Genomic DNA, 57671 nt, shown 5'->3' on the forward strand with positions numbered 1-57671 from the left:
GGTATTTAGACTGCGCTCTTGGGCTTTAAAAGATGGATCCCCAATTAAACCGGTAGCACCGCCTACCAAAGCAATCGGTTGGTGACCTGCCGCCTGAAACCTCTTCAAAGTCAACAACGGTACTAGACTGCCTATATGAAGGGAGTCCGCGGTGGGATCAAAGCCACAATAAAGGGTTCGGCTCTCAGACAAATGCTGCGTAAGTTCGCCGTCACCAGTCGCCTGATTGATTAATCCGCGACGGTCCAAGTCTTCAAGCAGTGTCATGTCGACCCCAGCCATGCTTTCCCCTCATATTTAGGCTTGAAAATAGCGCCACCGGGCGGCGGCAAAATGCGCTGCAACATTACCGAACTTTTTGGCAAATACAAGCGGGCCTTATAGCCCCACTGAAATGATGAAATAAGTGCTGAGGAACTAATTCATGGAGATATGGGTCAATTACCCAGTGAACCCAGGCGGCTTTTTTGCTATAAAGCCTCTTCAATGCCTGTTTTTTAAACACTCATTATTCCAAGCGCAGATAACAACCACAGCCGGCGCCGCCCGTTAATACCATGCAGAATCATCGCAAACCGACATCCCGTGTCCGTATAGGCGCCTTGCCCAAACATTTTCCCCGCGTACATGCACTCACGGCTAGTGCCGCAGCCTGTGTGCTGGTGTTGGCAGTTTTTATTCCAACGCCGGAAGTGGAAGCCAAGCGTATGCCGCTTCCCGTCAATTTATCTTCAACTGAAGAGACCGTGACTGATCAGCAACCCGTGCATGTTGAGAAAGTTGCTCCCGAGCAAGGTATTGCATTAGCCACAGCAGCTGTGGCTAAAGTACAGTCATTAAGCTTGACCGTACGTAATGGTGACACTCTATCCGATCTGTTTAAGCGCGCCAAAGTGAGCGCCGGGGAGATGTATCAACTACTGGGTAGTGGCAAGGAAGCGAAAAAATTAGCGCGACTTAATCCTGGCGAAGAATTGACCTTTACAGTCAATGCGGATGGAAAATTGCAGGGTTTAGCGCTGCAAAAAGACCAACTCCGTCAGGTCAGATTCACCCGCGATGCGGAAAGCAGGTTCCAACACGATTTAGTCCAGCGTGAACCCGACAGCCATCCAGCTTACCGCCAGGGACAAATTGATAGCTCATTATTTGTTGCCGGTAGTGATGCCGGTTTGAGCGATAGCCTGATCATGGAAATGGCCGATGTCTTCAGCTCGGATATCGATTTCGCACTGGATATTCGCAAAGGCGACAGTTTCAGTGTGATGTTTGAAGAAAAATTCCTCGACGGAGAGAAAATCGGCAATGGTCCTATTCTCGCCGTCAGCTTTACCAATCAGGGAAATACTTACAGCGCAGTTCGCTATGTCGATAGTAGTGGCGATGCCAATTACTTCACACCTGAAGGTAAAAGCATGCGCAAGGCGTTTATTCGCACGCCATTGGATATAGTGCGTATCAGTTCACACTTTAATCCTCGCCGTCTACACCCAGTGTTCAAGTCGCGTCGTCCTCACAACGGTACCGATTATGCTGCTCCGCGCGGCACTCCAGTTTACTCAACGGGCGACGGCCGAGTCATTGCATCCGGCTACAGTAAGCCCAATGGCAACTATGTATTTATTCAGCATGGCGAACGCTACGTTACCCGCTATTTGCACCTAACAAAGCGCAAAGTGAAGAGAGGCCAGCGAGTAAAACAGCGCCAGGTTATTGGTACTGTCGGCTCTACTGGCTATGCTACCGGCCCCCACTTGCACTATGAATTCCTGGTGGATGGCAGACACCGCAACCCGGCCACGATCGTGCGTAAACTGCCCAAGGCCAAGTCTGTGCCTTCAGCGGAACTGACGCGCTTTAAAAACCAAACCCAGCCACTGCTGGCTAAGCTGGAAAATTACCAGGGCCCCGCCCTGGCAAAACTCGAAGACGACAACTAAACAAGCACTATTTTTATGTCCGATCTTTTTATCGGCCTGATGTCCGGTACCAGCGTCGATGCTATCGACGCGGTGCTGGTCGACTTTGGCGGCGAAGAGAAAATCAAGCCGCGCATCCTGGCAGCTCTAAGCCACCCTATCCACCCTTCATTGCGCAGTGCCATCCTCGCTCTATGCTCTCCAGGTCCCTCAGAATTAGACCGTGCGGGGCAGCTAGATCGACAGCTCGGCCAAGTATTTGCCGAGGCTACGAATACCCTATTAGCTCGTGCCGGTATAGAACCGAGGGATGTCACCGCAGTCGGCAGCCACGGACAAACTGTCAGGCACCGGCCACCCGGCACCGTTAGCTCCCCCTTTACCCTACAGTTGGGCGATCCCAATACCATTGCGGCACTGACGGGTATCAGCACTATCGCAGATTTTCGTCGACGCGATATGGCCCTGGGAGGCCAAGGGGCACCATTGATGCCCGCCTTCCACCGCGCCGCATTCAAAACCGAAGGCAACCGTGCCGTTGTTAATATTGGCGGCATGGCCAATATCACCGAGCTGAAAGCCGATGGCAGCATTTGTGGTTACGATACTGGCCCCGGCAATGCCCTGCTGGATTACTGGGTAGGTCTACACAAAAAACAGCCTTTCGATCGGGACGGCGGCTGGGCAGCCAGCGGACGCGTAAGTCCCGAGTTGCTCAATCGTTTAATGTCAGCCCCCTACTTTTCCGCAGAGCCTCCCAAGAGCACTGGGCGTGAAACTTTCAATGCCAACTGGCTAGAACAGGCCCTGGCTGGGCTAGAGCTAGCTCCCGCAGACGTACAGGCAACTCTATCGGAAGTTACCGCTGCAAGTATTGCTGAAGCCGTGCATTCATTCGCTGATGGTGGAGAGTTGCTAATATGCGGTGGCGGGGCCAGGAATAAAGATTTGTTATCCAGGTTGCAGAGGCGATTGCCCACTTGGTCGATTGCCGATACCGGCACCTATGGTATTGATGCCGATTGGCTTGAGGCAGTGGGCTTTGCCTGGCTGGCACGGCAGACATTACTCGGCCTGCCCGGTAATTGCCCCGGTGTGACCGGAGCAAAAAAAGAAGCCGTGCTAGGGGCTATCTATCCCCCTTAAGCGGCTAGCTGACGAGCGGCTCAGATTGAGAAAGATGAGCCGCAGCCACAGGTCGAAGAGGCATTTGGGTTTTGCACCACAAAGCGGGAACCAGCCAGTCCCTCCTCGTAGTCCACATTGGCACCCACTAAATAGGGGTAACTCATCGCATCAACCAGCACCTGGATACCATCCTTTTCGATAATGGCATCGTCTTCGGCAACCAGTTCATCAAAGGTAAAGCCGTACTGGAATCCAGAGCAGCCGCCACCGGTTACAAAGACCCTGAGCTTTAATTCCGGGTTGCCCTCCTCTTCCAACAGGCTCTTGACCTTAGCCACCGCTTTATCGGTGACTACTAGTGGTGCAGGAGAAAAGGATACAGCTTCTGACATAAGTCTCTCTCAACTCATCGGGACGTTCGCAGCTCGTATAAAAACCATACTGAGCACAGCCTCGGGGGCGTCATCTTGCTTAAACCCAGCAAATCAGTCAAGTATTTGGCACAACAGACCCCAGCATCAGTGAGAGCTGGGGCAGTAATTTAAGGTTTAGTTTAAGAGGCTTCTATCACCGTCTCGTCTTCGGAATAACCAATCATAGGGGGCTCACCCGCAGAACTGAGGTCGGCATTGGAAACCAAGGCGCCATTGACCTGGGCACCTTTCATCATCTCAATCAACTTGTAGTGTACATTGCCCTCTACCATCGCCTTGGAGGCCAATTCCAAATGGCGGGCAGCAAATACATCTCCACTCACATTACCATTGATGACCACCTGGGGCACACGGATTTCTCCCTCTATAACGCCACCCTCGACAATCTGCAAGCGGGCATCGCTGTCGCTATGAGCGGAAACATTGCCCTTTACTTTGCCCTCGATTACCAGGTTACCTCGAAAGTGTATATCGCCAGTGACTTCCGTCTGGCGCGCGATCAGAGTGGTATGGTTACTACCGGTGCTGGCCATAGTTACGTGCTTCTCTTTTTTTCTTAACATAATCCCTAAAACCTCATGCCTTTGGCATCAATGCTAGTTTTTCTGTACCAACCAGCCGTAGCGCTGTTCAATATTGAAACCCGTGCGCCCACTGGATTTGAGCGACAGCTCCACACCCTCTGGAATAAATCCTTCCGGTAGGCTCAACTCACCCTCAATGTTCTGAAAATATTTAAAACGCAGCGGTATAGACTCTGTATCCACCTGCTCCGATAAGTCTTTGAGGGCGTAGCGCATTGGCTCACCATCTTGACGACCCACAACTGTAAAAGTGGCAGCCCCCTTGATTACATTGCGGCGCGCTGCCGACTGCTGCACTTGCAGCTTGTACTGATAGCTGCGCGCATCAGCAGTCTGGGAGAGAATAAAACGTCCAATTGAAACCCCTTCCCCTCCTTCTGCTGGCGCCATGACCCCTCGATAAAAAGAGATTTCCTGCTTCAGCTCGGCAATCTGACTCTCTTTCTGCACCAACTCAGTTCGCACCGCTTCACTGGCCTGCTCACCGATTACCAAAGACTGCTCGGCGGTAGCTGCACGCAGGCGCAACGCTTCATTCTCGCTATTAAGCGCCTCGAGTTTCTCCAGCACCCGGGTGTACTCCAGAGTCTTTTCATCGAGGTTTTTACGTAGATGGTATTGGCCCGCAAAATAAGAGCCAGCAGCGGTGACCAAAACCAACAAGGTGACTCCACCTACGGCAATCACGCCGGAGAAGGGGCGATGAGGCACCACTTTCATACGGTACTGCTTGCTGCCTTTCACTTTGAGCTCCATAAAATTCGCTGGGGCCAAACCGGAATTGCCGGTTGTCGTAATTATTTGATTTTAAGGCAGCAGCGCAGGGCTCTCCAAGCCCAACGTCTCAGTTAAGCCAAACATAATGTTCATATTTTGGACCGCCTGAGCCGAGGCGCCCTTGGCAAGATTGTCGATCACCGACATTACCACCAGGGTATCCCGATCCTGAGGCTGCATCACGGAAATCCTGCACATATTTGTTCCGCGCACACTACGGGTTTGAGGGTGACTTCCAGCCGGCAGTACATCCACAAAGGGCTCATCTTTGTAACGCTGCTCAAATAGCATCTGCAATTCACTTGGCGACAGGCTCGCTGAGGAGCTGGTTTTAGCAAAAAGTGTGGCATGGATGCCCCTGACCATAGGAAGTAGGTGCGGCACAAATGTCACCTTTACTGGGTTGGCACCGAGTGGTTGTATATTCCGCAGCCCCTGCTCAATCTCTGGTAAATGGCGATGGCCCGCAGCGGAGTAGGCACGGAAGTTATCGCTATTTTCCGCCAGAATTAGATCGGTCTTGGCCTGACGCCCGGCACCACTAGCACCACTGGCCGCACTGGCAATCAGTTCTGATGGTTCCACTACCCCCGCTTCCACTAGAGGGATCCAGCCCAACTGAATCGCAGTGGGATAGCAACCGGGACAAGCCACCAGTTGCGCAGCTGCAATATCGGCGCGGTTGACTTCGGGTAACCCGTAAACCGCCTCCTTGGCCAAGGCCGGAGCTGCGTGCTGCTGACCGTACCAGGCTTCCCAGGAGGGAATGTCCTTGAGACGAAAATCAGCGGAGAGGTCGACCACCCGCACGCCGCGTTCAATCAGCGCCGGCACCTGCGCTTGTGCAACTCCATGGGGAGTCGCAAAAAATACAAGATCACAGCTAGCCAGCTGCTCAACATTCGGTTCACAAAAAGCCAGGTCATAATGACCACGCAGACTGGGAAATAATTCTGCGACAGGTGTGCCCTTCAGGGATCGTGAGGTGATTGCGGTTACCTTTACCTGAGGATGTGTCGCCAAAATCCGCAGCAGTTCCACTCCCGTGTAGCCGGTGCCTCCGACAATTGCTACCTTAATCACCTTGCAAAACTCTCCCGATAAATTCGTCAATTGAGACGATAATCATAAAATCAGCCAAGCACTCTAACACAAGCCCCGGACCTTGAAGGATGTGCGGTGTCACAGCGCCCCAGGATTTCACTTAAAAGCACCCTGAGCCGTTACTTACCAAAGACAAACGGCCTGGAACAGATCCGCCTGCAACTCTCTGCCCGGGAAGCCCTGGCACCACTGCTTGGCATGGCTTTGATTACCGGAGCACTCGCCGGTGGAGTCACAGTGTTATTCCGTTTTGCTATGGAGTGGCCGACAACTTTTTTTCTTTCAGTCCCCCAAAATTATGAGTCGTTGCCGCCACAGTGGCGGTTTGCCCTACCGATAATCGGCTCTCTACTCATCGGGGTTATTTACCTGGCGCTCAGTCCCAAGCGCTACGACGTCGGTGTAGTGCATGTGCTCGACCGTCTCTATAACCACCAGGGCAATATGCCGATATCCAACGCAATATTGCAATTTTTCGCCGGTGCCATCGCCCTAATTAGCGGGCATTCGGTCGGGCGAGAAGGCCCAGCCGTACATCTGGGTGCCGCCAGCGGTAGCTGGTTAGCCCGTACACTGCGACTACCCAATAATTCTGCGCGCAACCTGCTCGGCTGTGGTGTTGCCGCCGCGATTGCCGCTTCCTTCAACACCCCCCTGGCCGGTGTGGTATTCGCTATGGAAGTGGTAATGCTGGAATATTCCGTGGCCGGTTTTTTACCGGTTATGTTGGCGGCGGTAACTGGGAGCGCAATCACCCAGCTCACTTTTGGGCGCGAACCAGACTTTAATGTGCCGGCAATCCATCTCAACTCCCTGGCCGAATTGCCAATTTTATTTTTGTGTGCACTGGCTATCGGCTTTCTGGCTGCACTTTTCATACTGGCCCACCGCAAACTCACCAAGCAGAATAATCGATCCCCACTATTGCGTTTTTTAGTGGTCGGACTGGTGACAGGCACCATCGGAATCTGGGTCCCAGAAATTCTCGGTGGGGGCTACGACACATTGCAAATGGCCATGCTGGGAGAGTTGGGCGTAAACACTTTGGTGGTTATTGTTGCGGCCAAGCTGGTTGCCACCGCTCTGGGGTCCGGGTTGGGTATTCCCGGAGGCGTCATTGGACCCAGCCTGATCCTCGGTGCCTGTCTCGGTGGCATCGCCGGCGGCCTTGCCAATATGTGGCTGGGTGAGCACACCGCGAGCCCTGGCTTTTACGCCATGGTGGGTATGGCAGCAATGATGGCTGCCATGCTCAACGCACCCCTCGCCGCCCTACTCGCTATTCTCGAATTGACCTACAACCCCAATGTGCTGTTCCCAGGCATGATGATGATCGTGGTGGCCACCTTGATCAGTCGACAATTTTTCGGCACCCAGGGAATTTACCTGGAGACACTGCGTGCATTAGACAAGGCCGGTACCCCAACCTGGCGTCAGCAGATGCTCAGTGGTGTGGGTGTTGCAAGTCAAATGGATCGGCGTTTTATTGTTGCTCAACAGGAAATTACTGTAGAGCAGGCACAGAGTTACATCGCACAACACCCCCAATGGATATTGATCGACCTATCTAATGAAAAACCGCCTGAACTCTTACGCGCCGCTGACTTGGCTACATTCCTCCAGGGCAGTGGAGAGGAGGGAAGTGAAGAGTCTCTTGTTGAGCACGAACAAAAAATCGGGGAAAAAGCAGCAACTATTGATTTGTTAAAAATTCCCGGTGAGCGCAAACAAATGGCGGAATTAAATTGGCGGGCAACTATGTTGGAGGCCCAGCAGGAACTGAAAAAAACCGGTGCTGACGCTCTCTACATCAGCCGCCATCAGAGCGGTTCTCTGGACAATCGCATCGCGGGCATTATTCTGCCGCTACAGATCGATAACTTTTACCGGAAATAATCGTTTCCGTTTTTATTTTTGAGGGGATATTCCATGTTGTGGATCAAGGCTTTTCACATTATTGCCATGGTATGTTGGTTTGCCGCGCTGTTTTATTTACCGCGTCTTTTCGTCTACCACGTAGATGCTACCGACGCCCTTAGCCGCGATCGTTTCTGCATCATGGAACGGCGACTGTATCGGGGGATCGCCATTCCGGCCATGCTCGCCACCGTCGGCCTGGGTATTTGGCTGTACAGCTTGAATCCCAGCTATTACACCTCAGCCGGCTGGATGCACGCGAAACTCACCTTCGTTGTATTGCTCCTGGCCTATCATCATATGTGTGGCGCCTACGTTCGTAAGTTCGCCCAGGGCACCAATACCCGCAGCGGGCGTTACTTCCGTATCTTTAATGAGGTTCCAACAGTGGCTCTATTCGCCATTGTAATTTTGGCCGTCGTGAAGCCATTTTAATTTGGCGCAAAATCATTCTTTATGTGGGGCTTACAGGAACTAAAATTAGGCGCACAGCAATTGGCAGTCATGTAGATCTTTTATGGATACACCGCAGCCCATTATTTTGACCGTCACCCACCACGACCCCAGTGGCAGCGCAGGAATAGGCGCAGATACAGAAACGGCCGTCAGTTTGGGCTGCCATGCAGCCTCCGTCGTCTCCGCCATCAGCGTCTGCAATACCGGGGAACTGCTCGGCGTAGCGCCAGTGGATGACAGCCTTTTAATTGAGCAGGCCCGCACGGTCCTTGAAGATATGCCGATAGCGGCTATCAAGGTTGGTTATCTCGGTTCGGTGGAAAATGTGCGGGCATTGCACAGCGTGCTGCGCGACTACCCGGACGTTCCAGTCATTATCGACCCAGATGCCACCCTGGCCGATAAAGAGAGTGTACTGGCCCCGCCTCTTTGGGAGGCCATGACCTCTCTGTTATTGCCCTATGCCACCATGGTCTGCCCCAACCGCCGTGAGGCGCGCGCCATGGCAGTAGAGGCCGACACCCATGATGCTATGGCCCAGGAATTGTTGGAAAGCGGTTGTCGCTACCTGCTACTCACCGGAGTACCGCATGAGCAACAACTGCAGAATCGCCTCTACGATGAACGCGGCCTGATCCGTGAATTCCACTGGGAGCGGTTGCCGCCTGCAGCCTATGGGGTCTGCGGCACCCTCGCCACCGCCATCGCCTGTCATATCGCCCACGGCCTGACCATCACCGAGACAGTGAGCCGCAGCCAGCAATACGCCTGGAGCGCCATCCGCGACAGCCGTCGTCTGGGGATGGGACGGCCGATCCCCAACCGCTTATTCTGGTGTGAACGCTAGGGCACCTCCCTCCTCATTGCACAATAGGATCCGCACCGACACTAAGGTCGGTGCGACTTACCAGCCAGCCTCCCCTACTGCGCCCTGACTCTTCACGCATTGTCCTTAGAGCTTCACACCCTGATAATGGCCGCTGATTCTTGGCCTTTTTCGCAATTTCTGAATGAATTCTATGAGTAAATCCGAGCAGCTCTTTGCTGAAGCCCAGCAATTTATCCCCGGCGGCGTTAACTCACCGGTGCGCGCTTTCCGCGCTGTGGGCGGCACCCCTCTGTTTATCCGTCGCGCCGAAGGCGCCTACCTCTTCGATGCGGACGATAAGCGTTACATCGACTATGTACAGTCCTGGGGCCCGATGGTGCTGGGTCACGCACACCCGGAAGTGATTGAAGCGGTTGTAGAGCAGGCCCAATCCGGCCTCAGCTTCGGCGCCCCCACCGAACTGGAAACCGAGCTTGCCGAAGAACTCTGCCGCCTGTGGCCCAATATGGACCTGGTGCGCTTCGTCAACTCCGGTACCGAAGCCACCATGAGCGCTATCCGCCTCGCTCGCGGCTTCACCGGGCGCGATAAAATTGTGAAGTTTGAGGGCTGCTACCACGGTCATTCCGACTCACTACTGGTCAAAGCCGGCTCCGGAGCCCTAACCATGGGCGTGCCCTCCTCTCCCGGTGTTCCTGCCGCCCTGGCCGACCACACGATTACCCTGAGCTATAACGATGCTGACGGCGTGCGCGCCTGCTTCGATGAAATTGGCGACCAAATTGCCTGTATTATCGTGGAACCCGTTGCCGGCAATATGAACTGTATTCCTCCAGTCCCCGGTTTCCTCGAGACATTGCGCGAAGTCTGCGACCAGCACGGCGCCCTGCTGATTCTCGACGAAGTAATGACGGGCTTCCGTGTAAGCCTTACCGGAGCCCAGGGCCACTTCGGTATCGAGGCGGACCTGACCACCCTAGGTAAGGTTATCGGCGGAGGCATGCCGGTAGGCGCCTTTGGTGGAAAACGCGAAATTATGGAGCAAATCGCCCCCCTGGGACCGGTTTATCAGGCCGGCACTTTATCCGGCAATCCCGTGGCCATGGTTGCGGGCCTCGAAACTTTACGTTTAGTGGAGGAAGCCGGCTTCTATGAGCCTTTAGTAGCCAGAACAGATCGTCTGGTAGAAGGTATCTTGGCCGCAGGTAAAAAGGCCGGTATTCCCATCACCGCCAATAAAGCCGGCAGTATGTTCGGATTCTTCTTTACTGAAGAACCCCAAGTCACCAATTACCAGCAGGTAATGGCCTGTAATAACGAGCGCTTTAATCAATTCTTCCACGGAATGCTTGAGGAAGGCGTATACCTGGCACCCGCTTCCTATGAGGCCGGGTTTATGTCCGCCGCCCATAGCGACGAGGATATCGAAGAGACTATCGCTGCCGCAGAACGCGTCTTCGCCCGGCTCGACTAGCCCTTCTCTCTCAGGCATCCATCGCAGGGGGGGTGCCTGTACTCTCTCCCAGTATCACAACGGCCCCCAAGCACTGTAGATCAACGCTTTGTCGCAGAAACGTTGTTCTTTTGTTATTAGTGATCAAAAATGTATACAAAATGAAAAAGGTATACATTTTGAGAAGCTTGCTTTCCGATACCAGCCTGTCCACGATCAGCGCTGGCTTTATCGCCGTGCTGGTCGCCGTAACCAGCTCCGCAGCCATTGTGTTTGAAGCAGCCCGTACAGCCGGCGCAGACGAGGCGATGATTACTTCCTGGATCGGTGCTCTGGGATTGGGGATGGGGCTCTCCGGTATCTTCTTCTCCTGGTATTACCGCGCTCCGATTGTTACCGCCTGGTCGACCCCGGGCGCAGCATTACTGGCGACCAGCCTCAGCGGTATCCCAATTGCCGAGGCCATCGGTGCATTTTTTTTTAGCGCTATGCTGACCCTTGTAGTAGGCCTCTCCGGAGCCTTCGAACGAGTAGCCAGGCTAGTACCCGGCCCAATTGCCGGCGCCATGCTGGCGGGCATATTGCTCCAGTTCGGCCTCGCTACTTTCACCTCATTGCAATCCCAGCCTGTACTAGTGGGTGCCATGTTGTTGGCCTATTTCACCGGGCGGCGCTGGATACCCCGTTACGCCATTATTTTGGTACTCGCTTGTGGGGTGGCTGTCTGCTGGAAACTGCAATTGTTCGTACCTGACCAGATTCACTGGCAGGCTGCGAAGCCCATTTGGGTTACACCGGAATTCAAACTCTCAACCCTAATCAGCGTCGGCATCCCGTTGTTTATCGTCACAATGACTTCTCAATATCTCCCAGGGGCTGCAACCCTGGCCGCCAGTGGTTACCAACGAGTGCCAGTTTCTCCACTGATCAGCGGAACAGGATTAACCAACCTGCTTCTCACTCCTTTCGGCGGCTTCACCCTGACCCTGGCGTCGATTACTGGGGCAATTTGTACCGGACCCGAAGCACACCCCAACCCAGACAAACGCTATACGGCTGGGATTGCCGCGGGCTTCTTCTATCTTCTGGTAGGATTATCCGGCGCCACCGTAGTGGCATTATTCAGTAATTTCCCCAAGGCACTCATAGCCGGCCTGGCTGGCCTGGCGCTGCTTGGGACACTAGGCAACTGCTTAGCGAGTGCTACCGCAGATACAGAAAATCGTGAGGCGGCGCTAATCACCTTTCTTGTCAGCGCTTCAGGCATCAGCTTCTTGGGCATAGGCGCTGCTTTTTGGGGCCTGGTCGGCGGACTGGGCTGTTATTGGTTTTTCAAGCAGGATAATAAATAAAGGGCCAATGAACCTTTACGAGAAAATCAAAGCCGATTTACAGCGGGGACATTTTCCCGCAGGCCAAGCATTGAAGCAGGCTGAATTGGCCGAGTTCTACGAGGTCAGTCGTATCCCCATAAGGGACGCCTTGCAGCGGTTGAAAAATGAAGGCTGGCTATCGCCCCACGGCAAGCGGGGTGTCGCTGTACCCGAGTTCGATCCGTTGGAAGTAGAAGATCTGTACCTGATGCGTATGCGTCTGGAACCTCTAATACAGACCCTTGCGCAAAAAAAACTCACCGGGGAAATTCTCGGTCGGGCACGAGACATTCTCGATACCATGGAGGGAAACCCCAACCTCTCAGCCGAGCAGATCGGCAGTCTTAACTGGCAATTTCACGCCACTATCTACCTCGCCGCAGAGCGCCCCACCCTTTTCGCTACTGTGGAGCAGCTGCACAGACAATGTGAGCGCTATATTGGTTACCAATCCCGCAGCCTGGACTACCAAAACACCAGCCAGAAAGAGCATTACGCAATTCTCGAGGCCTTACAACAAAAGAGGGAACAGGAAGCGGCATCCCTGCTAGCCACGCATATCGAAACCGCCGGCAAGCTGTTGGTGTCCTTTCTTCACACCTCACCAAACAGCCTCTAAAGCAAGTTGAGGGAAATCACCGGTGGCGGCAATTTGATATGATGGCCGCCAATTGCGGTCGCGGGATTGCTGCGGCCTTATCGATAGCCGGAGTAATTCCCTATGAGTCAAAATCTCGGCCGCGGAGCCTACCCCAACACCCGCTTGCGCCGCCTGCGCGCGCAGGATTTTTCCCGTCGACTGGTGAGGGAGAATCAGCTCAGCTGCGACGACCTGATCCTGCCCCTGTTTGTCATCGAGGGGCGCAGCGAAACTCAGAGGGTGGCTTCGATGCCCGGCGTCGAGCGCCTCAGTGTGGACCTGTTGGCCAATAAGGCCAAGTCCCTGCAACAGCTCGGTATTCCCGCCGTCGCGCTGTTTCCCGTAGTGGACCCCTCGGTGAAATCCGACTGCGCCAGCGCTGCCCACGATGCCAATGGCCTGGCCCAACGTGCCGTGCGGGAATTGAAGAATGCCGTGCCGGAGTTAGGGGTTATTACCGATGTGGCCCTGGACCCGTTCACCAGCCACGGTCAGGATGGCTTGATGGATCACAGCGGCTATATCGTCAATGATGAGACGGTTGAGGTACTGGTACAGCAGGCCCTCTCCCATGCCGCAGCCGGCGCAGATATGGTGGCGCCGTCAGACATGATGGACGGCCGTATCGGCGCTATTCGTACAGCACTTGAAGGCGCCGGGCACAGCAATACCCTGATCATGTCCTATGCTGCCAAATACGCCTCCGCCTACTACGGCCCCTTCCGCGATGCTGTCGGCTCCGCCAGTAACCTCAAGGGGGGCAGCAAAGCCAGTTACCAAATGGACCCCGCCAATTCCGATGAAGCCTTACACGAGTGCGCCCTAGACCTGCAAGAGGGTGCGGATATGGTGATGGTGAAGCCCGGTATGCCCTATTTGGATATCGTGCGCCGGGTGAAAGAAGAGCTGCGAGTACCCACTTTTGCCTACCAGGTAAGCGGCGAGTACGCCATGCATTGCGCCGCGTTTGAAAATGGCTGGCTGCAGCGCGAGGCGGTAATTCTCGAATCCCTATTGGCGTTTAAGCGCGCGGGCGCGGACGGAATCCTCACCTATTTTGCCGAGGAGGCCGCACAGCTACTGCAGGGCTGAACCCTTGTAAATTTTGCGCGGCCTGCGCCGCGCCACCGGTTCAGGGCCATTGGTCTTCCAGCGCGGGGCCCACCGGCTGGGCCTCCTCAACAGGGACACCTCGGTAGTCCACCTCTGTGGACTGTTCGCGAGGGAGCTCCAAAGGCTCCAGACTGGAATCCCCACCCAATGTCTCCGCATCATCACGGCGCAACTGCTCTCGCATTTGATGGCGGCGCTCACTTTCATATTGGCGCCGCTCTGTATCATTGCCCCAACCCGGTGTCATCTGTTCCCTTGGAGCCGCCTCGGAGCGCTCATTGCCAAACAGGTTGCGGAACCAGCGCCAGCGGTCGCGCCCGCGACACTCAGGCGCAGGCTGCAAGTGGGTTTCGTAGGAGAAGGGAATCTCATAGCCGCCCCGACAGTAATCTGGGTCCATAAACTGCCCGCGCGCATTCACCTCTTTGAACTCAACACCCCGCGGTGCCTCGACAGGACCGTGCTGATGGGGCAACTTGCGCATGATTTCCGTCCAGATCGGCAGAGCTCCGGTAGAACCGGTTAGACGGGTGCGAACGTTGTCATCGCGCCCAAGCCACACCACGGCGGTAACCTCAGGGGAAAACCCTGCAAACCAGCTGTCGCGGTTATTGTTGGTAGTACCCGTCTTACCGGCAAAGGGCACACTACTGGGCAGACGCTTGGCTGATCTGCGCCCGGTACCTTCGCGCATCGCCTGCTCCAGCCCCCAGCGCAATAGGTAAGCGGGCACCGGATCGACACCGCGATTAGTGCGCGGGCGGAAGTGCTGTACCCGCCCTCCCTGTGCATCGGATACAGCCATCAAGGTGCGCGGTTGCACCGTCTCGCCATTATTGGCGATGGTCTGATACATGCCAGCTACCTCAAATGGCGTCATCTCCACTGCGCCTAACAACATTGCAGGCACATGCGGCAGACTGGTATCTACACCCAGGCGTCGAATTGTCTGACGCACATTCTGCAGTCCCAGATCGAGCCCCAGATGGGCAGTAGCCAGATTGTAAGACTTGGCCAAGGCGACATAGAGAGGTACCTGACCGTGGGCGAGCTTATCGAAGTTCTGCGGCATCCATACATCGCCATCGGCTTCCTCAATTCGCACTGGCGCATCGTCGATCAAGGTAGCTAGGCTGTACTCTTCGGGACGCTCCAAGGCAGTTAAGAAGACTGCCGGTTTAATCAGAGAACCCACTTGGCGGCGCGCCTCCAGGGCTCGATTAAAGCCGGGATAATCCGGGTCGCGGTCTCCCACCATGGCCAACACATTACCCGTGTTGTTATCTAGCAATACCGTGGCAGCCTGAAGAGTATTCGCCTTAATTTTGCGATCTTTCTCCAACTTCTGTACGCCTTGACTGATGGACTCTTCCGCGAGTTTCTGTACCGAAGGCGCAAGGGTTGTATAAACCCGCAAACCGGTGGTGCGCAGCTCCTCGTAGGAGTAATAAGGACGCAGCTCTGAGAGCAGGCGCTCGGTAAAGGCCGGGTAGGGATTCTGTGCGGTTACACCGCCTTTCACCACACCCAGTGGTTTGGCGGAGTAGTGCTCAAACTCTGCCTGGGTAATCAGGCCCTGCTCGCGCATCAGTTCCAGAACGGTGTTGCGACGCTTCAATGCGCGCTGGGGATGGCGCCAAGGGTTGTAGTAGGAGGCACCCTTGGCCAGCCCCACTAGCAGGGCGACCTGATGGGGCTCCAGAGTATCCAGCGGCTGTTGGAAATAGAACTCCGAGGCCAGGCCAAAGCCATAAATACCTCTGGCTCCCTGCTGGCCCAACCACACCTCATTGATGTACTCCTGCAGGATATAACCCTTGTCGTAGTGAATCTCCATCAATACCGCCATCAAGGCTTCATTGATCTTGCGCTGCAGGCTCGGCTTATGGTCGAAAAAGATATTCTTAACCAGCTGCTGAGTAATGGTTGAGCCGCCCTGCACCAGGCGCCCTGCCTTGATATTCGCCACCATTGCGCGGGCAATACCTCGCGGAGAGATGCCGAAGTGGTTGAGGAAGTCTTGGTCTTCCACCGCTATCAGGGTATTCGCCACCAACGGCGGGATATCCTTGAAACGCACCGGATTGCGATCGTCTCCGCCCCCCAGCAATGAACCGATATTAGCGGCATCCAGGCGGAACTCGGCGATGCGCTGCCCATCTTCATCGCGCAGGTTGTCAATTTCATCGTTACGCAGGCGGAAAGTAACCATAGCCGCCGGCTCACGGCCATCTGCATGAATAAAGTCCCGGCGCCAGACCCGGTAATTCATCCCCTCGTGTGTCCAGGAGCCAGGTTCCGTCAAAGTCTTTTGTTTGCGGTAGTTGAGGGCGGCAAACTCGCTTTCCAGCTCATCAGGGTGCATTGCCATGCCTTCCCGCAGTACCAGAGGGCGCGCAAAAACCCGCGCCGGCAACTGGTACTGGCGGCTATCGAGACGCTCCCGCAGCTGTACGTCGAGGTATGCCATATAGCCGGCAAGGGCCATTGCCCCCACCAGGGCCAGCAGGAATAAGAACTTTAACCAGCGGTAGCGTCTTTTCGGTTTTGACGCTTTACTGCGCCGGCGTTTCGTCGAGGCCATATAAGAGTTTTCCAGCTGCCATCTCGGTACATCTCTAGACAGTGGGGATCTTCAGGAGCCTCATCACTATCACAGGCAGGACACCAGCAGGTGGCAGCTCCGCTGGTATCTTGCCGTAGGCGCCTGAACCGGCGCCTTGGGGAACATCCGTGAACCGCCAGAATCCGGGCTGAGTATCCCGGTAGTCATACCACAAGCACACAAAGTACCTGTTCGAGGATTGACCGCAATTGCCTCCTATAAGTTCATATTGAGGCATATGACGCCTTTATAAACGCTGACCGCTTCAAGTCAAACCAACCATCTTGCACTTGCCATAATCACAGCCATAATGCGGCGGAAATCTATACAAATCGCCCGAAAAGGATGGATATGCAGCAATATGATCTCTACGGCATCGGCGCCGCCCTCTTGGACACGGAAATTGAGGTATCCGACAAGGATCTTGCGGAGCTCGGTGTTGAAAAGGGGATTATGACCCTAGTCGACGATGCCCGGCAGAAACAGCTGGTAGACGACCTTCGGGACCACATGATCACCGCCAAACGCGCCTGTGGTGGCTCTGGTGCCAATACAGTTATCGCCGCCAGCTATTTTGGCCTGAACACTTTCTATTCCTGCAAAGTTGCCGCCGACGATAACGGAGATTTCTATCGCAGCAACCTCAGCGCCGCTGGCGTTGACTATCCAACCACTTTGCAGCAAGCAGATGGCGGCACTACCGGTAAGTGCCTGGTAATGATTACCCCCGATGCCGAGCGCAGTATGAATACCTACCTGGGTATCAGCGAGCAACTCTCGGTAGCCGAACTGGATAGCGAAGCCCTGAAAGCCTCCAAGTGGGCCTATATCGAAGGTTATCTGGTCTCCTCCGAAACTGGGCGCCGCGCCGCTATCACTCTGCGTAAACAGGCCCAGCAAGCAGGTGTGAAAACCGCGCTGAGCCTTTCAGACCCGGCCATGGTGCAATTCTTTGGCGAGGGCTTGCGAGAAATGATTGGCGGCGGCGTAGATATGCTGTTCTGCAATCGCGATGAGGCCCTGGGCTTCACCGGCACCGACTCACTGGATGCCGCGGCAGAAGCAATGAGCGATTACTGCCGCAGCTTTGCCATCACTCTGGGCGCCGATGGTGCGCTACTGTGGGATGGCAGCAAGCAATACCGAGTTGCCAGTCCGCAGGTGCGCGCAATAGACACCAACGGTGCCGGCGATATGTTCGCAGGCGCATTTCTATATGCACTCAACCGGGAGATGGGCTTTGCTGAGGCCGGCGAACTCGCCTGCCGCGCCGCTGCCCAGGTAGTCAGCCAATACGGTCCACGACTACAAGCAGAACAACACCCAGAGCTATTGGCAGCGGTTATCTGAAGTCAACGGTAGAGATTGAGGGCGGCCTTTACCGGCCGCTCAGCTTTAAACCTTAGGGCTCACCAATATCGGGCAATCCCGAAGCGGCAGCAATACCGAAGCCCTGGGCGTAATCCACCCCCATACGACAGAGTTTATCCATCAGTTCGGGGCTCTCGACATACTCGGCGATAGTGCTGATCCCCATACGCTTTGCCAGATGATCAATGGTACTGACCATCGCGCTGTCGATCTCATCCTCAAGCATATTGCGCACAAAGCTCCCGTCGATTTTGAGGAAGTCCACCGGTAACTGACGCAGGTAAGCCAGCGAAGAAACTCCACGGCCAAAGTCGTCCAGGGCAAAACTACAGCCCGCAGCGCGCAGCTTGTGGATAAAAATCAGAGCCCTTTCAAGGTTGTTGATGGCACTGGTCTCAGTAATCTCAAACTGTACCCTTGAAGGCGTTACCCCCTCCTCACTCATTGATGCGAGTACAAAGTCTGCAAACGTATCATCGCCCAGGCTGATTCCGGAAATATTGATGGCATAGCTGGCCGTAGCAATACCGATCAGTTGCTCCTGGGCCATATAACGGAACACGCGCTGAATAACCCAACGATCTACCTCCTCAATTAGGCCATAACGCTCCGCCGCGGGTAGGAACAAGCCCGGCGAGATCACCCCTCCATCCCGCCCGCGCATGCGTACCAGAATTTCATAGTGATGAATCTGGCGCTCCCCTTTCAGGGAGACCACCGGCTGCCGATAGAGGATCAAGCGATCCTCTCGCAAGGCAGCGTGAATTTCTGCAACCCAGGTGGACTCACGACGCTTTTCCAACGCCTTACGCGAGTCTCCAAACAACTTTATCCGGTTGCGCCCCTGATCCCTGGCTGAGCAGCAGGCATCATTGGCGGTTGCCAACAGTTGGCTGGCACTGGGGGTGAATCGGTCCACACCCACCACCCCAATTGATATCGCTACACGGCTATCATTACCCTGCCAGTGGAAGCTGAATTCTTGAACAGATTCGCGCAGACGCGCAACCACCCGCCCGCCCTCTTCGAGCGTACAATCCCGTAGCAAAATAGCGAACTCATCACTGCCCACACGCGCGAACAAATCGGCCCCAGATAAACCCTTCTGTAGCAATGCAACCAGTTGCACCAACAACTGGTCACCGGCGACAAAACCCAGCGTGTCGTTGATTACTTTGAATTGATAAACATCCAAGTAAAGGAGTACATGATGCTGACGCTTATCGACGCACTGTGACAGGAGCTTTTGCAATTCGCTCTCGAAATACTGCCGATTGGGTAAGCGGGTTAACGCATCGTGGCTGGTCTGCCAGCTCAGGCGAGTAGACACTCGTCGGGCAGCAGAGGTATCCCGCAAGACCAACACATAATTTTTTAATGTGCCGGCATCCCACAAAGCCATCACCTGCACAGAGACTTCCAGCGGTGGACGATTTTCCCCGAGTCTCCAAATAAAGGCGCGAACCTCCCGCACGCTGGGTACTTCGTGAGAAGGGGAATCTGGTATCAACGCAGGCAATAGGGTGCCCTGACTATCGCGAAGCCGCAGGCCCTCGTTCACAGGCTGACCAGGCAGGAGTCCAACCAGGTCACCACTCATCTCACTGACCAACGGATTGGCATATTGCACAATACCGCGGGGATCGGTGACGATCACTCCATCGGCAATCTCCCCCAGCGCCGCCTCAGCAGCCTGTAGGCTGATCTGCTCACAGGGTTTGAATTGAGCCTCCAGCTCCCCCAACAAACCGAGGTATTCGGCGGATTGAGTGTCAAATAAGGCCACAGCCACACTCCCAGTGGAAACCGAAATATCCCTGGAAAAGGGTGACTGGCGTAGCCCTTGTAGGCATGTCACCGCAAGAAATGGCTAAAAATAGCCTTATCATCGCCCAAAATCGCCGATTGTATTCAATTATCCAGCCTCCAGCCGGCTCACTTCAGTAGATCCCTAAATTGCACATTCAAAGATTTGCGCGCAAGAATTTTTTCAGTTTCTCATCTTCGAATACCCGCTGCATAGTCGCACTCAGCAGGCCATTTACCCGGCTTTCCACCTCTTCGCGGCTGGGCTTAATCAGATTGCGGTCTTTGCCAGAGGAACTGTAAGTTCCAAAATAGGTGGCATGGCCCACTTTAACCTCCAAGTGAATCTCAGCAGAGGTATCCACCTGGGTGGTGTAAACCTGATTGGGGCTGTTATACGTTAGCTTCACCAACTTCGCCGTCACCTGCACCTCAGGTGCTGAGTCGGTGATACGGAATGACCAATTGGCAAAACCCTGGCTCAACCCTGCGGCGATAGCACTACCTGCATCGTTGGCAATACTCACCTGAGATGTGTCTGCATAGACCCCGCCTAGAGAACCGAGCCCCCCACCGGATAGTTCATTAACACCGCGAACATTGAGGCTATAGCCCGAACCAATGGATTCGGGAGCCACCTGAACCTGTGGATACAATTGGATTTGCAGCGGGCTGTGAGCACACCCAGCCACGACCAGAGCCCCCACCCATAACAATAACTTCTTCATTTTTCTTACCTTTACTTCAACAGGATTTTTTTATCCAGCACCGCCATGATGATGGTGGTGATCTTTTTCAAGTCCATCACGCCCCATGATCGGAACCACGACCTCCAAACTACTTCCGTCGTCAAAAAGCAGGCGTAGGGGCAGTGTATCTCCAGCCTGAAGGCGCACCCCGTGAATCATCAAGTGGATACCACCTGGCATCATCTGTAGTTTCTCTCCAGCGGCAATCGACAGTTTCTCCAGTGGACGCATACGGTTGACGCCCCGCTCACGCTCAGTGGTATGCAAATTGACAGCTCCGTCCCCCCCTCCGGACAACTCCACCGCCGTCAACTGCAGCGGTTGTTTGCCGGTGTTGTGCAGGGAGAGGTACGCCGCGCTCATAGGTGCTCCCGGCGGAGTTTCTTTGGCATAGCCCTCAATCATAAGGGACTGGGTGAGGGCCAGAGCCCCCAAGGTGTACAAAAGGCTGCTGGAAAGCAGAATCCACACAAATACATTTGGCTTTTTCACTGGACCCCTCCACTGGGATTAATAAGAAGTAAACGCGCGGGGCTGCCAATCTTTATATCCCCCCGCACCCGATAACCGGGCACCGCTTCACGCAGCTGCTGGTAAACCCAGCGACCTTCCGCGTCATTGCCGGTGACAATTATGACGCGTAGTTGTTCTCTGCGAATACGCTGGGCCACTTGGCGCAGCTGTGTGACCAAATTTTCCGATCTCGCCCGCAGCCCAGCCGCAGGCAGGCCAATAGCCTCTCCCTGTGGTAGATCCAGCTGTGCGCGGCCGCGCTCATGGACTAGCTGTGTACCTACCTCAGCCACCAAAGGATTCCCCGGAGCCAGCATTTCCGCGCGCTGTAGTAGGCCGCCCACTTCTGTAAAAGCACGCCTGCGCAGCGCTTCCCGGGCACGCTCAACGTAGGTGACCACAATTGTTTGAATTCCGGTCTGAGCTTTACGATTTCCAGGGTCCAACTTCTGCACGTTTAGGTAGTAGTCATAGGCACTGGCGCCGGCAGGCTTGGTAAGATGGCCTTTGCGTAGCGCCTGTTCAGCACGCTTTAAGAAGTAAGCCACATTGTTACGCCGCACCTCATTAACGGATGGTTTGGCTTTCTGCGGGGGTGGACTGGGCGCCGGGGGAGGCGGTTGTTGCGAAGCACAGGCACCAAGTAACGCCGCCATCAAGAGGCAGATAGCAAAGCTGTGAAGGCGTTCAAGTGACGGCAAAGCAATTCTCCGCTGTTGTTTTTTTGTACCACTAGCATCGCTATACTGCTGACGCGACTGAACCCCCGTCCGGCGCAGCAGTCAGAACCATGCGCCCGACTATAATGAATTTTTTCATCTATGGCTGTGATGACCAAAAGTTTCAGAAATAATTTCCTCGCACTGCTGGCAATATTGCTATGCCTATCCACAACCAACGCTTTTGCGCAGGCGGAAAGTAACCCTTTTGCGTCTTCTATCGGCCAGCAGCAAAATACCTTCCTGCCAGTGGACGAAGCCTACCGGCAGGACCTACTGCTGAGTGGCAACCAGCTCAGTGCGCTGTTTGAAATAGCTCCAGAATACTATCTCTATCGCGACAAACTTGCCCTTTACCTTGTAGAAAACGGACAAAAGACCGCAGTTCCACTGAATCTCCCCAGTGGTGAAGTTATCTGGGATGAGTATTTCGAGAAGGAAACCGAGGTCTATCGCGGCCAACTGGAATTCCCCATTCCCCTCAACGACAGCGCCAATAACTTACAATTAGAACTGCACTATCAGGGCTGTGCCGATGCGGGGCTCTGCTACCCGCCAGAGGTACGCCACTATCGCGTGGATATTGGCTCGGGAAGCATCCAGCCTATTGAGGGAGGCCCGCAAAATTCTTCTCCCCAAAGTACAGGTGGCAGCTCCTCGCCTCAGGGAAGTAACGCTAGCGCCATCACGCTCCCCCTGGCACTACTTTTCGCCTTTGCCGGCGGCCTGCTGCTCAACCTGATGCCCTGTGTTTTTCCAGTGCTTTCAATCAAGCTGCTGGCAGTTAGCCAGACAGCACAGAATGCTAATCAACGTCACCATCACGGCTGGGCCTACTCCGCCGGCGTTGTACTCAGCTTTGTCGCCATTGCCGCCACCATGCTGGCATTGCGCGCCGGCGGTGAGGCGATAGGTTGGGGGTTCCAGCTACAGTCTCCCTGGTTGGTAGCCGCATTGGCCTACCTGTTCTTTATCATGGGGCTCAGCTTGTCCGGTGTCACAGAGATCGGCAGCAGCCTGATGGGCGTTGGTAACAATTTAAGTAACAGTCAGGGGTTGCGCGGCTCTTTTACCTCCGGCGCCCTGGCCACACTCGTGGCCAGCCCGTGCACAGCGCCCCTGATGGGTTCGGCGCTGGGCTTTGCAGTTACACAATCTCCAGCCGTGGCGCTCAGTGTTTTTGCCGCCCTTGGCGCCGGTATGGCCGCCCCTTTCTTGCTGCTCACCTATGTTCCCGCTCTAGTGGACAAACTGCCACGCCCCGGCCCCTGGATGGACCGCTTAAAGCAACTACTGGCCTTCCCCATGTACTTGACCGCAGTGTGGCTGCTGTGGGTATTGGGACGTCAGACTGGTGGCGATGGTATCGCTCTGGTTCTCAGCGGCGCTGTGGCAATCGCCTTTGCGTTATGGCTTTGGCCCAGCCCTCAGTGGCACTGGCTGCGGGGCTCGCTGGCGGTTGTGGCCCTGAGCTTTGCGCTAATGCTACTGCCACGCCTCAGTACTGCCCCCCAAGCACTTCAACAGACCAGTGACTACTGGCAGCCCTACTCCGCCGAACGGCTCGAGACAGCGCGGAGGGAGGGGCGCCCAGTGCTAACCAATATGACCGCAGCCTGGTGTATTACTTGCTTGGCCAATGAGAAAGTGGTGCTGTCGAGTGATGCTGTGAGCGACGCCATTGAGAGACTAGGGGTAGTAGCTCTTAAAGGGGACTGGACCAATCAGGACCCACATATCAGCGAGCTCCTGGCGAAATACGGCCGCACCAGCGTGCCGCTTTACTTGCTTTACCCCGCCAATGGTGGCGAGGCCAAAATCCTGCCGCAAATCCTCTCCCGCGAGGAGCTATTGATGGAGCTGGAAGCCGCTGCCGGGAGCGAACTCAGTAGATCCTCTGCCCCTTAAAGGAAACTGCCGCCTTTGTAGCCAATCCCAAGGGTAAAAAGGCCACATTGCGGATATTTTGCGCTAATTTTTAGGCAAATATCGCCGAACTGCCGCTAACTTCGATAAACTGCCCAGCAGGCATGGACAGGGAGTCACTTTTGCGGCACACTCGCCTAAAGCACTCGGGCAAATAGGCCAAAAATTCGAGTTTGCCCGCAAGATAGCCAACTTTAGACCATTTTTTTGGTTTTTTCGGCAACTTTCCCCAGGGCATACTATGGCTAAAATTCTTCTCCTGCACGGCCCCAACCTCAACCTGCTCGGCAGTCGCGAGCCGCATATCTACGGCGCCGCCACCCTTGAGGAAATCAATCAGGCCGCCAAGCGCCAATGTGATGCTGCAGGCCACCAGCTGGAAACCCTCCAGAGCAACAGCGAGTCTGCCTTGGTGGAACGCATCCACTTAGCCGCCAATACCAGCGTGGATTTCATCGTAATCAATCCCGCCGCCTACACCCACACCAGCGTGGCTTTAAGAGATGCTTTAGCGGGCGTTGCCATACCGTTTATCGAGTTACACCTTTCCAATCCTCATGCCCGCGAGGCATTTAGGCACCATTCCTATCTATCCGATTTAGCCCGTGGTGTGGTGTGCGGCTTCGGGCCACACAGCTACACCCTGGCACTTCAGGCGGCCATACACCAACTGGGTATGGCGTCTCAAAATCAATGAATCAAACCTGCGAGTGAAAGAACTATGGATATCCGCAAAATTAAAAAACTAATTGAGCTGCTCGAAGAATCGGATATCGGCGAGCTGGAAATTAAGGAGGGCGAGGAATCGGTGCGTATCAGCCGCGGGGTCAGCGGTGCAAATCAACCGGTTGCTCCAATTTACACGGCTCCAATGGCACCGGCACCGGCTCCTGTTGCACCTGCCCAAGCTGCGCCAGCCCCGGCGGCGGTAGAAAAAGAATCCAAACCAACGATCAGCGGCCATGCGGTGAAATCCCCGATGGTGGGCACTTTTTACGCAGCTCCCAGCCCCGGCGCCGAGCCCTTCGTCAAAGTTGGTCAGCAGGTTAAGGTCGGCGACGTAGTGTGCATCGTTGAAGCCATGAAAATGATGAACCAGATCGAAGCCGACAAGGCCGGTACCATCGATTCCGTTCTGCTCGAAGATGGCCAGCCGGTAGAGTTCGATCAGCCGCTCGTGACCATCGTCTGAGTGGGGTAAGTCACTATGTTCGACAAAATCCTGATCGCCAACCGCGGTGAAATCGCCCTGCGGATTTTGCGCGCCTGCAAAGAAATGGGCATCGCCACAGTTGCGGTTCACTCTTTGGTGGACCGCAATCTCAAGCATGTACGCCTGGCCGATGAATCTGTCTGTATTGGTCCTAACCCCTCGCCGCAGAGCTACCTGAATATTCCTGCCCTGATTTCCGCTATGGAGATCACCGATGCAGTAGCCGTGCACCCAGGCTACGGCTTCCTCGCAGAAAACGCGGACTTCGCCGAGCAAGTACAAAAAAGCGGCTTCACTTTTATCGGCCCAGACCCGGATGTCATTCGCCTGATGGGTGACAAGGTATCCGCCATCGCCGCCATGAAAAAGGCAGGCGTCCCCACCGTACCCGGCTCCGATGGTCCCCTACCCGAAAATAGCGAGCGCTGCCTAGAAATAGGCGAAAAAGTCGGCTATCCAGTCATTATCAAGGCTGCCGCCGGTGGCGGTGGTCGCGGTATGCGTGTCGTGGAGCGCGCCGAAGACCTGATCAACGCTATCGCTGTTACCAAGTCTGAGGCTCAAGCTGCCTTCGGTGATGGCACCGTATACCTCGAGAAATTTCTGCAGAACCCACGCCACGTCGAAGTCCAGGTAATGTCCGACGGACAGGGTAATGCCATTCACCTAGGGGATCGCGACTGCTCCCTGCAGCGCCGCCACCAAAAAGTACTAGAAGAAGCTCCAGCTCCCGGAATCCCCGATGCCGTGCGTGAACAGGTACACGAATCCTGCGTGCAAGCTTGTATCGATATCGGCTACCGCGGCGCCGGCACTTTCGAGTTCCTCTACGAGAATGAACGCTTCTACTTTATCGAGATGAACACACGTATTCAGGTAGAACACCCTGTTACTGAAATGGTGACTGGCGTAGACCTGATCAAGGAACAGATTCGTGTCTGTGCTGGAGAGAAGCTCTCTCTCAAACAGGAGGATATTGTCGTTCGCGGGCACGCCTTCGAGTGCCGTATCAATGCGGAAGATCCCCAGACTTTCTTCCCCAGTCCCGGCAAGGTCAACAACTTTCATATGCCAGGCGGCCTGGGTGTGCGGGTCGACTCGCATCTCTACTCAGGTTATACGGTTCCCCCCAACTACGACTCGATGATCGCCAAGGTGATCACCTACGCCGAGGACCGCGAAACCGCACTGGCGCGCATGCGCGTAGCCCTTTCTGAGCTGGTTATTGATGGCATCAAGACCAATATCCCCCTGCAGGAGGATCTGGTACGCGATGAGGCCTTTGCCAAGGGTGGCGTCAATATTCACTACCTGGAGAAGAAGTTGGGACTCTAACCCTCGCCAGCCAGGGCAAATTTGGAGAGAATTGCGGCCACAATACGTTGATTCCGAACGCCAGGGATGGCGGCGGACATCGCGAGAATAGGGTGGCCACTCCACCCCAATAGCAGTTACTCACCACGGAATCCCTATGCCCTGGCTACAACTCCGCGTCGACACCGATCGTGCCCAAGCGGACAAAATTGAAAATGCACTGCTTTTTGCCGGTGCCGTATCCGTTACCCTGCAAGACAACGCAGACCAACCCATTCTCGAACCCGGACTCGGCGAAGTACCCCTGTGGGATCAAACACGGGTTACCGGTCTGTTCGATGCCGAGGTCGACACTGCTGTCACTGAGGCCAAAGCCGCTTCCTTCCTTTGCGAACTCCTACCCAATGCCCGCTGGGACCAACTTGAGGATAAAGACTGGGAACGCGAGTGGATGTCTCACTATAAACCCATTCAGTGCGGCGACAACTTGTGGATCTGCCCCAGCTGGTGCGAGCCGCCTCAACCGGAGGCGGTCAACCTGCTACTGGACCCTGGACTCGCCTTCGGCACCGGCACCCACCCCACGACCTACCTGTGCTTGCGTTGGCTGGCACAAGAGCCCTTGCAGGATAAGAGCGCCATCGACTTTGGCTGTGGTTCCGGCATCCTTGGCATCGGCGCCTTGCTACTCGGAGCCAAATGCGCCATGGGGACCGATATCGATCCACAGGCTCTGATTGCCAGTCGCGACAACGCGGTGCGCAACGGCATAGACCCGCAGCGCTTCCCAGTCTATTTGCCAGAACAGATGCCTCAGGAAGCCGCCGATCTCATTCTAGCCAATATCCTTGCCGGCCCATTGGTAGAGCTCTCCAAGCAGCTGATTGCGCTGACCAAAATCGGCGGGCGTATCTGCCTGTCCGGTATCCTCGCCTCCCAGGCCGAACAAGTAAAAACTGCCTACTCAGACCAGATCGATTTCGATGAGGATGCGGAGCACGAGGGTTGGGTACGCCTGAGTGGTACCCGTATTCGCTAAATACGCTAGCCAGTACTACGCGGGGACCGGGCAGACTGATAAACTTGAGCGCAAAATAAACTGCGCCATAGTCGAATGTCTCAACTGGTAACCCGCTGCCCCCATTGCAGCACCTCATTTCACGTTAATGACCAGCAGCTGCGCGCTGCCCGTGGCGCTGTGCGCTGTGGTTCCTGCCTGCAAGTTTTCCGTGCAGATGAGAACATTGTCTTTAATGACAATGGCTCCGACACACGCAGTGATCTGGAAACTCTTCTGGAAGACGATGACTTCCTGATTCATGACGATATCGAACTGGAAGACGACGATCCGGCGGATGCGGATAAGGCAGCCCCCAACAGCGCCAATGCAAAGCAGCCTCCCATCGATTTTGAAGCCGGGGAACCCACAGAAGACACCCAGCCCGAAGCACCACCCGCGAATTCCGAGAGCCTCATTGGTGACGCATTTGGCGATAACGAGTGGCAGGAGCTACAAGAAGAAAACCACCACGCGGAAACCCAGGAGGAAGACCTAGAGTCGGTACTCAAACCGGATTGGGACGATGTACCCGACTTCGATAACAGTACTACAGGCAATAGGGTTGACACCGATTATGACAATCGGGACACCACCCATAAAAACGATAGCCTCAATGACCTGGATCCCTGGGAACAGCCCCTGGAGGCGCAAACAATTGCCACAGAGCCCAGCGATCTAAAATCAACATCCGAGACGCCCCCTAGCTCCGAAGAGATATTCCCTACATCCCAGCCTGAGGCAAGTGGTCAACGCAGGGAGCCTTACTTTGCCACAGAAGCTGAGGACACTCCTGAGCCGCAGGCCGAGCCCGCTCGTGAACAGCTGATCTCCGCCATTCAACCTGCCCCGCTGGAAATGAGCTGGGGTGCAACACCATCGAAGAAAGCGGTGAGTCCCTGGCTGTGGCGACTTCTCCTGCCAGCTTTGGTCATTTTACTGCTGCTTCAAGTGGGCTACTTTCAGTTCGACCGTCTCAGCAAGCAGCAACCATGGCGCAAAATTTACGCTGTGGCCTGCCCACTATTCGGCTGTACTCTCCCCCCATTACGCGATGCCAGAGCGATCCAGGCCTCCAACCTGATGGTGCGCAGCCATCCCCAGTTGGAGGGCGCTCTGATTGTGGACGCTGTGCTTCTAAATACAGCGCCCTACCCCCAGGCGTTTCCCAATTTGCTGTTAAATTTCAGCGACCTGAAAAATAAAGCGGTAGCGAGTCGCCGCTTTAGTCCCCAAGAGTATTTACAAGGGGAGTTGGCTGGGCGCAAGCTAATGCCCCAGGGCAGCCCTATTCACATTGCCATTGAGGTGGTCGATCCAGGGGCCGAGGCGGTGAACTACGAGATGAAAATCGCTCCTTGAGGAAGGTTTGAGCGTCAAGACATTGGTCACCCTGGCGTGCAAAGCCACTAAAATTGACCACTCTGCAAGCTAAACGCACAGGGATCGATCAATTTGCCCGCTTTTTCGCTTTGCCAACGCCGGGGCAGTCGTTATCATAGGCGGCCTTTTTGCCTGGGCCCAGAACGCCCTTCCAAAGCCCAAACGGAGCTACCGTGTCTATTGCTATAGGCCCCTACATTATCGACAACCCGGTAATCTTGGCGCCAATGGCCGGAGTTACTGATCGCCCCTTCCGTCAACTGTGTCGCCAACTCGGCGCCGGGTTGGTGGTATCGGAGATGGTGACCTCAGACACGCGTCTGTGGAATAGCCGCAAGTCACGACTGCGTCTGGACCACGGTGGTGAGGCAGCTCCCATATCGGTACAAATTGCCGGTGGTGATCCCGAGATGATGGCTCAGGCCGCTCGGGAGAACGTGCGTCGCGGCGCGCAAATCATTGATATAAATATGGGCTGCCCGGCAAAAAAAGTGTGTAAGAAAGCGGCGGGCTCCGCCCTGCTGCGGGATGAAAAGCTGGTTGCGGATATATTGCAGGCCGTGGTCCAGTCTGTCTCCGTCCCGGTGACGCTTAAGATCCGCACCGGCTGGTGTACGGATTCCCGTAATGGCGCCACCGTTGCTCAAATGGCCGAGGATGCTGGTATCGCTGCTTTGGCGGTTCACGGTCGCACTCGTGCCTGCGGCTACCACGGACAGGCTGAATTCGATACCATTGCCGATATTGTATCCAGGGTAGGAATCCCAGTTTTTGCCAACGGCGACATAACCAGTGCCGAAAGAGCCCGCGAGGTCCTCAATTACACTGGTGCTGCGGCGGTCATGATTGGCCGTGCCGCACAGGGACGACCTTGGATTTTTCGGGAGATAGCCCACTACCTCGCCACCGGCGAGCGGCTGCCCGAACCAACATTGGACGAAGTAAAAAAAATACTGCTCACCCACTTGGGTGAACTGCACCGATTCTACGGTGAGGTGATGGGGGTCCGTATCGCCCGCAAACACGTGGGCTGGTACTTGAAGACACTCGCGGACAGCGAGTCCTTCCGCAAGACCTTTTTCCAAATAGAGAGCGCAGAAGTACAACATGCCAGCGTTCACGAGTGGTTTGAACGCCGAATAACGAGAGGGGCACAAGCGGCATGAATAATGAAGTATTGATTCCGGATACTGGCAGCGAAGAAGTATCCTCCAGGGGGCAGACGCAGCTGGCACAGCCGCAACAACAGTCCCTGCGCGATGCCGTTGAGCACGCGATGGAGAACTATTTCCGCCACCTGGATGGCCAGATGGTTACCGATGTCTATGACATGGTACTGTCGGAGATCGAAGCGCCCATGCTCGAAGTGGTGATGAAATATACTCGCCACAACCAGACCCGCGCCGCGCAATTACTGGGTCTCAACCGTGGTACTCTGCGCAAGAAGCTGAAGCGCTACGGCCTGCTGTAAGCTTCCCACCGAGAGAAATTCTGAAGGGGGATGAGGTAACTCATCCCCCTTCGCTATTTTCCCGGCAGCAATTTTATTCGTTGCCGCAGAGAACAACCCGCATAAACCCTTTAAACATCTTTTCCGAAAACCAGTTGGATCTAGTGCAATGACAGACAAGGTTTCCATCAGCCGCGCTTTAATTAGTGTCTCTGACAAGAGTGGCATCGTAGAGTTCGCCCAACAGCTCTCCGCAATGGGCGTAGAAATCCTCTCCACCGGCGGCACCCACCGCCAGCTCAAAGAAGCCGGAATTCCAGTCGTAGAAGTTTCCGACTATACCGGCTTCCCCGAGATGATGGACGGTCGCGTCAAGACCCTGCATCCGAAGGTACACGGCGGTATTTTGGGGCGCCGTGGCACCGATGACGCCATCATGGGCGAGCACGGTATCACCCCCATCGATATGGTTGTGGTCAACCTCTACCCTTTCACTCAAACCGTAGCCAAGCCTGACTGTTCCCTTGAGGACGCTATCGAGAATATCGATATCGGCGGCCCCACCATGGTTCGTGCAGCGGCCAAGAACCACAAAGATGTCGCTATCGTGGTCAATGCCAGCGATTACGGCAGCATCATCGAGGAAATGAAAACTAACGACGGTGCACTGAGCCACGCCAGCCGCTTTGACCTGGCGGTAAAAGCCTTCGAGCACACGGCGGGCTATGACGGCGCTATCGCCAACTACCTGGGTGCCATTAAAGGCGAGGAAAAGCAGCTGTTCCCGCGCACCTACAACAGCCAATTTATCAAGAAACTGGATCTGCGCTACGGTGAGAACCCGCACCAGAAATCCGCTTTCTACACCGAAGCCAACCCAGCTGAGGCCAGCATTTCCACTGCCACCCAGCTGCAGGGTAAAGAGCTGTCCTACAACAATATCGCCGATACCGATGCCGCGTTGGAGTGTGTTAAGTCCTTCGAGCAACCCGCTTGCGTAATCGTTAAACACGCCAACCCCTGTGGTGTGGCAATCGCTGAAGATATTCACAAGGCCTACGACCTGGCTTTCGCTACCGACAGCGAATCCGCCTTTGGCGGTATCATCGCCTTCAACCGCGAACTGGATGGCGCCACTGCCCGCGCGATCGTCGAGCGACAGTTTGTTGAAGTCATCATCGCACCCTCAGTCTCTGAAGAGGCCAAACAGGCCGTTGCCGAGAAGAAGAATCTGCGCTTGCTGGTCTGCGGCCAGTGGAGCAACGAGCGTACCCCGGCACTGGATTACAAGCGCGTTAATGGCGGCCTGCTGGTTCAGGACCGCGATGACGGCCTGATCACCGCTGCCGACCTGAAAGTAGTCTCCAAGCGCCAGCCCACTGAAGAAGAAATCCGCGATCTGCTGTTTACCTGGAAAGTGGCCAAGTTCGTAAAATCCAATGCAATCGTATACGGCAAAGACGGCCGCACTGTGGGCGTAGGCGCAGGCCAGATGAGCCGCGTAAACTCCGCGCGTATCGCCGCGATCAAGGCCGAGCATGCCGGCCTCGCCGTTGCAGGATCCGTGATGGCCTCCGACGCTTTCTTCCCCTTCCGCGATGGTATTGATAACGCCGCCGCTGTCGGTATCCAGGCGGTTATCCAGCCTGGTGGCTCCATGCGCGATGAGGAAGTGATCGCCGCAGCGGACGAGCACAATATGGCCATGGTCTTTACTGGCATGCGCCACTTCCGCCACTAAACCGGCACTCTCCACGAAGCCCTCTCTCGCTTCAAGGAGATTCGTGACAGTGACGCATCCTCTGCGTCACTGTTATCGAGTAGTTCCCAGCGCCCACTATCAAAGAGGCGCCTATTGTAGGCGTGTAACACCACCTGCAACGATTCCGCGCTAAACTAGCGCACCTGATACCTGTCCAATGGACCCAAGTGGTCGACTTAGGGGGATTTAAGAATGAATGTATTAATCATCGGCTCAGGTGGCCGCGAGCACGCCCTAGCGTGGAAAGCCGCGCAAAACCCCAAAGTGGGTACTGTGTTTGTAGCACCAGGCAATGCCGGCACCGCCCGCGAAGGCAAAGTGCAGAATCTGGCCATCGGTGTCGACAACTTCCCCGCTTTGGCGGACTTCGCCGAGGAAAACGGCGTGGAACTCACTATCGTCGGCCCCGAGGCGCCACTAGTTGACGGCATTGTAGATTTCTTTAACGGGCGTGGCCTCGCCATCTTTGGCCCCAGCAAAGGCGCTGCACAGCTGGAAGGCTCCAAGGCCTTCACCAAGGATTTCCTTGAGCGCCACAAGATCCCCACCGCCGCTTATCGCAATTTCACCGAAGTTGAACCAGCCATCGAATATATTCGTGAGCGCGGAGCACCCATCGTAGTCAAAGCCGATGGCCTCGCCGCTGGTAAAGGCGTCATCGTCGCCGAAACCGAGCAGCAGGCCGAGCTGGCTGTGCGCGATATGCTCTCCGGCAATGCCTTTGGCGACGCTGGCTGCCGAGTAGTGATCGAGGAATTCCTGCAGGGTGAAGAGGCGAGTTTTATCGTTATGGTAGATGGGGAGAATATCCTGCCCATGGCCACCAGCCAGGACCACAAACGCGTCGGTGACGGCGATACTGGCCCCAATACCGGCGGCATGGGTGCCTACTCTCCCGCACCGGTAGTGACCGACAGTGTTTATCAGCGCATTATGCAAGAAGTGATTGAACCCACAGTAAAAGGTCTCGCCGCTGAGGGTACGCCTTATACCGGGTTTCTCTACGCCGGCCTGATGATCGATCCGCAGGGTGCTCCCAGAGTGATCGAGTACAACTGCCGCTTCGGCGACCCCGAAACCCAGCCTATTATGATGCGTCTGAAATCCGACCTGGTGGATCTTTGCCTGGCCGCACTGGACAAAAAGCTCGATAGCGTGACGGCTGAATGGGACGCGCGCCCATCACTTGGAGTGGTACTGGCCGCACATGGCTATCCCGGCAGTTACCGCAAGGGCGATGCCATTAGTGGGCTTGAGAAAGCTGACGGCGATAATGCCAAAGTCTTCCACGCTGGTACTGCCCTGGACGGCGAACGTGTGGTCACCAATGGCGGCCGCGTACTCTGCGCCACCGCATTGGGCGACACTGTCGCCGAAGCTCAGACCAATGCTTATGAAGCTGCCCGCGCCATTTATTGGGAAGGTGTCTTTTACCGGAAAGATATCGGCTATCGCGCGGTCGAAAGAGAACAGACTAGTAGCGATAAGTAGTTTTACCCAGCATGGCGGTAGGGCTGACTACCGCCATGCAGAGGAAGTCATAAACATGAGTGAACGCAATTTAAGTGGCCTCGATCACCTGCTGATTCAGGCTGACCGCGCCCTACGCACTCTGAGTCCCGGCGAGCCCTGTCACGGGCGCCCATCTCCGGCCAAAGGCGAAGCGGAGGCCGAGCTCAGCGATACCGAGCGCAAGCACGCCGCCGGTCTGATGCGGGTCAACCACAGCGGCGAAGTCTGTGCTCAGGCCCTCTACCAGGGCCAGGCACTCACAGCAAAACTGCCCGAGGTACGCGGTGAAATGGAGCGCGCTGCGGATGAGGAGATCGACCACCTGGCTTGGTGTGAGCAGCGCCTCAAAGAACTGGACAGCCGCCCAAGCCTGCTCAATCCACTCTGGTATGGATTGTCATTTGGACTGGGCGCCGCCGCCGGCAAAATCAGCGATCGCATCAGTCTGGGATTTGTGGCAGCGACAGAAGAAAGGGTCTGCGAACACCTGGAGAGTCACCTGCAGAAGCTTCCAGCCCAGGACAAACGCAGTCGCGCCGTAGTGGAGCAAATGCTGGTCGATGAGAGCGAACACGCTCATGCCGCGCTAGCCGCCGGAGGCAAACGTTTTCCAGCACCGGTGAAAGGCGCTATGTCTCTGGTAGCCAAGGTGATGACCTCAGCCAGTTACAAAATTTAAAATATTAATAACCGGTTCGTAAAAATTGACTGGCCCGCTAAAAGCAACCGCTTTTGAGCAGGCCTTTTCTTTATCTGAGTATTGCTTAGACTTCTTCTACTCGATAGCGATGCACAATCTCCACTCCCGCATTGCGCAACATAATTGAAGCAGAGCAATATTTCTCTGCAGATAGCTCCACAGCGCGGGCTACATGGGATTCTTTTATTCCCCGGCCTCGCACAACAAATTCCATTTCAATTCGCTCAAAAGGTGATGGGGTGGTATCCGGGCGAACGCCATTCAATTCGCAATGACAGGAAATAATATCCTGGCGCGCCTTCTGTAAAATGGAAACCACATCATAGGCTGCACAGCCACCAACTCCGAGGAGGATCATCTCCATCGGGCGCACACCGTTATTAGTGCGCCCCCCTTCCATCACTACCGAATTACCACTGCCGGCTTCGCCGACGAAGGTCAAATCATTAACCCAGGTTACCTTGCCCTGCATTGCCATGCTCCCGCTGAAATTCAAGCCGCGAAGCTTAGCACAGAGTACAAGATTATCCTGACAGGCAGAGTATTTCCGGTATAGTGTCCACAACACCTCCGCGCGAAATGTTCGCTACTGAAGTTTCCCCCTTCGTCAGTGAACGCAATAGCCCGCTTGCAGTCCAATCGCACCCGCGCCAGAGTGTCACAGGTCACACTGCGGAACTTTGCCGCGACCAACCTCTGTTGGGGACTGTTTTTTCGCGCGATAATTCAATAGTGCTCAGCTGCTAAAGCCGGGATAGAGCACGAGACAAAAAATGAGGAATAAATCCGTGACGGTTGCTATCGAAGACCCCATGACTATCGGCAATATTGAAGACTTTCTGGCCCACTGCCACCGGCGACGCTATCCGGCCAAGAGCACGATTATCTATGCCGGCGACCGCTGTGAGTCCCTCTATTTCATTATGCGCGGTTCAGTCACCGTCTTAATCGAAGATGACGAGGGCCGCGAAATGATCGTAGCCTATCTAAACGACGGGGACTTTTTCGGTGAAATGGGGCTATTTGATCAGGACACCCGCAGCGCCTGGGTGCGCACCAAAACCGAGTGTGAGGTTGCGGAAATCTCCTACACCAAATTCCAGGAACTGACTCGTCAGCACCCAGAATTCCTGTTCGCTCTAGCCACACAAATGGCCGGGCGCCTGCGCAATACCACTCGAAAAGTTGGCGATCTAGCCTTTCTTGATGTTACCGGTCGCGTAGCGCGAACCCTTTTAGACCTGTGTAATGAGCCCGATGCGATGACCCATCCAGAAGGCATGCAAATCAAGATCACTCGCCAGGAAATTGGCCGTATTGTTGGATGTTCCCGTGAGATGGTTGGGCGCGTGCTGAAAACCCTGGAAGAGCAGGGCTTGGTATCGGTCAAAGGTAAAACCATGGTGGTTTACGGCACCCGTTAAATACCTGTCCCAGAGTCAAATACCACAGACACAAAAAAGGGCGATGTAATCAATCGCCCTTTTTTGTGTCTGTGATTTTATCTAGCTAACTTTCTAAAACCCCACTAGCACTCAGTTAAACATCTCCATCAATTTTCGTCCCGGTTCTTCCTCGCGCATAAAAGCCTCGCCAACCAAAAATGCATCAACGCTGTGTCCGCGCATGGCCGCGACATCATCCGTGGTGTGGATACCGCTTTCTGTTACAACAATGCGGTCCTTGGGAATCAGATTGAGCAGTTTAAAAGTGTTCTCCAGCTGTACCTCAAAGGTGTGCAGATTACGATTGTTAATTCCAATTAGACGGTTGGGGAGAGCCAACGCCCTCTCCAGCTCTGCGCGATTGTGCACTTCCACCAGCACATCCAATCCCAGTTCCAGGGCCAAACCATTGAGTTCCTGCATTTGCTGATCTTCCAGGCAGGCGGCAATGAGCAGGATGCAGTCAGCTCCAATAGCGCGCGCCTCATACACCTGGTAAGGGTCCACGGTAAAGTCCTTACGCAAAACCGGTAGACGAACCGCGTTGCGCGCCTGCTGCAAATAACTGTCATCGCCCTGGAAAAAATCCCTATCGGTGAGTACCGACAAGCATGCCGCGCCACCCCTCTCATAACTGGTCGCAATTTCTGCGGGAAGAAAGTCCTCGCGAATCACCCCCTTGCTGGGGGAAGCCTTTTTGATTTCCGCAATCACTGCGGCTTCACCCTCGGCGATTTTGTATTCCAATGCCGCGACAAATCCCCGTGCGGGTGGTTGGTCCTGCGCGCTCAGACGTATTTCTTCCAGACTGCATTGAGATTTGCGCTCCGCCACTTCCTGCCACTTGCGCGCGATAATAGTTTTTAAAATGGTCGGTGTGCTCACGATTTCACTTCCTCGGGGCGAAAGGCGCTGGTAAAGGCAGCCAGGTCATTGATTTTTTCTGCGGCCAAACCGCTATCGATGGCGTCCTGCGCCATGGCGACACCCTGCTCTGCCGTGCTCGCAGTGCCGCTGACATAAATGGCCAGGCCGGCATTCAGGGCGATAATATCTGCAGCTTTTTTCCCTGCCTCAGTTTCACGTTTACCCAATGCGTCGCGAATCAAGGATAGAGACTCTGCGGCACTCGCAACGATCAAGCCATCCAGGCTCTGGCGGGGCAGACCAAAGGCTTCGGGGCAGAGAGTAAACTCACTAATAACACCATCTTTCAATTCCACCGCAAAAGTATCCGCGGCGATACTGGCTTCGTCGAGGCCGTCATCGCTGTGCAGGACCAGCACGTGCTCAGAACCAAGTCGTTGCAGGACTTCAGCCAACAAACGACAGTAGCGTTTTTCGTAAACACCGATGACCTTGCGCTTAACTCCGGCGGGGTTGGTCATGGGGCCGAGCAGATTAAAAATAGTGCGCAGCCCCAATGCTTTGCGCGCTGGGCCTACATGACGTACGGCGCCATGGAAACTGGGTGCAAACATAAAACCGATACCGAGCGTTTCCACACAGCGGGCCATTTGCTCCGCACTTAAATCCAAGTAAACCCCAGCACGTTCGAGCAAATCGGCGGAGCCACTACTAGAAGACACCGAGCGGTTGCCATGTTTAGCCACCCTGGCCCCAGCTGCAGCTGCAACAAAACTACTGGCACTGGATACATTAAATAGATTTGCTCCATCTCCACCGGTGCCGACGATGTCTACGGTATTCTCAAGGTCGAGTTCAACCTTAGTGGCCAGTGCCCGCATGGTTTCCACCGCACCGACGATCTCGTCGACAGTTTCACCGCGAATACGCAACGCGATCAGCAGGGCTCCTATCTGCGCTTCCAGGGCTTCACCACGCATGATTTGGCCCACAGTCTCACGCATCTCCTCACGGCTCAAATGCTCTCCATCCACCAACTTGGCGATAGCATTTTGTATATTCATTGTGCCCCCCTTGTCCCGCTCAATATTGATTGGTGCGAAGCGTAATTAACTGCCCCGCGTTTTGCCCTTCGCATCAGGACTCGAGAAAATTCTTCAACATATCGTGGCCATGCATGGTGAGAATGGACTCTGGATGAAACTGTACGCCCTCTATCGGTAATTCCCGGTGGCGCAGCCCCATAATTTCATCAATCTCACCGTCAGGCGTCTCCGTCCAGGCGGTAATTTCCAGGCATTCAGGCAAGCTGCCCTTTTCCACCACCAGGGAGTGATAACGGGTGGCCTCGAAAGGATTGGATAGCCCGTGAAACACTCCCAGGTTGTTGTGCACTATAGGCGATGTTTTACCGTGCATAACCTGGCCGGCACGTACGACGCGACCACCAAAAACCTGGCCGATACTCTGGTGACCAAGGCAAATACCCAAAATGGGGATACGCCCGGCGAAATGACGAATCGTCTCCAGGGAAATTCCTGCCTCATTGGGTGTGCAGGGCCCTGGTGAAATCACAATTTTTGCCGGGGCCAACTGCTCTATGTCCTCAAGGGTAATTTCATCATTGCGCTTGACCACAACCTCAGCGCCCAGCTCCTCAAGGTACTGCACCACATTCCAGGTAAAGGAATCGTAGTTATCGATCATCAAAATCATTACTTGGCCCCCATAGCCTGTGCAGTATCGGTAGTTGCTTCCATGCGCTTTTGCAGTCGTGCGAGCGCCGCCTGGGTTGAGCGCAATTCGCGCAGTATTTCAGTTTGACTGGGTGGCAGACACATTTCATCCATTCGACGCAACTTGGCTTCCTCCAGGTTATTGAGCACCACGCCAATAAACAGGTTAATCATGACAAAGGCGCCCATAACCACGAAACTGACAAAGTAGAGCCAGGCCCAGGGCATTGCATCCATAGCGGTATACATAATGTCGGTCCAATCCTCGAAGGTCACTATACGGAACAGACTCAACAGAGCTATCGGCAGGTTGCGCCAATGGGTTGGGTCTATCTCATGAAAGAGAAAGTAGCCCGCCACACCATAGATATAAAAGATAATTCCCATCAAGATTGCGATATGCATCATGCTCGGCAAGCTGCGCAACAGTGTATCCACCAGAGTACGCAGTTCAGGGAAAGCAGAAACCAGGCGCAACACCCGCAGGATCCGTACCAGGCGCGCGAGTGTTGCCAGGGGCCCTGTGGCGGGAATCAAACTTAAGGCGATGATGGTGAAATCGAAGCAGTTCCAGCCGCTGGCAAAATAACGCCAAGGACGCGATCCGTGCGAAGTTATTTTTATCGCTGCCTCTAAAATAAAAGCAGTCAGTACCAATTGGTTAACAACCCCCAATGCAGTACCAAAACGCTCCATCACCCATATTGAAGTCTCCAGCCCCACCGCCAGTGCATTAACCAGGATCATGCTAATGATCACCTGATTAAACAGGGGAGCTTCGACTATCTGTTGACAACGGGCGGCAAGAGATACTTTTTGAGAAATACTAGCTTCGCTCATTTTGTTCAATCTTTACTTCTACTTCTTTACAGCTACTCGCCAGAGCCATGCCCGCTGCACGGAACAACGCCCTAGCCTTATTCATGGTCTCATCCCACTCGGATTGGGGGTCTGAATCGGCCACCAGGCCGGCACCGGCCTGGATAAATAACTGTCCGTCCTTAATAACTGCGGTGCGAATTGCGATGGCTGTATCCATATTGCCATTCCAGGCCAGGTAACCCACCGCACCACCATAGATACCACGCTTCTCTGGTTCGAGTTCATCGATAATTTCCATAGCGCGGATCTTTGGTGCCCCAGATAAAGTGCCGGCCGGCAGCGCCGCGCGCAGGGCATCCATACCGGTGAGTCCCTCCCGCAACTGACCGGTGACATTGGAGGTGATGTGCATCACATGGGAGTAGCGTTCCACCACCATCTGCTCAGTGACCCGCACGCTGCCAGTCGCCGCTACACGGCCCACATCATTGCGCCCCAGATCGATCAACATCAGGTGCTCGGCACACTCTTTGGGGTCTGCCAATAGCTCCTGCTCCAGGGCTTTATCTTCCTCCTCGGAAGTACCGCGACGGCGGGTGCCTGCTAGCGGACGCACAGTCATCTCACCCTCTTCCAGGCGTACCAGAATCTCTGGACTAGAGCCCACAACCTGGTGATCCCCTAGGTCGAGGAAATACATATAGGGCGAGGGGTTCAGGCTGCGAAGGGCGCGATAAAAATTCAGTGGCGGGGCATCGAAAGGAACCGACAAGCGCTGAGATGGCACCACCTGCATAACATCACCGGCGAGAACATATTCCTTTACCCTATCAACGGCCTTCTTGAAATTTTTCTCACCAAAGTGGGAGTGAAAAGCACCCTCCTCGATTCCCTTGCCATCCAGGTCCAGAGGCACTGTATCCGGTAAAGGCCGGGCTAACCTTTCCACCAGTTGATCCAGACGCTGCTGGGCCCGCTCATAGGCATCGGCCTGGGAAGGGTCCGCATGCACAATAAAGATAACCGCACCGGCGAGGTTGTCGAACACCACCAGCTCATCACTGACCATCAGCAGGATATCCGGATTACCCAGGCTATCCTGCGGCATACTGTGCGCTAAGCGCGGTTCAATATAGCGCACACAGTCATAGCCAAAATACCCAACCAAACCACCGTTAAAACGCGGCAAATTGGCAAGTTCCGGTACCCGATAGCGCTGTTGGAACTGCTCGACAAATGCCAGCGGGTCACGCTCGGTATAGCTCTCTATCACCGCCCCGTCACACTCCACCGTAACCTCGTTGCCACGCACCCGAAGCAGGGTTCTGGCGGGCAATCCAATAATGGAGTAGCGCCCCCATTTCTCCCCGCCCTGTACCGACTCCAGTAGGTAACTGTAGCGGCCTTCGGCAAGCTTCAGATAAGTGGACAGGGGGGTTTCAATATCCGCCAGCACACGGCGCACTAGCGGTATACGGTTATAGCCCTCAGACACAAGTTGGGCGTATTCACTAGGGGTCATAGAGACTCCGATCTATTGGGTATTTTTCTTGTTGGCGCCAAAGTATAGGCGGCGCCCACGGGAGAGGTGGCCGAACGGTATTGTTGACCAGTTGGCCTCAGCGGATCAGTGGCGCCATCGCCAACTGCTGGATGTGGGGATAGTGTGATTCACGGAAATTCCCTCTGTGCAGGCGCACAAGTTTACAAATCCCGTATGCGGCGGGCAAGGGGCTGCCCGCCAAGTTTTTCTCAGGACAGGCTTTCGCGCATAGCACCGATCACTTCAGCGTAGTCGGGGGCATTGAAGATTGCAGAGCCTGCAACAAAAGTATCCGCGCCGGCTGCGGCAATCTCCGCAATATTGTCACGGTTGACCCCGCCATCGATCTCAAGGCGAATATCGTAACCAGAAGCGTCGATCAACTGGCGCGCCTCGCGCAGTTTTTCCAGAGTGCCCGGAATAAACTTTTGCCCACCAAAGCCAGGGTTGACTGACATCAACAAAATCATATCCAGCTTGTCCATCACATACTTGGCCGCATCCAGTCCTGTGGCTGGGTTAAAGACCAAACCGGCCTTACAGCCAAGACTGCGGATCAACTGTAGGGAGCGGTCCGGGTGTCGCGAAGCCTCGGGGTGGAAAGTAATATAACTTGCGCCCGCATCGGCAAACATGCGAATCATATCGTCTACCGGCTCCACCATCAGGTGCACATCAATGGGCGCCTCGACACCATGCTTGCGCAACGCCTGGCACACCATTGGGCCGATGGTTAGGTTGGGCACATAGTGGTTGTCCATCACATCGAAGTGCACCCAGTCAGCACCAGCGGCTAACACATTGTCCACCTCTTCACCAAGGCGGGCAAAGTCGGCGGAAAGAATCGAGGGGGCAATCTTGTAATCTGACATCATTATTTCCTTCAGTAACTCAATTTTCCGCGCTCAGGCGGCAATGCAGGTTTTCCAGGCGCTCGGGGGTGCCCACATCACACCAGTCCCCAGGGTATAAGTCCGCCTGTAGTTTGTCCTCATTGAAAGTAAAGACCTCGCCAAGGCCGAAGCATTCACGCACTTTGGGGTAGCGGGTTAACACCTCGGGGCGCAGCCAACTGATACCGGCAAAGGTATAGCGGGGCTTGGCAGTTCCAGACAGTAGGCCATTATCAATTCCGAAGTCTCCCTCGGGGTTATGTGGAGGATTTGGCACCATCAAAAGTCGGCCGGGGCAGCCCTCAGGTAAGGGGCGATTCACCCACTGCGAAAGGTCAAAGTCACACCAAACATCCCCATTAACCACAAAGAATGGGCCCTCTCCCAGCAGCGGCATCGCGTTGAGAATACCCCCTGCGGTCTCAAGGGGTCGGTCTTCTTGCTCCACAGAATACTGGATATCGAGTCCCCAGCGATCACCACTCCCCAGGTAATCACGAATCTTATGGCCCAAATGGCCCAGGTTGATCACTACCCGTTGAACTCCCACAGCCTGTAGTCGCTCAAGCACATGCTCAATAAGCGGCTTGCCCGCCACAGACAACAAAGGCTTGGGGGTTTGGTCAGTAAGAGGGCGCATTCTACGCCCAAAGCCCGCAGCCAAGACCATAGCGGTTGTTGGGGCTATCTCAGTGAGCTGAGTCATTCAATTCATCTATCAGTTTTTATACAGCTTATTAGTGCTATTCACCGGCATAGCGATAATCACTGTACCAAGGCTGCTGCTCTATAAGCGGAAGTAGCTGTTGCTCAAACCACTGCGCAAACGGCTGAAGCTCCTCATAGCGCCCAGCAGTTTCCAGTACATAGCGTATCACCAGCGGCAAATCCCCCAGGTAGTTCTGCTTGCCATCGCGCAATGATAGACGTGGAAAAAGGCCCAGCACTTTAATATGACGCTGGAGCCCCATCCAGTCGAACCAAGTTAAGAACTCTTTAGGCTCGACAGGTTCCAGCACCCCAGCAGCTTCTGCAGTAGCGGCATAGGCTAAAGCCCAGCGCTCGACCCGCTGGCGTGGCCAGCGGATATAGCAGTCTCGCAACAGAGAGACCAAATCGTAGGTAATCGGTCCCCACACGGCATCCTGAAAGTCCACGATTCCAGGGCGCTCACCTCCACGGATCATTAAATTACGGCTATGGTAGTCTCTGTGCACTAGAGCTTGCGGTTGGCCTGCAGCACTCTCCAGCAACCGTTGAAAGGTCTCTTGCAGCAGGCGGTTTTCTACTTCACTCAGAGAGTAGCCGAGTAACTTGCCTACCAGCCACTCGGGCATAATACGCATCTCTGTCAGCAATAGTTCCCGGTTGTAATCTGGAAACAGATCCTCTGTACGGGGTATCTGCTGGAGACTCAGCAGCTCACTCATTACCTCCGCATAGAGCCCCTCAACACTGTCATTACTCAGCACATCGAATAATTGGGTATCACCCAAGTCTTCCAATAGCAGGTACCCATTGGCTGTATCAGCTGCTATTACCATGGGTGTGTGCACACCATTGCGCCGCAGATAATCGGCAACTGCTACAAATCGGGCCGGGTTAGTACACTCAGGTGGAGAATCAACAGCGATTAACCTAGGCTCGGTAGAAGTGCGGAAATAGCGCCGAAAGCCCGCATCCCCGGCAAGGTTGGCCAAGTCTGCTGGAAATTCAATTTCCAAAGCCTTACCCACCCAAAGAGCCAAAGCCTCTTGTCGCAGGTCATCACTCACAGTACACCCTTCATTTATTGTTCGGCCCATCAATGATTCTTTCTATCGCGGCAGTTTCCCATTAAGCAGCTCGTATTGAAACCCTGCCCCAGGGAGCTTGAAGCGACTATAACACTCTCGCCTCTTACATCCGTACCATCTGTGCGGCTATTAACCACTTCTACATTCAAGTAGAATCGGGCGATAATTTTTTGCGCGCCCCGGCTGGATAGCTGTCGCACGCATCTGCCGATACAAGAAACACCAAAGAATAGCCGGAACCTATCGATTGATGCTTGAAGTCTCCCGGTGGCGTCGCCTCGCTCTAGCAATAGCTCAGAATCCACGAGCCCACTCTCTAGCCCTCGGTTTGTTGGCCGCGCACCCTATATGGACTCATGCGGACCAAACCGCCGTAGATCCCGAATACAACCCCTACCTGTACTTAGACTGGTTACCACGTTCTGAATTGACCCCTGAGGAAAGCGCCAGAGTACCGGCGATTTGCTCCGGAGCCTTTATCGAACCGCCTAGGGATTACCCCGATGCCAACTTGCCCCCTGAAGACGCGCCACTGCGTGCCACAGCTGAGCAATCTCGCATCCTCGATGACGGATCTGCCGAACTGATTGGCAACGTCCATATCACCCAAGGCTACCGCCAATTATTTGCCGATGAAGTGACCCTCAACCGCCAGACCAACACCGCTTTCCTAAGTGGCGCTATCGAACTGCGCGAACCCAATTTACTCGTTCGGGGGGACTCGGCAGAGGTTCACACCGATACCGAAGCGGCCTCCATTGAGGACGCAACATACGTTGTACACGACGAATTTATTCATGGTGACGCCGCCCAAGTCGCACGTCAGACCAGTGGTGAATTGACCCTTACCGATGGCACCTATACCCGCTGTGAGCCGGGCCGGGCTTTCTGGCGCCTGAGTGGCGGAGAAATCAATATCGATCAAGTGGAGAGCCAGGGAACCGCTAGGGATGTACGCCTGGAGATACTGGATGTTCCCGTACTCTATTTCCCTTATTTTCGCTTCCCGGTGGGCGATGCGCGCATGTCGGGCTTCCTTTTTCCTTCTCTAAGCAACAGCGATAAGAATGGCTGGGACCTATCTGTTCCGTATTACTGGAACATCGCCCCGGAGATGGATGCGACCATCACTCCACGCTACATCCAGTATCGCGGCACGGGTCTGGAAGTAGAATTCCGCCACCTAAGCCCCGTGTTCAACACCGAAATACGCCTAGCCGATCTCCCTAATGATAAGGGCGGCAATAGTGATCTCGCCCAGGAATTGATTGACCGGGGCTTCCCTGAAGACCTGGTCCTGCCCTACAAAGGGGACGATCGCTGGTTAGTGAACCTGGAACAACAGGGTGGTTATAGCGGCAGTATCTGGCGTACCGACATCGACTACACCAAGGTGAGCGATCCAGACTATTTTCGCGATTTAAGTACCGCCAACCTTGATATCAACGCGGAAACCCAGGTTAGTCAAAAAGCCCAGGGTAGACTCACTTTTGAAAACTGGGCGATTAGCCTTCGTGCCCAGGATTACCAAGTATTGGAAAATGATCGTTTCGATACTTTCGCCCAGCTGCCTCGGCTAGATGTGGATGGCAATTACCGCTGGGGTGACTGGCAACTCGCCTTACAAAATGAAGCCACTGTATGGCGGCACCAGGACACTCAGACGATTAGGTTTATTAGAGATATTGATGACCCCGACAGTGTCACTGAACGAACAAGAGACTTTATCACCGCAGACCGCTTGCGACTGGACTATGAGCTTTTTTGGGATAAAGAGTGGCTTTGGGGTTACTTTAAGCCGGGGTTGGCAGGCCGCTATCTGGGTTACCAAGTCAGTGATACCTTCCTACCAGAGGGCACCAACGACACCCCCAGCGCCTCTGCTGCGCAGCTCACTCTGGACACCGGCCTCTACTTCGAGCGAGATAGTTTCGCCTTTAATCATGAGTATATCCAGACTCTAGAGCCCCGCTTGTACGGGTTGCTTAGTAGCAATGCCAAACAAGAGGATTTTTTTAATATCACTGGTGCTGATATCAATAACCTAGGCCCCATTGATCCTCAAAGTAACAATCTACTCTACGATACCTCACTGTTCACCTTCAGCTACGACCAGCTATTTCGCCACAGCCGTTTTACCGGCAATGATCGTATTGACGATGCAAGTAGGGTTGCTCTGGGGCTAACCACCCGCTTTATTGAGCCCATTAGTGGGCGAGACTTGCTGTCTGCCAGTATCGGCCAAGTCTTCTATTCCAGTGATACCCAGATCGGCCTGGAAGAGCTAATTGAAGAAACCCCTCGCTCTGAGCTTGCCGCTAGACTGGAAAGCCGCCCAATTCAATCCCTGCGTATTGGCAGTGAGCTGGTCTACGATGACACAGAGCACAATGTCAACCGCGGCAACTTCAGCTTGCGCTACTTTGATAATGAAGCACGTATTTTTAACTTCAGTTACTACTATAAGCGTGACAATGTCACATTTATCAATAAGGACGGTATTGAGCAGGTCGGCCCAACGCGCCAACTGAACAGCTCCGCTGTACTGCCTATCAACACGCATACCTCTATAATGGCTGGCGCAGCTTACGATTTGTCATTGAATCGGGAACTGGAATACCTGGCGGGTATCGAATATGACGACTGCTGCTATCGAGCTCGATTATTGTGGCGTCGCACTTTGGACAATGACCTAGCCGGCGTCGTTCGAGCTGAAGACCTCCGATACGATGAAGGTGTCTACCTCGAAATACAATTAAAGGGCTTAGCTGGGTTTGGCGCAACAGTCACTCAGATGCTAAGTCAAGGAATTGCCAATTTTGATCAGAGAGAAAAGCTGAAACCGTGATGAAAATAATGCAGAAATTGATGCCGAAATTAGGCTTGTCATCCGTTCTGGCTGCTTGTGTCCTGATCGCCGGCACGGCCACAGCCCAAGTACAAACCTTGGACCGGGTAGTCGCCGTTGTTGATGAAGATGTGGTTATGGCCAGTGAGCTTGCCCAGCGCATGAACACTATCGCCAGCCAGATTCAAGCACAGCAAGTCCAAGCACCGCCTGTAGATGTTTTACGCCGCCAAGTACTGGAACAACTGATTATCGAGCGATTACAGCTACAGATGGCCTCCCGTGCGGGCATTACAGTATCTGAATCCGAGCTTGATCAAGCCATTGCTCGCGTTCAACAAAATGCGAGTGTCAGTCCGGAAGAATTTCGTCAGCGCCTACGTTCCGATGGCATGACCATGAAGAGCTTTCGCCAGCAGATCCGTCAGGAACTGATGATCCGCCGGGTAGAACAAGGCAGCGTCAACCGACGAATCCAGATCACCGACCAAGACATCGACAATTTTCTGCGCTCTAAAGAGGGAGAGTTCTGGAAGTCCCCGCAATACGAGTTGGGACATATCTTGATCCCCATCAGCTCCAGTGCACCTGCCAGCGAAGTTACCCAAGCTCGCGAGAAAGCCGAGGAGCTGGTTCAGCAGGTGCGCGATGGCACAGATTTTCGTCGCCTGGCGATCGCCAATTCAGCTGGGCAGAATGCCCTCGCCGGCGGCGACCTGGGTTGGCGCAAAACAGTGGAACTCCCTACCCTATTTGCTGATGCGCTAAGCGGCCTCAAGGTAGGTGATATCTCTGAGCCCTTCCGCAGTGATGCCGGCTTCCACCTGCTCAAGATTCATGCACAAAAAGGTGCCAGCGAGCAACTAGTGGAGCAGACTAAAGTTCGCCATATCCTGCTCAAACCCTCAGCCATCCTCACGGATGATGAAGCCTACAACAAGCTGGTAGCCATGCGAGAAGAGGCGATGGCTAGCGATAACTTTACCGAGCTCGCCCGCGAGAATTCCGAAGATATTGGCTCCATGCTGTCCGGCGGTGATCTCGGCTGGTCTATGCCAGGACAATTTGTGCCTGAATTTACCCAGGCCATGAACACCACCGGCATCGGCGAAATCAGCCTGCCATTTCGCAGCCAATTCGGCTGGCATATCCTGATGGTCGAGGGGCGACGCAAACAAGATATGACCGATCAATATATTCGCAACCAGGCTGCCAACCTCTTACGCAACCGCCGCTATGAAGAAGAACTGCAAAATTGGCGCAGGGAAATCCGCGACCAAGCTTATGTAGAAATTAAATTAAAAGATGAAAAGCAAGAAGGCCCTGAACAGGAAGCGCAATAAAAGCGCTTTTTAAGACCTCGAAGACCGGGCCAAAGCGCCCGGTTTTTTATTCGTATAAAGTGTGGCTCCTCTATGATACCCAGAATCGCGCTGACCCCCGGAGAACCCGCCGGTATTGGCCCAGAGATATGTGTAAAATTGTCTCAGCATGGCAGCCCTGCACAACTGATTACCATTGCGGACCCAAGCCTGCTGGAGCGGGCTGCTAAAAAGCTAGAACTTCCCCTTCAGCTTATATCTTTCTCTGAAGATACCCCGCTGTCGGAAACAGCACCAGGTAGCCTCTATATTTTAGAAAGTCCTTTAAAGCAGCCATCCCTACCTGGAAAGCTAAACACCGCCAACGCCTTCTATGTATTGAGGACATTGGAGATAGCCGCAGATGGATGTCAAAACGGTCAATTTGATGCGCTAGTGACGGGCCCTGTACATAAGGGGGTAATCAATGAAGCTGGGTTTCCCTTCAGTGGCCATACCGAGTTTTTTGCGGAGCGAGCAGGCGTAGCACAAGTAGTCATGATGCTGGCTGCGCAGGAGCTTCGAGTAGCCCTTGTCACTACACATCTTCCACTTAAAGATGTGAGCACAGCAATAACTGGCAAACGTCTGGAGCTCATCACCGAGATTCTACACGGCGGTCTGCGCGATCAGTTCCGTATCCATTCACCTCACATTGGGGTTTGTGGATTGAACCCTCATGCTGGAGAGGGGGGCCACTTGGGCCGGGAAGAAATCGAAGTGATTCAGCCAGCACTGGAAAGGCTGCGTCAACGTGGCCTTCATCTGACCGGGCCACTACCGGCAGACACACTGTTTACCCCACCCCAGTTAGAGCATTTCGATGCAGTACTTGCCATGTATCACGATCAGGGCCTGCCAGTGTTAAAATTTCATGGCTTCGGCAAGGCGGTTAATATCACCCTAGGTTTACCTTATATTCGCACCTCGGTCGATCATGGCACCGCCCTGGACTTGGCGGGCACTGGCAAAGCCAGTTGTGGCAGTCTCGAAGCTGCCCTCACTCAGGCAATAGAACTAGCACAACTTCGGAAACAGCAGGTGATATAACATCCTGTTTGCCTAATACCACTATTTGAATTGCAGATTAATTAATGGACAATTTTTTCCAACATAAGGCACGCAAACGTTTTGGCCAGAACTTTTTGGTCGATGGAAATATCATCGAGCGTATAGTTCGTTCAATAGCCCCTAAAGAAACCGATAAATTGGTCGAAATAGGCCCTGGCCAAGGGGCTATTACCGAATTGCTAATACAACGTTGTCCCTCACTCACAGCCGTGGAACTGGACCGGGACCTGATTCCTCTGTTGGAATTTAAATTCCGGGACTACCCTGATTTCAAGATTATTGAGCGAGACGCATTGAAATTCGATTTTGGAGAATTTGCCGGTGAGAGCCCTCTGCGTATTGTTGGCAATCTCCCCTACAATATTTCCACGCCTCTTTTATTTCATTTGCTCAGCTTCAAAAGCAAAGTGCAGGACATGCACTTTATGCTGCAAAAGGAGGTAGTCGATCGCCTCGGAGCCAGCCCTGGTACCAAGTCCTATGGCCGTCTCACAGTAATGGTACAGTATTACTGCCGTGTGCAAGGACTATTTCCAGTACCACCTCAGTCCTTCAGGCCAGCCCCTAAAGTGGAGTCTGCTATTGTCCGTCTAATACCCCATAGCAAGATCCCCTACATTGCTGAAGATGAAAAACTATTGGAAAGAATCGTCAATGTCGCTTTTCAGCAACGCCGTAAAACACTTCGCAATGCACTAAAGCCCCTGTTCCCAGACCTCAATCCAGATCAACTGCCAGTGGATGCCAGCCGTCGCCCAGAAACTCTGAGTGTGCAAGAGTTTGTACAGCTATCAAATTACTGCACAAAGCTTGGATAATACTGAGCAAGCTAAGCCTCGGGAGATAAGAGTTTGGCTACCTATGCTATTGGCGACATTCAGGGTTGTTTCGAATCTTTAAAGCGCCTATTAAAGAAAATCCATTTTAGTTTTGACAGTGACAAACTATGGATCGCCGGAGATTTAGTTCACCGTGGCGAAGACAGTCTGGGGACTTTACGCTTTCTCTATGAACACCGTTATCAAGTTACCGCTGTTCTCGGCAATCACGATCTGCATCTCTTGGCCTTGGCACATGGGGCCAAACATCTTGCAGAGAAAGAGCAAGATCTCGCAAAGATTCTAAGGGCAAAAGATTCCGATCGTCTGTTAAGCTGGCTACAGACCCTTCCCTTAATGGTACATAAAAAGGGATACACTATGGTCCACGCCGGTATCCCCCCTATCTGGAGTATTACCAAAGCCCAAAAGCTATCTCGTGAGGTAGAGCATGCTCTCTCGAATGAAGCCATGGCAAAGGCCTTTTTTTACGGCATGTATGGTAATGAACCCCACTGCTGGGATGATCACCTAATCGGAATTGAGCGGCTTCGTTCAATTACCAATTATTTCACGCGCATGCGCCTCTGCAAGGAGGATGGCACCCTCGACCTCGTTACCAAGCGTGGGCCTCAGGCATCCCATGGTGATTACAAGCCCTGGTTTAATTTTTCTAATAGAAAGACCAAAAATGACAAAATAATTTTTGGCCACTGGGCCGCCCTTGAAGGAAGAGCCGATACCGAAAATATCTATGCTTTGGATACCGGCTGTGTATGGGGGGGATATCTAACAGCTATGCGCCTGGGCGACGAAGAGTTTTTTTGTACAGACTGCAGCCTCTGAGCCCCCACAAAACTATAAAAAATCTCAGGGGTCAATGGAGGCTACTAGAAATTTAGTTTTGCCCTTAGAGCTGTATACCTGACTTGAGGGTTTATACGCTCAACAACGTCATCCCTGAGACAGCTAATAAAGGAGCTAAAATAACTCGCCCCCACTTATAAAGTGAAAGTAAAGAGAACCCCGTTATAGCAAGCATGTAAATCAAAAAATGGGCCGCTGACTCCCGCCCATTTATAAAGAGAACTACCATAATCCCAGGCATGGATATTAGGATACCTTTGAAGTACTCCTGAATAACAATTCCACCCTTTCCACAAGATTTCATCATCATCCAAAAATTGACTTCAGCCTCATCCTCCAAAATGGAATTTATTGCGTAGGTAAAAATTATTGAAGAGCCAACTATCAATAAAATACGCAAGGCAATCAAAAACTCATTAGCCGCAAACACATAACAGTAAATAGTAATTGAAAACGCGATTAGCAATCTGATGACTATACGCGATTTTTTTAATAAAACTGTCCTTGATTGTGAAAACAGAATTTGTCTATATTTGAGCCCTATTAAAGTCAAAAAAGAAAACAATTGGATGCTACAGAATAAGAAAAACCAAGTCAGGTACCCTAAGATACTAAACGGCTCTCCCAAGTACACCAACACTAAGAGCGGAAGCAACCATAGCGCCCAAAAAAGTGGATTGTATTTAAGCTGAACTATACATAGAGATTTAATCAAATCTAGAGGGTGGAAGTAGCTCAGATACCACTTTAATTCCGTAGGTTCAGGAGACAACAGAATCCCACAAACCGCAAAAACAGTATGCGCCACTAGAAGAATAGAGAGAGAAGTCCTTATATCTCCACCTTCTCCTGTCAAGAGCAAGCTTACAGGAAGATGAATCATCATCAATACAGGAGTTATTATTGAGGCCAGCCCAATTAAAATCCATTGATTTGCCTCAACCCAAATTCTCAGCCTAAAGGCAACCCCTGCAAACAACAAGTTATTCAAAGGCACGCTCACAACATTACCTCCGTTTCTTTTTCTGAAAAAGAAACGGAATTATGACTCGCGTAAATGAGCATTCCAGAATAACCTGATAAGTGCTCGATCAAAGCTCTGCTAGAGTTCTCATCCAAAGCATTGAAAGGCTCATCCAATAAAAGAACTCCATTTTCTTTAAATAAGGCACAAACTATAGCCACTTTTCTTCGCTGCCCTTCCGATAAGTCGGAAACTTTTGCACAAGAATGAATATCGCACAAAAACTCTTCTTTAAATTCTTTTAAACGGTCAGATTTTTGTATATGGCAAACAGATAGGACTTCCTCAACAGATAAATAACTTGGAAGGGTGATCGCATCAGAAAACACTCCACACCTTTCTCTTCGGATTGACCTCTTTATTTCCCCAAGTAAATTAATAGTACCTGAGGATATAGAAATTAGACCTGATATCCCGAGCAAAAGACTTGTCTTTCCTGAGCCATTCTTTCCCAATATTTTTATTATTCTGGCAGAGGCAGAGAAGGACAGATTTTCAATAACACTGTTTATTCCTCGATGAACATATAGAGCATCAACAACCAATTGATTCAAAACTTCTTCACTCCATAAAGAATAAGCTATCCTAAATAACAAAGAGTAGTGACTCCTTGTGGAGTTAATAGTTCCAGAGTTCTTAGAGGCTGTTTCATAACTTGAAATCGGCTATTCTCACGCAATTACATAGAAAAAAGGCCAGCAATAGTGAGCCGATTCAAGTCAGAGTTAACCAATGATCAATGGAAATTGATCGAACCTTGTCTTCCTGAGTTAAAACGAGGAAAGGGAGGCCCAAAACCCATTGATAATCGAGCTTGTTTTGAGGGCATCCTATGGCTTTTGCGTTCTGGAGCGCGATGGAAAGATCTTCCTTCACATTATCCATCACCGAGTACATGCTGGAGAAGGCTTCAATTTTGGGAAGAGCAAGGAGCTTGGTTACAGGCATGGAGAAGATTTCTGGAGCTGTTGGATCAGCAGTCTTTGCTTAACTGGGAGGAGGTCTTTTCTGATGGCAGCTTTGCACCAGCAAAAAAAGGGGCTTCGAAATCGGGAAAACCAAGCGGGGCAAGGGTTCAAAGTGGATGGTGGTGGTCGATGGCGAAGGTATTCCACTGGGAGGCACCATTACTTCGGCCTCACCAGCAGAAGTGAAGTTATTACACCCATTACTTGATGTTACGTATAAAAACACAAAGATTCATCGCTTAGTTTATGATAAAGCGGCGGACTCGGATCCTCTTAGAGATAGCCTGTTGAGTCGTGGAATTGACCTTATCTGTCCACACAGGAGAAATAGGAAAAAAGTCTCAAGGCAGGATGGCAGAAAGCTTAGAAGGTACGCTCGCCGTTGGAAAGTTGAGAGGACTTTTGCGTGGTTGGGAAATTACCGCCGTTTAGTTGTTAGATGGGAGCGATATTTGTCCACTTATCGTGCTTTTTTCTATATTGCATGCATGTTAATTACGTTAAAGAAGTTATGAAACAGCTTCTAGAGAATTGGCAGTAAGTAGTGGACTCCCTCCCACTACACAGCATTACAATCAGAGAAGATAGTTACTTAAGCTTCGTAACCATTTGGGTTTTGAGACTGCCAACGCCAGGTATCCTCTACCATCCGTTCCAGGCCATGCTCAGCCTTCCAGCCAAGCTCACTCTCCGCCAGGGTTGGATCTGCATAACATTCAGCAATATCTCCCGCTCGACGGGGTACAATTTTATAGGGTATAGACTTCCCGCTAGCCGCCTCAAAAGCCCTTACTACCTCTAATACTGAATTTCCCTTGCCTGTCCCAAGATTATGGGTATAGCAACCTACGGGGGTTGATGGTTTACACAACATATTTAAAGCTGCAAGATGACCTCGAGCCAAGTCCACCACGTGGATATAATCTCTGACACCAGTACCATCTACCGTAGCGTAGTCATCCCCAAAAACCTGTAGGAATGGGCGCCGACCAACAGCAACCTGGGCAACATAAGGCAGTAAATTATTAGGTATACCACGAGGATCTTCACCAATTAAACCACTCTTATGTGCACCAATTGGATTAAAATACCTTAAAAGACTTACCTTCCAACCGTTACCTGGCGCTGAACAAATATCCCTCATTATATTCTCTACCATCAGCTTACTAGCACCATATGGGTTTGTAGCGCCAGTGGGAAAGCTTTCATGTATAGGTACCGTTTCTGGATCTCCATAGACCGTGGCTGAGGAACTGAAGATAATTTGTTTAGTATCAAACTCCTCCATCACCTCCATAAGTGCCAAGGTACCAGCCACATTATTTTGGTAATAGCGCAAAGGTTGAGCCACGGATTCACCCACTGCTTTAAGGCCTGCAAAATGAATTACTGCCTTTATCTTGTGATCAGTAAATACTTGGCGAAGCCTAGGCTTATCAGCAATATCCAGATCAAAAAAAGGTATATCCTCACCTGTGATCAGATTTACCCTGTTTAAGGCCTCACGACTGCTATTGGAGAGGTTATCCACCACTACTGGCTGTAATCCAGCCAAAAGCATCTCAACACAGGTGTGACTACCAATATAACCGGCGCCGCCAGTCACTAAAATCGCCATTTCAGTTCCTTATTAACCCACTTACTTCTTCCGAGTCGTAAGTAAAGACCAAAACTGCCATTAAATTCAACCTCTCTGAATGACAATCCAGTGCCGTAGTGAACCAAAAAGCTATGCTGGAAAAGCCGGAACCGTTTCATCGAATCCGGGGAAGGACAAGGTTAGCAACGGCGATAATGAATAGCGCTTTATGCCGGGCAACACTAAAACAAAGTAATGACTGGATAACCGCCAATCAAACACTTTGCGGAAGCCACAGAAACAACTAGTCAGTGCTCTGATTCAAAATGATAAGCAGGACGCTGGACTCTGCCCACCAGGCTACAGGGAGGTAAATTCCATGACAATTTTTAATCACTACCTGGAACGATACGAGTCAATCCAGGATGAAGAGCTCAGTATTCAAGAATACCTGGAACTCTGTAAGACAGACCGCAGTGCCTATGCGTCACCCGCTGAGAGAATGCTGATGGCCATTGGAGAGGCAGAGCTGATAGATACCTCTCGCGATCCTCGCTTATCACGTATTTTCTGTAATAAGGTTATCAAGCGCTATAAGGCTTTCGGCGAGTTCTATGGTATGGAAGAGGCAATTGAGCAAATCGTCTCCTTCTTCCGACATGCCGCTCAAGGGCTGGAAGAGAAAAAACAAATACTCTATTTATTAGGGCCTGTTGGGGGCGGTAAATCCTCACTGGCAGAACGTCTTAAAGCACTTATGGAGCAAGTGCCGATCTACGCAATCAAAGGGTCTCCGGTTTTTGAATCTCCTTTGAGTTTGTTCTCCCCCAATGAAGATGGGCGAATCCTTGAAGAAGACTATGGTATTGCCAGACGCTATGTAAATACTATCATGTCCCCTTGGGCTGTTAAGCGCCTTCATGAATTCAAAGGTGATATCAGTAAGTTTCGGGTAGTTAAGGTCCGCCCATCGATTCTTGATCAGGTTGCCATCTCCAAAACTGAACCTGGCGACGAAAACAATCAGGACATCTCCTCCCTGGTTGGCAAAATTGATATCAGAAAGCTAGAGGATTTTCCTCAGAATGATCCAGATGCCTACAGCTTTTCAGGCAGTCTCTGTCGTGCCAACCAAGGGCTGATGGAATTTGTTGAGATGTTCAAGGCCCCGATCAAGGTTCTTCACCCCCTACTTACCGCAACCCAAGAGGGCAACTACAATAGCACCGAAGGACTCGGGTCTATACCATTTAATGGGACCATTCTGGCACATTCTAATGAGTCTGAATGGCAGTCCTTCCGAAATAATCGAAACAACGAGGCCTTCCTTGACAGAATTTATATTGTCAAAGTCCCCTATTGTGTTCGGGTTCAGGAAGAGATTCGAATCTATCAGAAGCTACTGGAAAATAGCTCCCTTTCAAAAGCTCCATGCGCACCTGACACCTTACGTATGCTGGCTCAATTTTCGGTGCTCTCACGCATTAAAAACCCGGAAAATTCAAGCCTCTACTCAAAAATGCGCATTTATGATGGAGAAAATCTGAAAGACACAGATCCCAAAGCCAAAACTATACAAGAGTATCGAGATAATGCCGGCGTCGATGAAGGAATGAATGGGCTGTCCACTCGCTTTGCCTTCAAAATACTCTCCAAAGTTTTTAATTTTGATGCTACAGAAGTAGCAGCCAATCCTGTGCATTTACTCTATGTCCTGGAACAACAAATAGAACAAGAACAATTCCCTCCAGAAATACAAGAAAACTATCTTGGATTCATCAAGGAATATCTCGCCCCAAGATATGTAGAATTTATTGGCAAGGAAATCCAAACCGCATATCTCGAATCTTATGCCGAGTATGGGCAAAATTTATTTGATAGGTATGTCACCTATGCAGACTTCTGGATTCAGGATCAGGAATATCGAGATCCAGAGACTGGGGAAATCCTAGACCGTGGCGCACTAAATGAAGAATTAGAGAAAACAGAAAAACCTGCAGGTATCTCTAATCCAAAAGACTTTCGCAATGAAATTGTCAACTTTGTTTTACGTGCTCGCGCCAACAATCAGGGAAAAAATCCAGATTGGCGATCCTATGAGAAATTGCGCGCTGTTATTGAGAAAAAGATGTTCTCAAACACCGAGGATCTCCTGCCAGTTATTTCCTTTAACACCAAAGCTTCTGCGGATGACAAGCGCAAGCATGCAGACTTTGTTGCCCGCATGGTAGAACGCGGCTATACAGAAAAACAGGTTCGCCTGTTATCAGAATGGTATCTCCGTGTACGTAAATCTCAGTAGCTGTATTAATTGCAATGACGGATAGAAACTTTCAAGTATCTATTCCTATTTTCCTAGATCTGAAAAACTTCGTCTATTTGGCCCCCTACAGGGGACCAAATAGACGACAAAAGCATTTCTGAATAGATTGCATGGTGGCCTTGCCAGATGGTTTTATTCAGACTAAAGGCAGAACTATGAGCTATATCATCGACCGCCGCCTAAATGGAAAAAAGAAAAGTACTGTAAATCGGCAACGCTTTTTAAGGCGCTATAAAGCCCATATAAAGAAAGCCGTGGGTGACGCTATGAACAGCCGATCCATAATGGACATGGACAAGGGTGAACGTATCAGCATTCCTACCCGAGATATCAGTGAACCCCTTTTTTCACATGGCTCAGGGGGGCATGTCGAGCGTGTTTTACCTGGCAACAAAGAATTTACCACAGGGGATCGTATTCCACGCCAGCAACCTAAAGGTGGTGATGGCAGTGGCGGAGGAGCCAGTGATAGTGGCGAGGGAGTGGATGACTTTGTCTTTCAAATTTCACAGGAAGAATTTCTCGACTTTATGTTTGAAGGGCTACAACTGCCCAACATGGTTAAACAACGGCTCGCCGGTAATGAGTCCTTTCAAGTAGTCCGCGCTGGAATCAGTAACGAAGGCACCCCTGGTCGACTAAATGTCATTCGCTCCTTAAGAGCAGCTCATGCTCGTCGTATCGCACTCACTAGTAGTAAAAGACGAAATATCCGTGAACTGGAGACATCCCTAGAGTTAGAGGAACAAAAAGATACTGCTTTGCGCGATCAGCGCAAGATAGAGGCTCTGAAAGGCGAAATCGCTGAGTTGCGCCGCCGTGTTGGGCGGGTGCCATTTTTGGATGATTTTGATCTGAAATACAATCTATTAATCAAACAACCAAAACCTCGTTCGCGTGCGGTTATGTTCTGCCTTATGGACGTATCCGGCTCTATGAATCAAGCCACTAAAGACATGGCTAAGCGCTTTTTCCTCCTGCTTTATCTATTCCTGCAACGCAGTTATGAATACACAGAAGTCGTTTTTATCCGCCACCACACTAGCGCCAAGGAAGTGGATGAAGAGGAATTTTTCTACTCTCGTGAGACAGGGGGAACCATCGTATCCAGCGCTCTGAAGTTAATGAGACGGATTATGCGCGATCGATACCCGGAGAGTGAATGGAATATTTACGGCGCCCAAGCTTCAGATGGCGACAACTGGAATGATGACTCCAGCACCTGCCATCGTATCCTAATTGACGACATCATGCCCCATGTACAGTACTACTCCTACGTGGAAATAACTCCCAGAGACCACCAAGCCTTGTGGGAAGAATACGAAAGTGTGCGTACCCTATTCCCAAATCACTTCGCCATGGAGCAAATTGTGGATGTGCAGGATATTTACCCTGTATTCCGTCAACTGTTCAGCCAGAAGGTGACCGCTCGATGCTAGATACATTTGCCAGCGGCAGCGATTCGCAAAAACCAGAATCAGCAAACCCTATCTCTACCACCTCAGAGTGGACATTTGAGCTGATCCAGGAATATGACCTCGCCATTGGCGCGTTGGCAGACGAATTTGGCCTGGATACCTACCCCAATCAAATTGAGGTTATCAGTTCAGAACAAATGATGGATGCCTACTCTTCGGTGGGTATGCCAGTGGGCTACAACCATTGGTCGTTTGGCAAGCAATTTATAAGTGTTGAGAATAATTATCAGCGCGGTTTAATGGGGCTCGCCTACGAAATTGTTATCAACTCCAACCCCTGCATCGCTTACCTCATGGAAGAAAACACCATGACAATGCAGGCCTTGGTGATCGCTCATGCCTCCTACGGGCACAATTCTTTTTTCAAGGGCAATTACCTTTTCCGCTCCTGGACGGATGCCAGTAGTATTATCGACTACCTAATC

53 protein-coding genes and 1 pseudogene (2 of these 54 only partly in view) are annotated in these 57671 nt (G+C 52.9%); 32 read left to right on the top strand and 22 right to left on the bottom strand.

What is annotated here, in order from left to right; all coding sequences use genetic code 11:
* A protein-coding gene (gene tyrS / locus ACJJIT_RS17290) for a tyrosine--tRNA ligase (RefSeq protein ID WP_444899149.1) crosses the window boundary here: on the bottom strand, nt 1–282 show its start. 1023 nt of this gene lie to the left of the window's left edge; only the first 282 of its 1305 coding nucleotides appear in the window; its start codon is at nt 280–282; its stop codon lies beyond the left edge, outside the window.
* Between the two features lie 275 nt (nt 283–557).
* Between tyrS and ACJJIT_RS17295 the strand changes: the two genes are divergently transcribed.
* Both ACJJIT_RS17295 and ACJJIT_RS17300 read left to right on the top strand, forming a co-directional pair.
* A complete protein-coding gene (locus ACJJIT_RS17295; protein ID WP_444899150.1) occupies nt 558–1940 on the top strand; it encodes a peptidoglycan DD-metalloendopeptidase family protein in 1383 nt (460 codons plus the stop codon).
* A gap of 15 nt (nt 1941–1955) precedes the next feature.
* Nucleotides 1956–3065 carry an anhydro-N-acetylmuramic acid kinase gene (locus ACJJIT_RS17300; RefSeq protein ID WP_444891428.1) on the top strand — a complete coding sequence of 370 codons (1110 nt, stop codon included), beginning with the start codon at nt 1956–1958 and terminating at the stop codon, nt 3063–3065.
* Nucleotides 3066–3085: 20 nt separating this feature from the next.
* Here ACJJIT_RS17300 and erpA read toward each other — a convergent pair whose 3' ends face one another.
* The 4 genes from erpA to argC form a co-directional block, all read right to left on the bottom strand.
* Nucleotides 3086–3439 carry an iron-sulfur cluster insertion protein ErpA gene (gene erpA / locus ACJJIT_RS17305; protein ID WP_020411471.1) on the bottom strand — a complete coding sequence of 118 codons (354 nt, stop codon included), beginning with the start codon at nt 3437–3439 and terminating at the stop codon, nt 3086–3088.
* A gap of 161 nt (nt 3440–3600) precedes the next feature.
* A complete protein-coding gene (locus ACJJIT_RS17310; RefSeq protein WP_252084393.1) occupies nt 3601–4044 on the bottom strand; it encodes a bactofilin family protein in 444 nt (147 codons plus the stop codon).
* A gap of 33 nt (nt 4045–4077) precedes the next feature.
* Complete coding sequence (locus tag ACJJIT_RS17315; protein ID WP_444899151.1) at nt 4078–4809, bottom strand: DUF6776 family protein; 732 nt, start codon at nt 4807–4809, stop codon at nt 4078–4080.
* 63 nt (nt 4810–4872) lie between these two features.
* Nucleotides 4873–5925, bottom strand: coding sequence for an N-acetyl-gamma-glutamyl-phosphate reductase (argC, locus tag ACJJIT_RS17320; RefSeq protein WP_252084391.1), 1053 nt, complete (start codon nt 5923–5925; stop codon nt 4873–4875).
* A 96-nt stretch (nt 5926–6021) separates the two neighbouring features.
* On the opposite strand from argC, the gene ACJJIT_RS17325 reads away from it, so the two are divergent.
* From ACJJIT_RS17325 to hemB, 7 genes are all read left to right on the top strand, one after another.
* A complete protein-coding gene (locus ACJJIT_RS17325; protein ID WP_252084390.1) occupies nt 6022–7842 on the top strand; it encodes a chloride channel protein in 1821 nt (606 codons plus the stop codon).
* A gap of 33 nt (nt 7843–7875) precedes the next feature.
* A complete protein-coding gene (hemJ, locus tag ACJJIT_RS17330) occupies nt 7876–8298 on the top strand; it encodes a protoporphyrinogen oxidase HemJ (RefSeq protein WP_252084389.1) in 423 nt (140 codons plus the stop codon).
* 82 nt (nt 8299–8380) lie between these two features.
* Nucleotides 8381–9166 carry a bifunctional hydroxymethylpyrimidine kinase/phosphomethylpyrimidine kinase gene (thiD, locus tag ACJJIT_RS17335; protein ID WP_252084388.1) on the top strand — a complete coding sequence of 262 codons (786 nt, stop codon included), beginning with the start codon at nt 8381–8383 and terminating at the stop codon, nt 9164–9166.
* A 172-nt stretch (nt 9167–9338) separates the two neighbouring features.
* Nucleotides 9339–10622: a glutamate-1-semialdehyde 2,1-aminomutase gene (hemL, locus tag ACJJIT_RS17340; protein ID WP_252084387.1), complete on the top strand. Its 1284-nt coding sequence runs from the start codon at nt 9339–9341 to the stop codon at nt 10620–10622.
* A gap of 140 nt (nt 10623–10762) precedes the next feature.
* Nucleotides 10763–11953: a benzoate/H(+) symporter BenE family transporter gene (locus tag ACJJIT_RS17345; protein ID WP_444899152.1), complete on the top strand. Its 1191-nt coding sequence runs from the start codon at nt 10763–10765 to the stop codon at nt 11951–11953.
* A 7-nt stretch (nt 11954–11960) separates the two neighbouring features.
* On the top strand, nt 11961–12593 hold the full coding sequence (locus tag ACJJIT_RS17350; RefSeq protein ID WP_444899153.1) for a GntR family transcriptional regulator: 633 nt from the start codon (nt 11961–11963) through the stop codon (nt 12591–12593).
* Nucleotides 12594–12695: 102 nt separating this feature from the next.
* Nucleotides 12696–13706 (top strand): porphobilinogen synthase, encoded by a 1011-nt coding sequence (hemB, locus tag ACJJIT_RS17355; RefSeq protein WP_444891433.1) that lies wholly within the window; start codon nt 12696–12698, stop codon nt 13704–13706.
* Nucleotides 13707–13746: 40 nt separating this feature from the next.
* Here hemB and mrcB read toward each other — a convergent pair whose 3' ends face one another.
* Nucleotides 13747–16311 (bottom strand): penicillin-binding protein 1B, encoded by a 2565-nt coding sequence (mrcB, locus tag ACJJIT_RS17360; protein WP_444899154.1) that lies wholly within the window; start codon nt 16309–16311, stop codon nt 13747–13749.
* Between the two features lie 372 nt (nt 16312–16683).
* On the opposite strand from mrcB, the gene ACJJIT_RS17365 reads away from it, so the two are divergent.
* The gene (locus ACJJIT_RS17365; protein ID WP_444899155.1) at nt 16684–17682 is read left to right on the top strand and encodes an adenosine kinase; all 999 of its coding nucleotides are present in this window, start codon (nt 16684–16686) and stop codon (nt 17680–17682) included.
* Between the two features lie 52 nt (nt 17683–17734).
* Here the strand turns inward: ACJJIT_RS17365 and ACJJIT_RS17370 are convergent, their stop codons facing one another.
* From ACJJIT_RS17370 to ACJJIT_RS17385, 4 genes are all read right to left on the bottom strand, one after another.
* Entirely contained in the window at nt 17735–19489 is a 1755-nt protein-coding gene (locus tag ACJJIT_RS17370) for an EAL domain-containing protein (protein WP_444899156.1), read from the bottom strand.
* A 178-nt stretch (nt 19490–19667) separates the two neighbouring features.
* Nucleotides 19668–20237, bottom strand: a complete 570-nt coding sequence (locus ACJJIT_RS17375) for a YajG family lipoprotein (RefSeq protein WP_444883660.1) — start codon at nt 20235–20237, stop codon at nt 19668–19670.
* 30 nt (nt 20238–20267) lie between these two features.
* Nucleotides 20268–20750 (bottom strand): copper chaperone PCu(A)C, encoded by a 483-nt coding sequence (locus tag ACJJIT_RS17380; RefSeq protein WP_444899157.1) that lies wholly within the window; start codon nt 20748–20750, stop codon nt 20268–20270.
* The gene (locus tag ACJJIT_RS17385; RefSeq protein WP_444899158.1) at nt 20747–21472 is read right to left on the bottom strand and encodes an N-acetylglucosaminyltransferase; all 726 of its coding nucleotides are present in this window, start codon (nt 21470–21472) and stop codon (nt 20747–20749) included. The genes ACJJIT_RS17380 and ACJJIT_RS17385 overlap by 4 nt, the downstream gene beginning before the upstream one ends.
* Nucleotides 21473–21592: 120 nt before the next feature.
* On the opposite strand from ACJJIT_RS17385, the gene ACJJIT_RS17390 reads away from it, so the two are divergent.
* The 11 genes from ACJJIT_RS17390 (at nt 21593) to coq7 (ending at nt 33786) form a co-directional block, all read left to right on the top strand.
* Entirely contained in the window at nt 21593–23398 is a 1806-nt protein-coding gene (locus ACJJIT_RS17390) for a protein-disulfide reductase DsbD family protein (RefSeq protein ID WP_444899159.1), read from the top strand.
* A gap of 259 nt (nt 23399–23657) precedes the next feature.
* A complete protein-coding gene (gene aroQ, locus ACJJIT_RS17395; RefSeq protein ID WP_444899160.1) occupies nt 23658–24113 on the top strand; it encodes a type II 3-dehydroquinate dehydratase in 456 nt (151 codons plus the stop codon).
* Nucleotides 24114–24137: 24 nt separating this feature from the next.
* On the top strand, nt 24138–24608 hold the full coding sequence (accB, locus tag ACJJIT_RS17400; RefSeq protein ID WP_252084375.1) for an acetyl-CoA carboxylase biotin carboxyl carrier protein: 471 nt from the start codon (nt 24138–24140) through the stop codon (nt 24606–24608).
* Nucleotides 24609–24623: 15 nt separating this feature from the next.
* Complete coding sequence (gene accC / locus ACJJIT_RS17405) at nt 24624–25964, top strand: acetyl-CoA carboxylase biotin carboxylase subunit (RefSeq protein WP_444899161.1); 1341 nt, start codon at nt 24624–24626, stop codon at nt 25962–25964.
* A gap of 136 nt (nt 25965–26100) precedes the next feature.
* Entirely contained in the window at nt 26101–26982 is an 882-nt protein-coding gene (prmA, locus tag ACJJIT_RS17410) for a 50S ribosomal protein L11 methyltransferase (protein ID WP_444899162.1), read from the top strand.
* A 75-nt stretch (nt 26983–27057) separates the two neighbouring features.
* On the top strand, nt 27058–28362 hold the full coding sequence (locus ACJJIT_RS17415) for a DUF3426 domain-containing protein (protein ID WP_444899163.1): 1305 nt from the start codon (nt 27058–27060) through the stop codon (nt 28360–28362).
* A gap of 248 nt (nt 28363–28610) precedes the next feature.
* Nucleotides 28611–29549 carry a tRNA dihydrouridine synthase DusB gene (dusB, locus tag ACJJIT_RS17420; protein ID WP_444900927.1) on the top strand — a complete coding sequence of 313 codons (939 nt, stop codon included), beginning with the start codon at nt 28611–28613 and terminating at the stop codon, nt 29547–29549.
* A complete protein-coding gene (gene fis / locus ACJJIT_RS17425) occupies nt 29546–29854 on the top strand; it encodes a DNA-binding transcriptional regulator Fis (protein ID WP_152451046.1) in 309 nt (102 codons plus the stop codon). Before dusB ends, fis begins: the two co-directional genes overlap by 4 nt.
* A gap of 148 nt (nt 29855–30002) precedes the next feature.
* Complete coding sequence (purH, locus tag ACJJIT_RS17430; protein ID WP_444899164.1) at nt 30003–31574, top strand: bifunctional phosphoribosylaminoimidazolecarboxamide formyltransferase/IMP cyclohydrolase; 1572 nt, start codon at nt 30003–30005, stop codon at nt 31572–31574.
* A gap of 213 nt (nt 31575–31787) precedes the next feature.
* Nucleotides 31788–33086: a phosphoribosylamine--glycine ligase gene (gene purD, locus ACJJIT_RS17435; protein WP_444899165.1), complete on the top strand. Its 1299-nt coding sequence runs from the start codon at nt 31788–31790 to the stop codon at nt 33084–33086.
* A 55-nt stretch (nt 33087–33141) separates the two neighbouring features.
* The gene (gene coq7 / locus ACJJIT_RS17440) at nt 33142–33786 is read left to right on the top strand and encodes a 2-polyprenyl-3-methyl-6-methoxy-1,4-benzoquinone monooxygenase (protein ID WP_444883649.1); all 645 of its coding nucleotides are present in this window, start codon (nt 33142–33144) and stop codon (nt 33784–33786) included.
* An 85-nt stretch (nt 33787–33871) separates the two neighbouring features.
* Here coq7 and ACJJIT_RS17445 read toward each other — a convergent pair whose 3' ends face one another.
* Nucleotides 33872–34279, bottom strand: coding sequence for an OsmC family protein (locus tag ACJJIT_RS17445; RefSeq protein ID WP_252084368.1), 408 nt, complete (start codon nt 34277–34279; stop codon nt 33872–33874).
* A gap of 301 nt (nt 34280–34580) precedes the next feature.
* On the opposite strand from ACJJIT_RS17445, the gene crp reads away from it, so the two are divergent.
* Nucleotides 34581–35231 (top strand): cAMP-activated global transcriptional regulator CRP, encoded by a 651-nt coding sequence (gene crp, locus ACJJIT_RS17450; RefSeq protein WP_051089460.1) that lies wholly within the window; start codon nt 34581–34583, stop codon nt 35229–35231.
* 111 nt (nt 35232–35342) lie between these two features.
* Here crp and trpC read toward each other — a convergent pair whose 3' ends face one another.
* From trpC to ACJJIT_RS17490, 8 genes are all read right to left on the bottom strand, one after another.
* Complete coding sequence (gene trpC, locus ACJJIT_RS17455; protein WP_444900928.1) at nt 35343–36140, bottom strand: indole-3-glycerol phosphate synthase TrpC; 798 nt, start codon at nt 36138–36140, stop codon at nt 35343–35345.
* A complete protein-coding gene (gene trpD / locus ACJJIT_RS17460; protein WP_444899166.1) occupies nt 36134–37183 on the bottom strand; it encodes an anthranilate phosphoribosyltransferase in 1050 nt (349 codons plus the stop codon). Before trpD ends, trpC begins: the two co-directional genes overlap by 7 nt.
* Before the next feature lie 73 nt (nt 37184–37256).
* Nucleotides 37257–37835: an anthranilate synthase component II gene (locus ACJJIT_RS17465; protein WP_444887925.1), complete on the bottom strand. Its 579-nt coding sequence runs from the start codon at nt 37833–37835 to the stop codon at nt 37257–37259.
* Nucleotides 37835–38695, bottom strand: a complete 861-nt coding sequence (locus tag ACJJIT_RS17470; RefSeq protein ID WP_444899167.1) for an ion transporter — start codon at nt 38693–38695, stop codon at nt 37835–37837. Before ACJJIT_RS17470 ends, ACJJIT_RS17465 begins: the two co-directional genes overlap by 1 nt.
* Entirely contained in the window at nt 38682–40199 is a 1518-nt protein-coding gene (trpE, locus tag ACJJIT_RS17475; protein ID WP_444899168.1) for an anthranilate synthase component I, read from the bottom strand. Before trpE ends, ACJJIT_RS17470 begins: the two co-directional genes overlap by 14 nt.
* Before the next feature lie 230 nt (nt 40200–40429).
* Entirely contained in the window at nt 40430–41092 is a 663-nt protein-coding gene (rpe, locus tag ACJJIT_RS17480) for a ribulose-phosphate 3-epimerase (protein WP_252084363.1), read from the bottom strand.
* Between the two features lie 19 nt (nt 41093–41111).
* Nucleotides 41112–41819, bottom strand: coding sequence for a nucleotidyltransferase family protein (locus ACJJIT_RS17485; protein ID WP_444883644.1), 708 nt, complete (start codon nt 41817–41819; stop codon nt 41112–41114).
* Nucleotides 41820–41856: 37 nt separating this feature from the next.
* Nucleotides 41857–42918, bottom strand: a complete 1062-nt coding sequence (locus tag ACJJIT_RS17490; RefSeq protein WP_444899169.1) for an aminoglycoside phosphotransferase family protein — start codon at nt 42916–42918, stop codon at nt 41857–41859.
* Nucleotides 42919–43159: 241 nt separating this feature from the next.
* Between ACJJIT_RS17490 and ACJJIT_RS17495 the strand changes: the two genes are divergently transcribed.
* From ACJJIT_RS17495 to ACJJIT_RS17515, 5 genes are all read left to right on the top strand, one after another.
* Complete coding sequence (locus ACJJIT_RS17495) at nt 43160–45757, top strand: LPS-assembly protein LptD (RefSeq protein WP_444899170.1); 2598 nt, start codon at nt 43160–43162, stop codon at nt 45755–45757.
* A gap of 20 nt (nt 45758–45777) precedes the next feature.
* Nucleotides 45778–47100 (top strand): peptidylprolyl isomerase, encoded by a 1323-nt coding sequence (locus ACJJIT_RS17500; protein ID WP_444899171.1) that lies wholly within the window; start codon nt 45778–45780, stop codon nt 47098–47100.
* Nucleotides 47101–47172: 72 nt separating this feature from the next.
* The gene (gene pdxA, locus ACJJIT_RS17505; RefSeq protein ID WP_444899172.1) at nt 47173–48168 is read left to right on the top strand and encodes a 4-hydroxythreonine-4-phosphate dehydrogenase PdxA; all 996 of its coding nucleotides are present in this window, start codon (nt 47173–47175) and stop codon (nt 48166–48168) included.
* 44 nt (nt 48169–48212) lie between these two features.
* Nucleotides 48213–49007, top strand: coding sequence for a 16S rRNA (adenine(1518)-N(6)/adenine(1519)-N(6))-dimethyltransferase RsmA (rsmA, locus tag ACJJIT_RS17510; protein WP_444899173.1), 795 nt, complete (start codon nt 48213–48215; stop codon nt 49005–49007).
* A gap of 33 nt (nt 49008–49040) precedes the next feature.
* Complete coding sequence (locus tag ACJJIT_RS17515) at nt 49041–49853, top strand: symmetrical bis(5'-nucleosyl)-tetraphosphatase (protein ID WP_444899174.1); 813 nt, start codon at nt 49041–49043, stop codon at nt 49851–49853.
* Nucleotides 49854–49944: 91 nt separating this feature from the next.
* Here ACJJIT_RS17515 and ACJJIT_RS17520 read toward each other — a convergent pair whose 3' ends face one another.
* Both ACJJIT_RS17520 and ACJJIT_RS17525 read right to left on the bottom strand, forming a co-directional pair.
* A complete protein-coding gene (locus tag ACJJIT_RS17520; RefSeq protein WP_444899175.1) occupies nt 49945–50877 on the bottom strand; it encodes a hypothetical protein in 933 nt (310 codons plus the stop codon).
* Nucleotides 50874–51494 (bottom strand): ABC transporter ATP-binding protein, encoded by a 621-nt coding sequence (locus tag ACJJIT_RS17525; RefSeq protein WP_444899176.1) that lies wholly within the window; start codon nt 51492–51494, stop codon nt 50874–50876. Before ACJJIT_RS17525 ends, ACJJIT_RS17520 begins: the two co-directional genes overlap by 4 nt.
* Nucleotides 51495–51602: 108 nt before the next feature.
* Between ACJJIT_RS17525 and ACJJIT_RS17530 the strand changes: the two genes are divergently transcribed.
* A complete protein-coding gene (locus ACJJIT_RS17530; RefSeq protein ID WP_444899177.1) occupies nt 51603–52052 on the top strand; it encodes a transposase in 450 nt (149 codons plus the stop codon).
* Nucleotides 51938–52381: pseudogene (locus ACJJIT_RS17535) on the top strand (IS5 family transposase); the annotation flags it as partial. The gene ACJJIT_RS17530 and the pseudogene ACJJIT_RS17535, both read left to right, overlap by 115 nt.
* 77 nt (nt 52382–52458) lie before the next feature.
* On the opposite strand, the gene galE reads toward ACJJIT_RS17535, so the two are convergent.
* Nucleotides 52459–53484 (bottom strand): UDP-glucose 4-epimerase GalE, encoded by a 1026-nt coding sequence (gene galE, locus ACJJIT_RS17540; protein WP_444899178.1) that lies wholly within the window; start codon nt 53482–53484, stop codon nt 52459–52461.
* A gap of 340 nt (nt 53485–53824) precedes the next feature.
* On the opposite strand from galE, the gene ACJJIT_RS17545 reads away from it, so the two are divergent.
* The 3 genes from ACJJIT_RS17545 to ACJJIT_RS17555 form a co-directional block, all read left to right on the top strand.
* Nucleotides 53825–55747, top strand: coding sequence for a PrkA family serine protein kinase (locus ACJJIT_RS17545; RefSeq protein WP_444899179.1), 1923 nt, complete (start codon nt 53825–53827; stop codon nt 55745–55747).
* Between the two features lie 176 nt (nt 55748–55923).
* The gene (locus tag ACJJIT_RS17550) at nt 55924–57207 is read left to right on the top strand and encodes a YeaH/YhbH family protein (RefSeq protein ID WP_444887916.1); all 1284 of its coding nucleotides are present in this window, start codon (nt 55924–55926) and stop codon (nt 57205–57207) included.
* Nucleotides 57201–57671, top strand: the beginning of a protein-coding gene (locus ACJJIT_RS17555) for a SpoVR family protein (protein WP_444899180.1). It continues 1119 nt past the right edge of the window; 471 of the gene's 1590 nt are visible here — the first part of the coding sequence; its start codon is at nt 57201–57203; the stop codon falls past the right edge of the window. The genes ACJJIT_RS17550 and ACJJIT_RS17555 overlap by 7 nt, the downstream gene beginning before the upstream one ends.

Source organism: Microbulbifer mixtoriginis (SeqCode) (assembly GCF_052467515.1).

What these genes read in the sequence shown, in the direction of transcription:
- ACJJIT_RS17295 (WP_444899150.1), top strand. Translation starts at nt 558, where the DNA reads ATGCAGAATCATCGCAAACCGACATCCCGTGTCCGTATAGGCGCCTTG.
- ACJJIT_RS17300 (WP_444891428.1), top strand. Translation starts at nt 1,956, where the DNA reads ATGTCCGATCTTTTTATCGGCCTGATGTCCGGTACCAGCGTCGATGCT.
- erpA (WP_020411471.1), bottom strand. Translation starts at nt 3,439, where the DNA reads ATGTCAGAAGCTGTATCCTTTTCTCCTGCACCACTAGTAGTCACCGAT.
- ACJJIT_RS17310 (WP_252084393.1), bottom strand. Translation starts at nt 4,044, where the DNA reads ATGTTAAGAAAAAAAGAGAAGCACGTAACTATGGCCAGCACCGGTAGT.
- hemJ (WP_252084389.1), top strand. Translation starts at nt 7,876, where the DNA reads ATGTTGTGGATCAAGGCTTTTCACATTATTGCCATGGTATGTTGGTTT.
- thiD (WP_252084388.1), top strand. Translation starts at nt 8,381, where the DNA reads ATGGATACACCGCAGCCCATTATTTTGACCGTCACCCACCACGACCCC.
- hemL (WP_252084387.1), top strand. Translation starts at nt 9,339, where the DNA reads ATGAGTAAATCCGAGCAGCTCTTTGCTGAAGCCCAGCAATTTATCCCC.
- ACJJIT_RS17345 (WP_444899152.1), top strand. Translation starts at nt 10,763, where the DNA reads ATGAAAAAGGTATACATTTTGAGAAGCTTGCTTTCCGATACCAGCCTG.
- ACJJIT_RS17350 (WP_444899153.1), top strand. Translation starts at nt 11,961, where the DNA reads ATGAACCTTTACGAGAAAATCAAAGCCGATTTACAGCGGGGACATTTT.
- hemB (WP_444891433.1), top strand. Translation starts at nt 12,696, where the DNA reads ATGAGTCAAAATCTCGGCCGCGGAGCCTACCCCAACACCCGCTTGCGC.
- mrcB (WP_444899154.1), bottom strand. Translation starts at nt 16,311, where the DNA reads ATGGCCTCGACGAAACGCCGGCGCAGTAAAGCGTCAAAACCGAAAAGA.
- ACJJIT_RS17365 (WP_444899155.1), top strand. Translation starts at nt 16,684, where the DNA reads ATGCAGCAATATGATCTCTACGGCATCGGCGCCGCCCTCTTGGACACG.
- ACJJIT_RS17375 (WP_444883660.1), bottom strand. Translation starts at nt 20,237, where the DNA reads ATGAAGAAGTTATTGTTATGGGTGGGGGCTCTGGTCGTGGCTGGGTGT.
- ACJJIT_RS17390 (WP_444899159.1), top strand. Translation starts at nt 21,593, where the DNA reads ATGGCTGTGATGACCAAAAGTTTCAGAAATAATTTCCTCGCACTGCTG.
- aroQ (WP_444899160.1), top strand. Translation starts at nt 23,658, where the DNA reads ATGGCTAAAATTCTTCTCCTGCACGGCCCCAACCTCAACCTGCTCGGC.
- accB (WP_252084375.1), top strand. Translation starts at nt 24,138, where the DNA reads ATGGATATCCGCAAAATTAAAAAACTAATTGAGCTGCTCGAAGAATCG.
- accC (WP_444899161.1), top strand. Translation starts at nt 24,624, where the DNA reads ATGTTCGACAAAATCCTGATCGCCAACCGCGGTGAAATCGCCCTGCGG.
- prmA (WP_444899162.1), top strand. Translation starts at nt 26,101, where the DNA reads ATGCCCTGGCTACAACTCCGCGTCGACACCGATCGTGCCCAAGCGGAC.
- ACJJIT_RS17415 (WP_444899163.1), top strand. Translation starts at nt 27,058, where the DNA reads ATGTCTCAACTGGTAACCCGCTGCCCCCATTGCAGCACCTCATTTCAC.
- dusB (WP_444900927.1), top strand. Translation starts at nt 28,611, where the DNA reads ATGGCCGGAGTTACTGATCGCCCCTTCCGTCAACTGTGTCGCCAACTC.
- fis (WP_152451046.1), top strand. Translation starts at nt 29,546, where the DNA reads ATGAATAATGAAGTATTGATTCCGGATACTGGCAGCGAAGAAGTATCC.
- purH (WP_444899164.1), top strand. Translation starts at nt 30,003, where the DNA reads ATGACAGACAAGGTTTCCATCAGCCGCGCTTTAATTAGTGTCTCTGAC.
- purD (WP_444899165.1), top strand. Translation starts at nt 31,788, where the DNA reads ATGAATGTATTAATCATCGGCTCAGGTGGCCGCGAGCACGCCCTAGCG.
- coq7 (WP_444883649.1), top strand. Translation starts at nt 33,142, where the DNA reads ATGAGTGAACGCAATTTAAGTGGCCTCGATCACCTGCTGATTCAGGCT.
- ACJJIT_RS17445 (WP_252084368.1), bottom strand. Translation starts at nt 34,279, where the DNA reads ATGCAGGGCAAGGTAACCTGGGTTAATGATTTGACCTTCGTCGGCGAA.
- crp (WP_051089460.1), top strand. Translation starts at nt 34,581, where the DNA reads ATGAGGAATAAATCCGTGACGGTTGCTATCGAAGACCCCATGACTATC.
- trpD (WP_444899166.1), bottom strand. Translation starts at nt 37,183, where the DNA reads ATGAATATACAAAATGCTATCGCCAAGTTGGTGGATGGAGAGCATTTG.
- ACJJIT_RS17465 (WP_444887925.1), bottom strand. Translation starts at nt 37,835, where the DNA reads ATGATTTTGATGATCGATAACTACGATTCCTTTACCTGGAATGTGGTG.
- ACJJIT_RS17470 (WP_444899167.1), bottom strand. Translation starts at nt 38,695, where the DNA reads ATGAGCGAAGCTAGTATTTCTCAAAAAGTATCTCTTGCCGCCCGTTGT.
- trpE (WP_444899168.1), bottom strand. Translation starts at nt 40,199, where the DNA reads ATGACCCCTAGTGAATACGCCCAACTTGTGTCTGAGGGCTATAACCGT.
- rpe (WP_252084363.1), bottom strand. Translation starts at nt 41,092, where the DNA reads ATGTCAGATTACAAGATTGCCCCCTCGATTCTTTCCGCCGACTTTGCC.
- ACJJIT_RS17485 (WP_444883644.1), bottom strand. Translation starts at nt 41,819, where the DNA reads ATGACTCAGCTCACTGAGATAGCCCCAACAACCGCTATGGTCTTGGCT.
- ACJJIT_RS17490 (WP_444899169.1), bottom strand. Translation starts at nt 42,918, where the DNA reads ATGGGCCGAACAATAAATGAAGGGTGTACTGTGAGTGATGACCTGCGA.
- ACJJIT_RS17495 (WP_444899170.1), top strand. Translation starts at nt 43,160, where the DNA reads ATGCTTGAAGTCTCCCGGTGGCGTCGCCTCGCTCTAGCAATAGCTCAG.
- ACJJIT_RS17500 (WP_444899171.1), top strand. Translation starts at nt 45,778, where the DNA reads ATGCCGAAATTAGGCTTGTCATCCGTTCTGGCTGCTTGTGTCCTGATC.
- pdxA (WP_444899172.1), top strand. Translation starts at nt 47,173, where the DNA reads ATGATACCCAGAATCGCGCTGACCCCCGGAGAACCCGCCGGTATTGGC.
- rsmA (WP_444899173.1), top strand. Translation starts at nt 48,213, where the DNA reads ATGGACAATTTTTTCCAACATAAGGCACGCAAACGTTTTGGCCAGAAC.
- galE (WP_444899178.1), bottom strand. Translation starts at nt 53,484, where the DNA reads ATGGCGATTTTAGTGACTGGCGGCGCCGGTTATATTGGTAGTCACACC.
- ACJJIT_RS17545 (WP_444899179.1), top strand. Translation starts at nt 53,825, where the DNA reads ATGACAATTTTTAATCACTACCTGGAACGATACGAGTCAATCCAGGAT.
- ACJJIT_RS17550 (WP_444887916.1), top strand. Translation starts at nt 55,924, where the DNA reads ATGAGCTATATCATCGACCGCCGCCTAAATGGAAAAAAGAAAAGTACT.